This window comes from Rhodococcus sp. WB1, from assembly GCF_001700945.1.
Classification (GTDB): domain Bacteria; phylum Actinomycetota; class Actinomycetes; order Mycobacteriales; family Mycobacteriaceae; genus Rhodococcus; species Rhodococcus aetherivorans.
This window is the reverse complement of sequence record NZ_CP015529.1, coordinates 395799-453469: the sequence shown is the minus strand read 5'-3', so window position 1 is coordinate 453469 and position 57671 is coordinate 395799. Positions and strand designations below refer to the sequence as shown.

General features: G+C 72.7%; 49 protein-coding genes (2 of these 49 cut by a window edge). 27 read left to right on the top strand and 22 right to left on the bottom strand.

Annotated elements, in window-relative coordinates; genetic code table 11:
• Together A4U64_RS02145 and A4U64_RS02140 are read right to left on the bottom strand one after the other, a co-directional pair.
• Positions 1-1406, bottom strand: the 5' portion of a protein-coding gene (locus tag A4U64_RS02145; protein ID WP_198163366.1) for a VanW family protein. It extends 970 nt beyond the left edge of the window; 1406 of the gene's 2376 nt are visible here — the first part of the coding sequence; it begins with the start codon at positions 1404-1406; its stop codon lies off the left edge, out of view.
• Positions 1407-1648: 242 nt separating this feature from the next.
• A complete protein-coding gene (locus A4U64_RS02140) occupies positions 1649-2962 on the bottom strand; it encodes an acetyl-CoA C-acetyltransferase (protein ID WP_006931659.1) in 1314 nt (437 codons plus the stop codon).
• A gap of 130 nt (positions 2963-3092) precedes the next feature.
• On the opposite strand from A4U64_RS02140, the gene A4U64_RS02135 reads away from it, so the two are divergent.
• Positions 3093-4439: a 3-oxoacyl-ACP reductase gene (locus A4U64_RS02135; protein ID WP_006931660.1), complete on the top strand. Its 1347-nt coding sequence runs from the start codon at positions 3093-3095 to the stop codon at positions 4437-4439.
• On the top strand, positions 4439-5296 hold the full coding sequence (locus A4U64_RS02130; RefSeq protein ID WP_065922087.1) for a MaoC/PaaZ C-terminal domain-containing protein: 858 nt from the start codon (positions 4439-4441) through the stop codon (positions 5294-5296). The genes A4U64_RS02135 and A4U64_RS02130 overlap by 1 nt, the downstream gene beginning before the upstream one ends.
• Before the next feature lie 114 nt (positions 5297-5410).
• On the opposite strand, the gene A4U64_RS02125 is transcribed toward A4U64_RS02130, so the two are convergent.
• Positions 5411-5896 carry an SRPBCC family protein gene (locus A4U64_RS02125; RefSeq protein ID WP_065922086.1) on the bottom strand — a complete coding sequence of 162 codons (486 nt, stop codon included), beginning with the start codon at positions 5894-5896 and terminating at the stop codon, positions 5411-5413.
• Positions 5893-6267 (bottom strand): ArsR/SmtB family transcription factor, encoded by a 375-nt coding sequence (locus tag A4U64_RS02120; protein WP_029546042.1) that lies wholly within the window; start codon positions 6265-6267, stop codon positions 5893-5895. The genes A4U64_RS02125 and A4U64_RS02120 overlap by 4 nt, the downstream gene beginning before the upstream one ends.
• A gap of 210 nt (positions 6268-6477) precedes the next feature.
• Between A4U64_RS02120 and A4U64_RS02115 the strand changes: the two genes are divergently transcribed.
• The 4 genes from A4U64_RS02115 to A4U64_RS02100 are packed head-to-tail and all read left to right on the top strand — an operon-like array spanning position 6478 to position 9287.
• Positions 6478-7701: an alkane 1-monooxygenase gene (locus tag A4U64_RS02115; protein WP_006940284.1), complete on the top strand. Its 1224-nt coding sequence runs from the start codon at positions 6478-6480 to the stop codon at positions 7699-7701.
• On the top strand, positions 7701-7862 hold the full coding sequence (locus tag A4U64_RS02110) for a rubredoxin (protein WP_003939211.1): 162 nt from the start codon (positions 7701-7703) through the stop codon (positions 7860-7862). Before A4U64_RS02115 ends, A4U64_RS02110 begins: the two co-directional genes overlap by 1 nt.
• Before the next feature lies 1 nt (position 7863).
• Complete coding sequence (locus A4U64_RS02105) at positions 7864-8049, top strand: rubredoxin (RefSeq protein ID WP_006940282.1); 186 nt, start codon at positions 7864-7866, stop codon at positions 8047-8049.
• Complete coding sequence (locus A4U64_RS02100; protein WP_029546046.1) at positions 8046-9287, top strand: NAD(P)/FAD-dependent oxidoreductase; 1242 nt, start codon at positions 8046-8048, stop codon at positions 9285-9287. Before A4U64_RS02105 ends, A4U64_RS02100 begins: the two co-directional genes overlap by 4 nt.
• A gap of 8 nt (positions 9288-9295) precedes the next feature.
• Here the strand turns inward: A4U64_RS02100 and A4U64_RS02095 are convergent, their stop codons facing one another.
• The gene (locus A4U64_RS02095) at positions 9296-9904 is read right to left on the bottom strand and encodes a TetR/AcrR family transcriptional regulator (RefSeq protein WP_006940279.1); all 609 of its coding nucleotides are present in this window, start codon (positions 9902-9904) and stop codon (positions 9296-9298) included.
• A 67-nt stretch (positions 9905-9971) separates the two neighbouring features.
• Positions 9972-11153 (bottom strand): glycoside hydrolase family 3 N-terminal domain-containing protein, encoded by a 1182-nt coding sequence (locus A4U64_RS02090; protein ID WP_006940277.1) that lies wholly within the window; start codon positions 11151-11153, stop codon positions 9972-9974.
• A gap of 100 nt (positions 11154-11253) precedes the next feature.
• Here A4U64_RS02090 and A4U64_RS02085 point away from each other — a divergent pair, with 100 nt between their 5' ends.
• The 4 genes from A4U64_RS02085 (at position 11254) to A4U64_RS02075 (ending at position 17478) form a co-directional block, all read left to right on the top strand.
• On the top strand, positions 11254-11721 hold the full coding sequence (locus A4U64_RS02085; RefSeq protein WP_006940275.1) for a universal stress protein: 468 nt from the start codon (positions 11254-11256) through the stop codon (positions 11719-11721).
• Positions 11722-11766: 45 nt separating this feature from the next.
• Positions 11767-12849, top strand: a complete 1083-nt coding sequence (locus A4U64_RS02080) for an isochorismate synthase (RefSeq protein ID WP_006940273.1) — start codon at positions 11767-11769, stop codon at positions 12847-12849.
• Positions 12850-12998: 149 nt separating this feature from the next.
• A complete protein-coding gene (locus tag A4U64_RS27535) occupies positions 12999-13172 on the top strand; it encodes a DUF2613 domain-containing protein (RefSeq protein ID WP_006940271.1) in 174 nt (57 codons plus the stop codon).
• A 43-nt stretch (positions 13173-13215) separates the two neighbouring features.
• The gene (locus A4U64_RS02075; RefSeq protein WP_442971931.1) at positions 13216-17478 is read left to right on the top strand and encodes an alpha-(1->3)-arabinofuranosyltransferase domain-containing protein; all 4263 of its coding nucleotides are present in this window, start codon (positions 13216-13218) and stop codon (positions 17476-17478) included.
• Here the strand turns inward: A4U64_RS02075 and A4U64_RS02070 are convergent.
• Complete coding sequence (locus A4U64_RS02070) at positions 17414-18583, bottom strand: acyltransferase family protein (RefSeq protein WP_029546051.1); 1170 nt, start codon at positions 18581-18583, stop codon at positions 17414-17416. The genes A4U64_RS02075 and A4U64_RS02070 overlap by 65 nt on opposite strands.
• A 191-nt stretch (positions 18584-18774) precedes the next feature.
• On the opposite strand from A4U64_RS02070, the gene A4U64_RS02065 reads away from it, so the two are divergent.
• Positions 18775-19995, top strand: a complete 1221-nt coding sequence (locus tag A4U64_RS02065) for a DUF3068 domain-containing protein (RefSeq protein ID WP_029546053.1) — start codon at positions 18775-18777, stop codon at positions 19993-19995.
• A gap of 100 nt (positions 19996-20095) precedes the next feature.
• Here A4U64_RS02065 and A4U64_RS02060 read toward each other — a convergent pair whose 3' ends face one another.
• Positions 20096-21331 carry a polysaccharide biosynthesis protein gene (locus A4U64_RS02060; RefSeq protein ID WP_065922084.1) on the bottom strand — a complete coding sequence of 412 codons (1236 nt, stop codon included), beginning with the start codon at positions 21329-21331 and terminating at the stop codon, positions 20096-20098.
• 87 nt (positions 21332-21418) lie between these two features.
• Between A4U64_RS02060 and A4U64_RS27530 the strand changes: the two genes are divergently transcribed.
• The gene (locus A4U64_RS27530) at positions 21419-23176 is read left to right on the top strand and encodes a hypothetical protein (protein WP_198163365.1); all 1758 of its coding nucleotides are present in this window, start codon (positions 21419-21421) and stop codon (positions 23174-23176) included.
• Here A4U64_RS27530 and A4U64_RS02050 read toward each other — a convergent pair.
• The gene (locus A4U64_RS02050; RefSeq protein ID WP_029546059.1) at positions 23081-24316 is read right to left on the bottom strand and encodes a glycosyltransferase family 4 protein; all 1236 of its coding nucleotides are present in this window, start codon (positions 24314-24316) and stop codon (positions 23081-23083) included. The two genes, A4U64_RS27530 and A4U64_RS02050, sit on opposite strands and share 96 nt — an antisense overlap.
• Positions 24317-24471: 155 nt before the next feature.
• On the opposite strand from A4U64_RS02050, the gene A4U64_RS02045 reads away from it, so the two are divergent.
• The 6 genes from A4U64_RS02045 to A4U64_RS02020 all read left to right on the top strand — a co-directional run bounded on the left by A4U64_RS02045 (position 24472) and on the right by A4U64_RS02020 (position 30980).
• A complete protein-coding gene (locus A4U64_RS02045; protein WP_029546061.1) occupies positions 24472-25227 on the top strand; it encodes a class I SAM-dependent methyltransferase in 756 nt (251 codons plus the stop codon).
• A complete protein-coding gene (locus A4U64_RS02040; RefSeq protein WP_050035914.1) occupies positions 25227-26111 on the top strand; it encodes an ROK family protein in 885 nt (294 codons plus the stop codon). The genes A4U64_RS02045 and A4U64_RS02040 overlap by 1 nt, the downstream gene beginning before the upstream one ends.
• Positions 26112-26189: 78 nt before the next feature.
• Positions 26190-27116: a dienelactone hydrolase family protein gene (locus tag A4U64_RS02035; protein WP_006940256.1), complete on the top strand. Its 927-nt coding sequence runs from the start codon at positions 26190-26192 to the stop codon at positions 27114-27116.
• A 69-nt stretch (positions 27117-27185) separates the two neighbouring features.
• The gene (locus A4U64_RS02030; protein ID WP_065922082.1) at positions 27186-28349 is read left to right on the top strand and encodes a phosphotransferase family protein; all 1164 of its coding nucleotides are present in this window, start codon (positions 27186-27188) and stop codon (positions 28347-28349) included.
• The gene (locus A4U64_RS02025; RefSeq protein WP_065922081.1) at positions 28346-29503 is read left to right on the top strand and encodes a hypothetical protein; all 1158 of its coding nucleotides are present in this window, start codon (positions 28346-28348) and stop codon (positions 29501-29503) included. Before A4U64_RS02030 ends, A4U64_RS02025 begins: the two co-directional genes overlap by 4 nt.
• Before the next feature lie 28 nt (positions 29504-29531).
• The gene (locus A4U64_RS02020; RefSeq protein WP_065922080.1) at positions 29532-30980 is read left to right on the top strand and encodes an aldehyde dehydrogenase; all 1449 of its coding nucleotides are present in this window, start codon (positions 29532-29534) and stop codon (positions 30978-30980) included.
• 88 nt (positions 30981-31068) lie between these two features.
• Here A4U64_RS02020 and epsC read toward each other — a convergent pair whose 3' ends face one another.
• On the bottom strand, positions 31069-31647 hold the full coding sequence (gene epsC / locus A4U64_RS02015) for a serine O-acetyltransferase EpsC (protein ID WP_006940242.1): 579 nt from the start codon (positions 31645-31647) through the stop codon (positions 31069-31071).
• Between the two features lie 7 nt (positions 31648-31654).
• Complete coding sequence (cysK, locus tag A4U64_RS02010) at positions 31655-32590, bottom strand: cysteine synthase A (RefSeq protein ID WP_006940240.1); 936 nt, start codon at positions 32588-32590, stop codon at positions 31655-31657.
• Positions 32591-32663: 73 nt separating this feature from the next.
• Here cysK and A4U64_RS28115 point away from each other — a divergent pair, with 73 nt between their 5' ends.
• The 4 genes from A4U64_RS28115 (at position 32664) to A4U64_RS01995 (ending at position 35355) form a co-directional block, all read left to right on the top strand.
• Complete coding sequence (locus tag A4U64_RS28115) at positions 32664-32831, top strand: hypothetical protein (protein ID WP_157127555.1); 168 nt, start codon at positions 32664-32666, stop codon at positions 32829-32831.
• 59 nt (positions 32832-32890) lie between these two features.
• A complete protein-coding gene (locus tag A4U64_RS02005) occupies positions 32891-33544 on the top strand; it encodes a hypothetical protein (RefSeq protein WP_065922079.1) in 654 nt (217 codons plus the stop codon).
• Positions 33544-34710 carry a zinc-dependent alcohol dehydrogenase gene (locus A4U64_RS02000; RefSeq protein WP_065922078.1) on the top strand — a complete coding sequence of 389 codons (1167 nt, stop codon included), beginning with the start codon at positions 33544-33546 and terminating at the stop codon, positions 34708-34710. The genes A4U64_RS02005 and A4U64_RS02000 overlap by 1 nt, the downstream gene beginning before the upstream one ends.
• Positions 34711-34878: 168 nt before the next feature.
• A complete protein-coding gene (locus A4U64_RS01995) occupies positions 34879-35355 on the top strand; it encodes a VOC family protein (protein ID WP_029546114.1) in 477 nt (158 codons plus the stop codon).
• Between the two features lie 73 nt (positions 35356-35428).
• Here A4U64_RS01995 and A4U64_RS01990 read toward each other — a convergent pair whose 3' ends face one another.
• From A4U64_RS01990 to A4U64_RS01975, 4 genes are all read right to left on the bottom strand, one after another.
• A complete protein-coding gene (locus A4U64_RS01990; protein ID WP_029546116.1) occupies positions 35429-37258 on the bottom strand; it encodes a phosphoenolpyruvate carboxykinase (GTP) in 1830 nt (609 codons plus the stop codon).
• A 278-nt stretch (positions 37259-37536) separates the two neighbouring features.
• Positions 37537-37887 (bottom strand): DUF6802 family protein, encoded by a 351-nt coding sequence (locus A4U64_RS01985; protein WP_050035917.1) that lies wholly within the window; start codon positions 37885-37887, stop codon positions 37537-37539.
• 10 nt (positions 37888-37897) lie between these two features.
• The gene (locus A4U64_RS01980; RefSeq protein ID WP_065922077.1) at positions 37898-39355 is read right to left on the bottom strand and encodes a hypothetical protein; all 1458 of its coding nucleotides are present in this window, start codon (positions 39353-39355) and stop codon (positions 37898-37900) included.
• Complete coding sequence (locus A4U64_RS01975; RefSeq protein ID WP_157127554.1) at positions 39352-39996, bottom strand: hypothetical protein; 645 nt, start codon at positions 39994-39996, stop codon at positions 39352-39354. Before A4U64_RS01975 ends, A4U64_RS01980 begins: the two co-directional genes overlap by 4 nt.
• Positions 39997-40150: 154 nt before the next feature.
• Here A4U64_RS01975 and trmB point away from each other — a divergent pair, with 154 nt between their 5' ends.
• Genes trmB through A4U64_RS01960 form a run of 3 tightly spaced genes read left to right on the top strand, consistent with a single transcriptional unit; the run spans position 40151 to position 44727 of the window.
• The gene (trmB, locus tag A4U64_RS01970) at positions 40151-40897 is read left to right on the top strand and encodes a tRNA (guanosine(46)-N7)-methyltransferase TrmB (protein ID WP_029546125.1); all 747 of its coding nucleotides are present in this window, start codon (positions 40151-40153) and stop codon (positions 40895-40897) included.
• Positions 40894-41586, top strand: a complete 693-nt coding sequence (locus tag A4U64_RS01965; protein WP_006940232.1) for an NYN domain-containing protein — start codon at positions 40894-40896, stop codon at positions 41584-41586. The genes trmB and A4U64_RS01965 overlap by 4 nt, the downstream gene beginning before the upstream one ends.
• 9 nt (positions 41587-41595) lie before the next feature.
• Positions 41596-44727 (top strand): MMPL family transporter, encoded by a 3132-nt coding sequence (locus A4U64_RS01960; protein ID WP_065922075.1) that lies wholly within the window; start codon positions 41596-41598, stop codon positions 44725-44727.
• 9 nt (positions 44728-44736) lie between these two features.
• Here A4U64_RS01960 and A4U64_RS01955 read toward each other — a convergent pair whose 3' ends face one another.
• The 7 genes from A4U64_RS01955 to macS form a co-directional block, all read right to left on the bottom strand.
• Positions 44737-46578 carry a DUF2339 domain-containing protein gene (locus A4U64_RS01955; protein ID WP_065922074.1) on the bottom strand — a complete coding sequence of 614 codons (1842 nt, stop codon included), beginning with the start codon at positions 46576-46578 and terminating at the stop codon, positions 44737-44739.
• Between the two features lie 106 nt (positions 46579-46684).
• Positions 46685-47971 (bottom strand): VWA domain-containing protein, encoded by a 1287-nt coding sequence (locus A4U64_RS01950; protein ID WP_065922073.1) that lies wholly within the window; start codon positions 47969-47971, stop codon positions 46685-46687.
• 117 nt (positions 47972-48088) lie between these two features.
• Positions 48089-48733: a DUF1707 SHOCT-like domain-containing protein gene (locus tag A4U64_RS01945; protein ID WP_043802811.1), complete on the bottom strand. Its 645-nt coding sequence runs from the start codon at positions 48731-48733 to the stop codon at positions 48089-48091.
• A gap of 129 nt (positions 48734-48862) precedes the next feature.
• Positions 48863-50272: an FAD-binding oxidoreductase gene (locus A4U64_RS01940; RefSeq protein ID WP_065922072.1), complete on the bottom strand. Its 1410-nt coding sequence runs from the start codon at positions 50270-50272 to the stop codon at positions 48863-48865.
• 53 nt (positions 50273-50325) lie between these two features.
• Complete coding sequence (locus A4U64_RS01935; RefSeq protein WP_232334150.1) at positions 50326-53211, bottom strand: AfsR/SARP family transcriptional regulator; 2886 nt, start codon at positions 53209-53211, stop codon at positions 50326-50328.
• Between the two features lie 120 nt (positions 53212-53331).
• Entirely contained in the window at positions 53332-53961 is a 630-nt protein-coding gene (locus A4U64_RS01930) for a response regulator (RefSeq protein ID WP_050036440.1), read from the bottom strand.
• Positions 53962-54001: 40 nt separating this feature from the next.
• Positions 54002-55219 carry a MacS family sensor histidine kinase gene (gene macS, locus A4U64_RS01925; protein WP_006941518.1) on the bottom strand — a complete coding sequence of 406 codons (1218 nt, stop codon included), beginning with the start codon at positions 55217-55219 and terminating at the stop codon, positions 54002-54004.
• A gap of 168 nt (positions 55220-55387) precedes the next feature.
• Between macS and A4U64_RS01920 the strand changes: the two genes are divergently transcribed.
• The gene (locus A4U64_RS01920; RefSeq protein ID WP_006941517.1) at positions 55388-56860 is read left to right on the top strand and encodes an adenylate/guanylate cyclase domain-containing protein; all 1473 of its coding nucleotides are present in this window, start codon (positions 55388-55390) and stop codon (positions 56858-56860) included.
• A gap of 69 nt (positions 56861-56929) precedes the next feature.
• Positions 56930-57671, top strand: partial view of a lysylphosphatidylglycerol synthase transmembrane domain-containing protein gene (locus A4U64_RS01915; protein WP_198163363.1) — the 5' portion only. It continues 392 nt past the right edge of the window; only the first 742 of its 1134 coding nucleotides appear in the window; its start codon is at positions 56930-56932; its stop codon lies beyond the right edge, outside the window.

The window sequence follows — 57671 nt, the reverse complement described above, 5'->3', positions numbered from 1 at the left end:
GGCAGCGCTTCGAGGCTGACCGCCCAGTCGACGAGCTCGCCGTCGACCGACGGGATCACCGTGGGGCCCCCGCCCTCGAGCACGATCCGGGCGTCTTTCGGCTCCACCTCGGTCGCGGCCAGTTGCGGCCGGAGGATCTCGGTCGCGGCCTCGATCCCGTACTGCGGGGTCAGTCCCCCGTTGCCGTCGGGCACGAAGGTCAGCACGGCGCCGACACGGTCGCTGGGCAGGGTCGCGACGGCCCCGTCGCGACCGCGGACCGTCACGTCGGCTGCGACGGCGGGGTCCGCGACGTCTCGCAGTGCGCGTTCGAGTCCCTCGGGCGTGACCGTCACCTCGACCGTCTCGACGGGGAACGCGACGTCGCCGAACGCCCAGCGTTCGGCGAACAGGTCTGCGGAGGCCTCCGCATCGAGCGTCTGCCCGGGCAGCGGCGGCACGGGCACCGGGGTCGCCCCGTCGAACACGAGGTTGCCCTCCCGTGGCGGCCGGTCGGCGACCGCGCGGACGCCGCCGATCGCCGCCGACAGCGCGGCGTCGTCGCGCGTCGACACGACGCCGATCTCGTTGCCGCCGCCGAAGAACGACGCCACGCGGGTGATCGGGTCGAGCGGCTGCGATCCGATGCGGTCGAGGGTGTGCTCCCAGTCGACGTCCAGACCCGCCTGCGCCGGCACGATCTGCGCGGCCACGTCGCCCGCCGTGACGGTCACGGGCTCGTCGACGCGCGGCCCGAGTTCGGTCCGCAGTATCTGTTCCGCCTCCGCGACCGACCGCCCGCCGATCTCGATACCGGCGACGGTGACGCCGCGCGGCACGTTGCCCGACGAGACGGCGAGGTCGCCGACGTAGAGGGCGGCGAGCACGGCGGCGACGCCGCCGACCACCAGCGCGATGCGACGCCAGGGCGGACCGCCGTCGCGTCCGGGTCCGGCCTGCGCCGGCTCGGCCGGGGGCGGTCCGGGCGGTGGTGGCTCGGCCGGGGGCGGTCCGGCCGGGGTGCCGGACTCGGGAGGTACGGTCGCCGGCCGAGGGGCCGATTCCTGCTCGGTGGCCGGCTCCCGGGAGGCGTCGTCCGACAGGGTGGGGATGACCTCGGTCTCGACCTCGGCGTCGGTGCGGCCGGACGCCGGCGCGACGACGGGCAGCACGGCAGTGGGCGCCTCCCAGGGCGGCACGTCGGCGTCCGCCGGCGGTTCCGGCTCGGCGTCCGGGACCTGCTCGGGTGCCCCGGCAACGTCGCCGGCGACGGGCTGCGGGGGCGGGGTGGGCTCGGCGCTCGCCACGGGGACGGCCTCCGTCCGGTTGCCGGCGGCGTCCTGGGGCGTCGCCTCCGGCTCGGGGACGGCGGACCGAACCTCGTCCTGGCCGTCCTCGGGGTCGTTCGTCCCGCTCTTGCCGCTCACCCATGTCCTTTCACCGGGGTGCGCCCCGGATCGGGCGCACCACTCGGTATCCAGCCTAATGTCGGGTTCCCGGCGCCCCCGAGCCGATGGGCGGTCCGAGCCCCCGCGGACAAGCGAAAGACCTCGCGTTGCCGCCAGGTCGGGGGTCAGGCAGCAACGCGAGGTCGACTGGTTTATCGGCGGCCCCGCCGGGGCGTTACAGACTTCCGGGATTTTTTCCGGACGGGGCCGCCGGGGTCGGCTCAGGCCTCGAGAATGGCGGTCACACCCTGCCCACCTGCGGCACAGATCGAGATGAGGCCCCGCACGGGCTTGCCGGTCTCCTGCCGCTTCTCATGCAGCATCTTCGCCAGGGACGCGACGATGCGGCCACCCGTCGCGGCGAACGGGTGCCCGGCCGCCAGCGACGAGCCGTTGACGTTGAGCTTGCTGCGGTCGATGGACCCGAGCGGAGCGTCCAGACCGAGCCGGCCCTTGCAGTACTCCTCCGACTCGAACGCCTGGAGCGTGGCCAGGACGACGGAGGCGAACGCCTCGTGGATCTCGTAGAAGTCGAAGTCCTGCAGCGTCAGGCCGTTGCGCTTCAGCAGCCGCGGGATCGCGTAGGTGGGGGCCATGAGCAGGCCGTCGCCACCGTGGACGTAGTCGACCGCCGCGGTCTCCGAGTCCACGAGGTAGGCGAGCACGGGCAGCCTGCGCTCCGCAGCCCACTCCTCCGAGGACAGCAGCGCCGCCGACGCACCGTCGGTGAGCGGGGTCGAATTGCCCGCGGTCATGGTGGCGCCGCCGAGCTCGACGCCGAACACCGGCTTCAGGCCGGAGAGCTTCTCGACCGTCGAGTCCGGGCGCAGGTTGTCGTCGCGGGTGAGGCCGAGGAACGGGGTGACGAGGTCGTCGAAGAAGCCACGGTCGTAGGCGGCGGCCATGTTGCGGTGGCTCGCGGCGGCCAGCTCGTCCTGAGCCTCCCGGGCGATGCCGAACTCCTTGGCGGTGATCGCCGCGTGCTCGCCCATCGACAGACCGGTGCGGGGCTCGCCGTTGCGGGGGATCTCGATGCCGAGCATCGACGGCCGGACCTGGCCGAGCAGCTTGACGCGGTCGCCGGTCGAGCGGGCCCGGTTGAGGGAGAGCAGGAACTCGCGCAGCTCGTTGTTGACGCCGATGGGGGCATCGGAGGTGGTGTCGACACCGCCGCCGATGCCGGCCTCGATGCGGCCGGCGGCGACGGCGTCACCGACGGAGATGATCGACTGCAGGCCGGTGCCGCAGGCCTGCTGCAGGTCCCAGGCGGGGGTGTGCGGGTTCAGCGCGCTGCCGAGTACGCACTCGCGGATCAGGTTGAAGTCGCGGCTGTGCTTGAGGACGGCCCCGCCGACGACGGCACCGAGCCGCTCTCCCTGGAGGTTGAACCGGCTCACCAGCCCGTCGAGCGTGGCGGTGAACATGTCCTGGTTCGACGCGCGGGCGTACGTGCGGTCCGACCGGGCGAAGGGGATCCGGTTGCCGCCGAGGATTGCGACACGGCGCAGCTGCGTGGAACGAGCGGTGGTGGTCACTGACGTCTCCCGGGATGCTGGTGGATACAGACTCTGGCTACTATTCTTACTCGCGAGTAAGTTCGTTGTCGACACCACACCGTCGGCCCCTCCCGACAATACCGACGTCCGAACCAGAGAAGGTGGAATCGTGGCTGAAACCAAGAGCGCCCCCGGCCTCTACGCCCAGTTGATCGGGTCCGCGCCCGGAGCATTCCTCGCCAAGCAGTTCGGCCTGCCGAAGCCGGAGAAGCTGCGCCGGTACGAGCCGGGTCAGCCGCCGCTGGCCGGCCCGCTGCTCGTCGGGGGCAACGGCCGCCTCGTCGAACCGATCCGCACTCTGCTGTCCGACTACCCGTTCGCCGATCCCGCCGACACCGCGTACGGGGCGCTCGTCTTCGACGCCACCGGCATCACGGACGTCGCGGGCCTCGAGCAGCTGTTCACCTTCTTCCAGCCCGCGATCAAGGGGCTCGGCCCGAGCGGGCGCGTCGTGGTGCTCGGCACCACCCCGGAGGAAGCCTCCTCCGTGGACGAGCGCATCGCCCAGCGCGCGCTCGAAGGCTTCACACGCAGCGTCGGCAAGGAACTGCGCCGCGGCGCGACGGCCCAGCTGGTGTACGTCTCCCCCGATGCCGCCACCGGCCTGTCCGGCCTCGAATCCACGCTGCGCTTCCTGCTGTCCGCGAAGTCCGCGTTCGTCTCCGGCCAGGTGATCCGCGTCGGTGCCGGCGACGCGAAGGCCCCCGAGTCGTGGGAGCGCCCGCTCGCCGGGAAGGTCGCCGTCGTCACCGGCGCGGCCCGCGGCATCGGCGCCACGATCGCCGAGGTACTCGCCCGCGACGGCGCGCACGTCGTCTGCGCGGACATCCCCGCGGCCGGCGACGCCCTGTCGCAGACCGCAAACAAGGTCGGCGGCGTCTCCCTCGCCTTGGACGTCACCGCCCCGGACGCGGGCGACAGGCTCGCCGAGTACCTGCTCGAGCGGCACGGCGGCGCCGACATCATCGTCCACAACGCCGGCATCACCCGCGACAAGCTGCTCGCCAACATGGACGCCGCGCGGTGGAACGCCGTCATGGCCGTGAATCTGCTCGCCCCCCAGAAGATCACCGAGAAGCTGGTCGAGAAGGGCGCGCTGAAGGAGGGCGGCCGCGTGGTCGACGTGTCGTCGATCGCCGGCATCGCCGGCAACCGCGGCCAGACCAACTACGGCGCGTCCAAGGCGGGTGTCATCGGGATGGTGCAGGCCACCGCGCCCGTGCTGGCCGAGAAGAACATCACCATCAACGCCGTCGCACCCGGCTTCATCGAGACGGCCATGACCGCAGCGATCCCGGTGGCCACCCGCGAGGCCGGTCGCCTCATGAGTTCGCTGCAGCAGGGCGGGCAGACCGTCGACGTCGCCGAGACCGTCGCCTGGTTCGCCAACCCGGCGTCGAGCGCGGTCACCGGCCAGGTCGTGCGCGTGTGCGGCCAGTCCATGCTGGGGGCGTGATGGCTATCGTCGAACTCTCCTCGCGCCCTTCGACTCTCGACGTCTACGCGCGGGCGGCGCTCTCGGCGCTGCCCGTCGTGGGCGCCTCGGGCGACCGCCTGCCCGACGACACCCTCGTGCTGCGCGGCCTGCGCGTCGACCCGGACAACCTGGCCGAGTACACGAAGGTGTGCGGACTGCGCTTCGGCGACACGCTCCCGCTGACGTACCCGTTCACGCTGACGTTCCCCGTCGTGATGAAGCTGATGGTGTCGAAGGGCTTTCCCTTCGCCGCCGTCGGTTCCGTCCATGCCGAGAACGTGATCGAGCAGGTGCGGCCCGTGTCCGTGACCGAGCCGCTGGATCTGAGGGTGCATGCCGAGAACCTGCGGGAGCACCGCAAGGGCCTGCTCGTCGACCTGGTGAGCGAGATCAGCGTCGGCCGGGAGCTGGTGTGGCGGCAGACGTCGTCGTTCCTGCACCAGCAGCGCACCTCGCTGTCGGATCAGCCGAAGCCCGAACCGAAGGCCGAGGAGATCCCTCCGGTGCCGACGTCGACGCTGCGGGTGGACCAGAAGACGATCGACCGCTACGCATCGGTCTCGGGTGACCGCAACCCGATCCACGTCTCCCGGCTCGGCGCCAAGGCGTTCGGGTTCCCGAAGCCCATCGCGCACGGCATGTGGAGCGCGGCCGCGGCGCTGCGGGCCGTGGAGGGCCGCATCCCGTCGCGCGCGACGTACTCGGTCCGGTTCGGCAAGCCGGTCCTGTTGCCCGCGACCGTGAACCTCTACGCCGCACGCGCCGCCGACGGCTGGGACCTGGCGCTGCGCCACCCGAAGAAGGGCTACCCGCACCTCACCGCCACCCTGCGCTGAGAGCTGCTGCGCCGCAATCGCTCCGAGCGAATGTATCGTCCACTCTCACTGAGGAGATCAACGATACATTCGCTCGGGCGGGGGCGGGGGCGGGGGCGGGGCGCGCTCGGCGGATCAGCCGGCGAGCAGAGCGTCCATCTGACCGACGGCGAGCCGCAGCCCTTCTTCCATACCCATGCCGGCCAGTTGCTCCATCTGTTCCCGGGACGCGAACGCGGAAAGAATCCGCATCCGGGTGCCGCCCTCGTGCTCGACGAGCTGCATCCGCACCGTGGTGGTCGGCATCTCGAGGTTCGGCGTCCCGTCCTCGTCGGCGAACCCGTCGCTGAATTCCAGGGACTCGGGCGGCGCGACCGCGGTGACGTTCCACCAGCCGCGGTACTTGTCCCCCTCGGGACCGGTCATGAAGTAGGTGACGGTGCCACCCGGGACCAGATCGTGCTGCTCCACGGTCGCCGGGTGGGTCGGCGGTCCCCACCACCGCTCCAGCTGCCGGGGGTCGGCCCACAACTGCCACACCCGTTCGAGCGGTGCGCGGAAGTCGGCGATCAAGGTCAGGGTCAGGCTGTCGAAGTCCTTCTCGACGCTGGTCACGCTCATCGTTGTCGTCCTTTCCTCGGGTCGTTCCGGGCCGGATCCGGTTCCTCGGTGAGCAGGGCCGACATCCGATCCACTCGTTCCCGCCAGGCGCCCTCGAGCTGGTCGAGCACCCGCCGGGCCGTGTCGATCGCGTCCGGGTCGGTGTGCACGAGTTGCTCCCGTCCGCGTCGTTCCTTCCTGACGAGGCCGGCCCGTTCGAGTACCGCCACGTGCTTCTGCACCGCGGCAAAGCTCATGGGATAGGCCTCGGCCAGCCGCGAGACCGACGCCGCGGTCCGCGCGCAGCGATGCAGGATGTCCCGTCGGGTGGCGTCCGCCAGGGCGTGGAACAGCTCGTCCACCGCGTCTTCACGAATCCGATCTACAACCATTTGGTTGTAGATTAGCCGCACAACCCCCGCCTGTAAAGGAGTCGGCGTCGACGGCGGAAACGGACAACCCCGCCGGCGCGACGAGCGTTTTACAAATTACGATATTTTGTCTACCGCTGAGACCAAATGTCCTGTACTGTCCACATCACAGTGAGCTGGCTCATACCGGCTCCTCGAACTGGACGCTTCACGGGACAGGGAGGTCGAACGGTGACGACGTCGGACATCGGGCGGTACGCGCAGGCGCCGGTGGAACAGTGGCGCGATCGCAAGCGGTATCTGTGGCTCATGGGGCTGATCCCGCCCACGGCGATCTTCCTCGCGACCGCACTGATCTGGGGATTCAACCAACTCGGCTGGACCGCGGTCTCGCCGATGTGGTGGTGGATCGGTCCCCTTCTGGTGTACGTGCTGCTGCCGATCCTCGACCGGTTCTTCGGCCCCGACGGGCAGAACCCGCCGGACGAGGTGATGGAGATGCTCGAGAACGACAAGTACTACCGGTACTGCACCTACGCCTACATCCCGTTCCAGCTGGCCAGTCTCGTCTTCGCCTGCTACCTGTGGTCGACCGGGAACCTGTCCTGGCTGGGGATCGACGGCGGCCTGGGGCTGATCTCGAAGATCGGTCTGGCGTTCAGCGTCGGCGTGATGGGTGGTGTCGGGATCAACACCGCCCACGAGCTCGGCCACAAGAAGGACGACCTCGAACGGTGGCTGTCGAAGATCACCCTGGCCCAGACCTTTTACGGCCACTTCTACATCGAGCACAACCGCGGCCACCACGTGCGGGTGTCGACCCCGGAGGACCCGGCTTCGGCCCGCTTCGGCGAATCGTTCTGGACGTTCCTGCCGCGCAGCGTGTGGGGCAGCCTGAAGTCCTCGTGGGAACTCGAGAAGACCCGCCTGCAGCGCCTCGGCAAGAGCCCGTGGACCCTGCGTAACGACGTCCTCAACGCGTGGGCGATGTCGGTGGTCCTGTTCGGTGTGCTCGTCGCGGTGTTCGGCCCGGTGATCATCCCGTTCCTGATCCTGCAGGCCGTCTACGGCTTCTCCCTGCTCGAGACGGTGAACTACCTCGAGCACTACGGGCTGCTGCGGCAGAAGACCGCCACCGGCCGGTACGAGCGCTGCACCCCCGCGCACAGCTGGAACTCCGACCACATCGTCACCAACATCTTCCTGTACCACCTGCAGCGGCACAGCGATCACCACGCGAACCCGACCCGCCGCTACCAGACCCTGCGGAGCATGGACGGCGCCCCCAACCTGCCCAGCGGCTACGCGAGCATGATCGGGCTCGCCTACATCCCGCCGCTGTGGCGCAAGGTGATGGACCACCGCGTCGTCGAGCACTACGACGGCGACATCACCCGCGCCAACATCCAGCCGAGCAAGCGCGGCAAGGTCCTCGCCGAGTACGGGGCGCAGTGATGGCCGCCTACGAGTGCCCGGTGTGCAACTACGTCTACGACGAGACCGCAGGCGCGCCCCGCGAGGGTTTCCCCGCCGGCACACCCTGGGACGCGATTCCCGACGACTGGTGCTGCCCCGACTGCGGGGTCCGCGAGAAGATCGACTTCGAAGGACGCTGACATGACCACGAACTACAAGCTCTTCCGTTGCCTGCAGTGCGGATTCGAATACGACGAGGCCGAGGGCTGGCCGGAGGACGGCATCGCCCCCGGCACCCGATGGGACGAGATCCCCGACGACTGGTCCTGCCCGGACTGCGGCGCCGCCAAGTCCGATTTCGAGATGGTCGAGGTCAGCCGGACATGACCGAGACGATCGTCGTCGTCGGCACCGGGGTGGCCGGCGCGACAGCCGCACAGACCCTGCGCAAGGAGGGCTTCGCCGGACGTGTCGTGCTGATCGGCGAGGAGGCCGCGCTGCCCTACCGGCGGCCGGTGCTGTCGAAGGATCTGCTCGCCGGCAGCATCACCGCGGAGCGGGCACAGCTCGAACCGGCCGGCTACTGGGCCGACCACGACATCGACCTGCGCACCGAGACCCGCGTCGTCGAACTCGACCCACGGCGTCACCGGCTCCGGCTGTGGGACAACGAGATTCTCGACTACGACGCGGTGATCCTGGCGACGGGCGCCCGTGCCCGCCACCTGGACCACGACGGCGGGGACAGGGTGCTGAGCCTGCGCACGGCCGAGAACGTCGCCCCGCTGCGGGCCGCGATCGAGGCGCACCGTTCGCTCCTCGTCGTCGGCGCCGGCCTGATCGGCTGCGAAGTCGCTTCCACCGCAAGGGAACTGGGAGCCGAGGTCACCGTGCTCGAGAGCGCGCCGTCGCCGCTCGCCCGCATCGTGCCGCCCGCCGTCGCCGAGATGTACGTCGGCCTGCACGCCGAACGCGACGTGCCCGTCCACACCGGCGTCGCGCTGCGCTCCCTCACCGGCGACGACGACGGGGTGCATGCCACCGCCGAGGACGGGCGCGCCTGGACGGCCGGCGCCGCCCTCGTCGCGGTGGGCTCGGTGCCGGACACCGCGCTCGCCCGCGCGGCCGGGCTGACCGTCGGCGACGGCATCGTCGTCGACGAGGCCTACCGCACCTCCGCCGCCGGGGTCTACGCCGCGGGCGACGCGATCGAGCAGCCCAACCCGGTGCTCGGCGGCCGGCACCGCACGGAGAACTGGAACAGCGCACGGGCCCAGGGCATCGCCGCCGCGAAGTCCGTCCTCGGGCAGCCGCTCGGCGCCGCGGAGGTGCCGTGGGGCTGGTCCAACCAGTACGGGCACAACCTGCAGTTCGCCGGCTGGTCCCGCCACGACGACGACTACGTGGTGCGCGGGTCGATCGAGGGCCGGGACTTCACGGCCCTCGCGCTGCGCGGCGACCGGCTGGTGGGGGCGATCGCCCTCGGCCGCCCGAAGGACATCCGCATCGTGCGGCAGCTCGTTGCCGCCGGCGCGGCGGTCGATCGCGGCGCGCTCGCGGACGAGTCCGTCGCACTGGGCGACGTCGCGGGTCGGCGCGCGGCGGCCACGCCGGCATCGCTGTAGCGGGCCGCTCAGCCTTGGTGGTCGGTGCGCTTCTTACCAGCCAGACCGCGCCAGGCCAGGTTCTCGAGCAGATCGGCGGCCTTCTCCACGTCGATCTCGCCGCCGGCGATGCGGTCGGCGACGGCCTCACCGGCGCCGACGAGCGCAACGGCCATGATGGCGAAGTCGGTTCCCGGCTCCGGGTCGCGCGTGCTCGATTCGAGCAGGTGCGCGGTGAGCTCGATGAGCCGGTCCCGGCTGCTGCGCACCTGCCCGGCGAACGCCTGCTGGGACATCGCCTGGCGGTAGAGCACCATCCACGAGTTGCGGTGGGCGTCGACGAATCCGAGGAACGACTCGAGCGCCACCCGCAGCTGATCGCGCGGCGTGAGCCCGGGATCACCGGCGGGCGTCAGGGCCTCGACGAACCGCTGCCCCTCCCGGCTGATGCACGCGGCGAACAGTTCGTCCTTCGAGCCGTAGTACAGGTAGAGCATCGGCTTGGAGATCTGGGCCCGGGCCGCGATGGCGTCCATCGAGGTATTGTGAAACCCGTTCTCGGAGAAAACCTCCACGGCGGCGTCCAGCATCTGCTGTTCCCGCACCGCGCGAGGCAGTCGCTTGGTACCGCCGGCCATGTCTCCTCCAAGTCCCGATGCTCCCAGCTCCTTACTCTAGAGTAAGGAGCTGGTTTCCGACGCCGATTCAGCAGTCCAGCGCGCCCTTGGCGCGCGCGACGGTGCGCACCGCGTCGTCCACCCGCGCGGCCGGCAGCGCTCCCGTCGCCACGGCCTGTTCGAGATGGTCGAGCACCCGCGGGACGTCGTCGGTGGTCAGCCACAACGCCTGGTCCACCCCGGCGGCGAGCGCCGCCTGCACCGCTTCGGTGATGTCGTACGTGTCGGTGATGGCCCGCATGCCCGACAGGTCGTCGGTGAAGACCACCCCGTCGAACGGCGGGGCACCGTAACCGGTTCCGGACCGCAGCAACTGCACCGCCTGCGGGCTGATGCTCGCCGGCAGTCCCTCGGTCAGCCCCGGCACGTCGAGGTGCCCGAGCATCACCGCGACCCCGGAATCCACGAGCTCCCGGTACGGCACCAGGTCCACCTGCTGCAGCTGGTCGAGCGGCGGCGCGGTGACCGCACCGGTGTGCGAGTCGCCCGACGCCGAACCGTGGCCCGGGAAGTGCTTGAGCACCGGCAGGATTCCCGCGTCGCGCAGGCCCCGCGCATAGGCGCCGGCGTACTGCACCACCACCTGCGGATCGTCGGAGAAGGAGCGGTCGCCGATCACCGAGTCGTCCGGCTGGCTGCTCACGTCCACGTCCGGCGCGAAGTCGACGGTGACGCCCAGCTCGCGGAGCTCGCGGCCCCGCTCGAGCGCCATCCGGTACGTCTCCTCGACGGTCATCGTCTGCGCCGTCACCCGCGCCGACGGATCGGGACCGAACAGCGCCCCCACGCGCGAGACCCGGCCGCCCTCCTCGTCGATGGTGACCATCAGCGGCAACCGGCTCGCCGCCACCACCTGCGGGATCTCCCGGTTGGCCAGCATCGACACGTCGGTCCAGCTGCCGACGAAGATCCCGCCGATCTGTTCGGACCGCACCGCCTCGAGGGCGTCGGCGGTGCCGGTGACACCGACGTTGAGCAGCTGGGCGAGCCGCTGCCGCACCGTCAGCGACGCGAGCAGCTCGTCGCCGCAGGACGGTGCGGGTGACGCGGTCGCCATCGGGGCGGGCGACGGCGACTGTGCGACGGTCGACGTGGCCTGCGACGTCGCGGCGGCCGTGGGCTCCGGGGTCCGGGGCGCGTCCTGTCCCCCGCACCCGGCGACGGCGAGGACAGCCGCGACCGCGACGGTGAGGGTGTGACGGATCCGCATGGCCACCGACGGTAGCCGACCACCGCCGCGCCTGCCCCGACGACCCGCGGCGACGGGTAAAGTGCCCCCCAAGGACCGCCACGACAGCAGGGGACGCGTGATGCCCGCAGATCTCATCCTCATCGCCTACGACGGCTCCGAGAACGCCAAGCGGGCCGTGCGGTATGCGGGGCGATTCCTCGCCTCGTGCCGCGCCGTCGTCGTCACGGCCTGGGAACCGATGGTCCGTCAGGCCGCCCGCATGTCCGGGCTGTCGGGGGTGATGCAGCCGGAGTGGGTACCCGACGAGGAAACCGAGGACGTGGCCCTCACCGACGCGAAGGTGATCAACGCGGAGGGACTCGAACTCGCCCGCTCCGCCGGCCTCGCCGCGGAGGGCCGAACCCTCGAGGTGGTCAGTGCCGTGTGGACCGCGATCGTCGAGGCTGCCGACGAGCTGAACGTCGACATCATCGTCACCGGCACCCGCGGCACCACGGGCCTGCGCTCGCTGCTGCAGTCGTCGGTGGCCGACCACGTGCTGCGCCACAGCCATCGGCCCGTGCTGATCGTCCCCCCGGGGCGCTAGCCGCGGCGCGTACCGGGCGCGGGCGGGGGATATCGTCGACCCACCATGGACGGTTTCCTGCTCTCCCGCGCCGATCGCACCGTGCACACCACCGGGACGCGCCGCCGGTTCACCGACGTCGCCGAGGCCTCTTTCGCGTTGCGCCGCGGCGAGGCCGACCTGATCGTGGGCGCGCTGCCCTTCGATCCCGAGCGCCCCGCCGCGCTGACCCAGCCGGAGACCGCCGACGTGACCGACGCGGCGTGGCAGCCACCGGACGCCCTGCCCGCCCTGCCGGCGGTGCGGATCGCCGCGCAGACCCCGGCGCCGCAGCAGCACGTCGCGCGGGTCGCGGCGCTGCGCGACCGGCTCGGCCGCGGCGAACTCGACAAGGTCGTCGCCGCGCGCTCGGTCACGCTCGTCTCCGAGACGCCCGTCGACCCGCTCGCTCTCGCGGCCCGGATGGCCGAGCGCCACCCCACCGCCCACGTCTACGCGGCGGACCTGAGCGCCGCCGGCGAGCGGTACCGCGGCCACACCCTGGTCGGCGCGACGCCCGAACTGCTGGTCAGCCGCCGCGGCGACGCCGTCACGTGCCGTCCGCTCGCGGGCACCGCCGCCCGCTGCGCCGACCCCGGCGCCGACCGTGAGGCGGGCCGGCAGCTGCTCGCCTCGGCGAAGAACCTCGCCGAGCACGCGTTCGTCATCGACTGGATCCGCTCCCGCCTGACCCCGCTGTGCAGCGAACTGGAGATCCCGGGCACGCCCGTGCTGACCGCCACGAGCGACGTGTGGCACCTGGCCACCCCGATCACCGCCACCCTGCGCGACCCCCGCACGGACGCCCTGACGCTGGCCGCGGCACTGCACCCGACCCCGGCCGTGGCCGGCACGCCCACCGAGGCCGCACTCGCGGCGATCCGCAGCACGGAGGGCGACCGTCGCTTCTACGGCGGCGCCGTGGGGTGGTGCGACGGGGACGGCGACGGGGACTGGCTGGTGGCGATCCGCTGCGCCGAGCTCAGCGCCGACGGCAGGCGGGCCCTCGCGTGGGGCGGCGGGGGCATCGTCGCGGCGTCCGATCCGCAGGCCGAACTCGACGAGACCACCGCGAAGCTGCGCACGCTGCTCGGCGTGCTCGGCCTCTAGGCCGCCGCGAGTGGAGCAGGCCACAGTCGCACCCGTGCGGGTGATACCTTGACGCGGAGCGCAACGACGCCGGACCGGTTCCGGCACCGTCGCGCACGACGAATGTCGGCTGCACACGGAAGCCGACGACGGACGATGGGGAGATGGGTATGGCGAAGTTCCTGGGCCCGGGCCTGGTCAGCGCGGCGATCGGCGCCGTCCTCGGCGCCGTGGCGGTGTTCGGGGTCACGGCGGCGGTTCAGGAGAACACCCGCCCGGAGGTCGACCGCAGCGGCAACGCCGATTCCTCCCTGCTGAACCAGGTTGAGTACGGCAGCCGCTGACGGCGCCATCCACGCGACGAGTTCACGCACTTCCCACGGCGCGGTGCCCCACCCCGGTGGGGCACCGTCCGCCGACCCCCTCTCCAGGCGGTGGTTGTACGGGGCCGCCGTGGTGTCGCTGCTGTTGGCGTTCGCGCAGGCCCCCGGCCTGATCGTCGCCGACACCAAGTACGACCTGACCCAGAACCCCCTCGGGTTCCTCACCCGCGCCGCCCACCAGTGGAGCAGCCTCGCCCCGCTCGGCCAGGTCCAGAACCAGGCGTACGGCTACTTCTTCCCGCACGGCTCCTTCTTCGCCGTCGGCCAGCTCCTGCACGTCCCCCCGTGGATCACCCAACGGGTGTGGTGGGCGCTGCTGCTGCTCGCCGGGTTCTGGGGCGTGGTGCGGCTCGCCGAGGCGCTCGGCGTCGGCAACCGTGGTTCCCGGCTGATCGCCGCGGCGGCGTTCGCACTCTCGCCCCGCGTGCTGACCACCCTCGGATCCATCTCGTCGGAGACGCTGCCGATGATGCTGGCGCCGTGGGTGCTGCTGCCGCTCGTGCGCTACCTCGACGGCGACCGGGCGCTCCCGCACCGGCGGGGAGCACCGCAGCTCGCCGCGCAGTCCGCCGTCGCGGTGGCCCTCATGGGCGCGATCAACGCCGTCGCCACCGTCGCCGCGTGCCTCGTCGCCGGGCTGTGGTGGATCGCGCACCGCCCGAACCGGCGGTGGTGGCGGTTCACGCTGTGGTGGATCCCGGGCTGCGTCGTCGCGGTGCTGTGGTGGATCGTGCCGCTGCTGCTGCTCGGCCGGGTCAGTCCCCCGTTCCTGGACTACATCGAATCGTCCGGGGTGACGACGCAGTGGACGTCGCTGGCGGAGGTGCTGCGCGGCACCGGCAGCTGGACCCCGTTCGTCTCCCCCGAGCGCATCGCCGGCGCGGTGCTCGTCACCCAGCCCGCGGCGGTCCTCGTCACCGGCCTGCTCGCCGCCGCGGGCCTCGCGGGGCTGGCGATGCGGTCGATGCCCGCCCGGGGGCGGTGGGCGCTGATCCTGTTCGCCGGCATCGCCGGGCTGGCCGCCGGGTACGTCGGTGAACTCGGCTCGCCGATCGCCGAGCAGGTGCGGTTCTTCCTGGATTCGGCCGGCGCCCCGCTGCGCAACGTGCACAAGCTCGAACCGCTGGTGCGGTTGCCGCTCGTGCTCGGGCTCGCGCACCTGCTGCGCCGGGTGCCGCTGCCCGGCGCGGTGCCGTGGCGGCAGGCCCGGACCGCGTTCGCCCACCCCGAACGCCAGCCCGTGGTCGCGTTCACCACCCTGATCCTCGTGGCGCTGACCCTCGCGACATCGCTCGCGTGGACCGGCCGGCTCGCCCCGCGCGGTGCCTACGACGAGGTACCCGGATACTGGCACGAGACCGCCGCGTGGCTCGACGAGCACACCTCGGCCCGCGGGGAACGCGCGCTGATCGTGCCGGGCGCCCCGTTCGGCAGCCAGATCTGGGGCCTGACCCGCGACGAGCCGATCCAGCCGCTCGCGTCGACGCCGTGGGCCTCCCGCGACGCCGTGCCGCTCGTGCCGCCCGGCGCGATCCGGGCCCTGGACGCGGTGCAGCGGCACCTCGCCGACGGCCGGCCCACCCCCGGCCTGGCGGCGACGCTGCGCGGCCAGGGCATCGGCTACGTGGTGATCCGCAACGACCTCGACCCGGAGACGTCGCCGTCGGCGCGGCCGGTGCTCGTGCACCGGGCGATCGAGGGCTCCCCCGGGCTCGTGCGGGTCGCCGAGTTCGGCAACGAGATCACCCGGAACTTCGAGGAGGGCTTCACCGCCGACTCCGACCTGCGACCGGCCTACCGGGCGATCGAGATCTACCGCGTGGACGTGCCCGGCGCGCCGGTCGGCCCGTACGCCGTGGACGCGGCGACCGTTCCCCGCGTCCAGGGCGGTCCCGAGGCTCTGCTGCGGCTCGACGACGCCGAGCCGGGGAACACCGGCCCCGCGCTGCTCGCGGCCGACGCGAGCCGGGCCGGCCTGCCCGTCGGCGACGTCGTCGTCACCGACACCCCCACCGACCGGGAGACCGACTACGGCCAGGTCGACCACCACAGCTCGGCGATCCGCGCCGCCGGCGACCCGCGGCGCACCTACAACCTCGTGCCGGACTACCCGGTGCCGGACACCGACCTCGTGCGCGCCGAGTGGGAGGGCGCGCGGATCAGCGTGTCCAGCTCCGCGTCGGACGCCACCCAGCTCGGCGGCACCTCCGTCGGCAGCGGGCCGGCGGCCACCGTCGACGGCGACCCGACCACCGGCTGGCACAGCAACGGCCTCGAGTCCGCGGTCGGGCAATGGCTGCAACTCGACCTCGACCGGCCCATCGAGGCCGGGCTGCTCCGGCTGAGCACCAGCCCCGGCGCGATCGGCACGCCGGTGAAATGGCTCGAGGTGACCACCGACCGCGGCAGCACCGCCGTGCGCATCGAGAAGCCCGGCCGGGAACAGACGGTGGCGCTGCCGCTCGGACGGACGACCTGGATCCGGATCACCTCCACCCGCACCGAGGACGGATCCGTGGGCAACCAGTTCGGGCTGACCGAGGTGGCGGTGGACGACTTCACCGACCGGGACAACCCGCGGCCCGTCGACATCCGGCAGCGGATCGTGCTGCCGGACGTCGCCGCCGGGGCCGCCGTGCGGGGCTGGAACCTCGGTCAGGAACTGCCCGGCCGCGGCAGCTGCGTCGACACCCCCGACCGGGTGCGGTGCGCGCGGGGCCTGGCCGTCGCACCCGAGGAGCCGAACGTCTTCACCCGCACCCTGTCGGTGCCCGACGCGACGTCGGTGGCGCCGCAGCCGTGGGTGCGGGGACGGCCCGGCCCGGCGCTCGCCGAGGTCGCCGCGTTGCCGGACCGGGTGGTCGCCCGCGGCGCCGCCGACGTCGTGGACCTGCAGGGCTCCGCGTTCGCCGCCACCGACGGTGATCCGCGGACGACGTGGACGGCGTCGGAGGAGGCGGTGCGGCCCGGGGCACCGCGACCGACCCTCACCCTCGACCTGCCGTCCCCGCAGCTGGTCACCGGCCTCGAGGTGGCGCCGAGCCCGGGACCGCTGCCGGCGCGGCCGACCCGCGTCGCCGTCGACCTCGGCAACGGCCCGCAGGTGCGCGATATCGAATCATCAACAGCGACAATCGATCTCGAACCATACGTCACGGACCGGGTAGTGCTCAGCCTGGTCGGCTGGGACGACGTGCTGGACCAGACCGTGCTCGGCTTCGCCAAGGTCGGCCCGCCGGGACTGGCGGAGGTGACCGTGCTCGGCCCGGACGGGCCGATCGGCCCGCAGGACCCGGTGTACGAGCGGCAGGTCACCGTCGGGTGCGACGCCGGGCCCGTGCTGACCGTCGACGGCCGCACCTACCGGACGTCGGTCACCGCGACCGTCGCGGACCTCGCCGCGGGGGTCGAGGTGCCCGCCACCCTGTGCGACGAGACCGTCGCGCCGCTGCCCGCCGGGCACGTCGACGTCGAGCTGGACCCCGGCCAGGCGTTCACCGTCGGGACGCTGCGGCTGCCGGTGCCCGGCGCCGTGAGCCCGCCGTCGCCCGAACCCACCGAGCTCGCCGTCGGCACCTGGACGGAGAACCTGCGCGAACTCGAGGTGCCTGCGGCCGAGCGGGAGCGGATCGTCGTCGTGCCGGAGAGCACCAACGTCGGTTGGGTCGCCACGGCCGCGGACGGCACCGAACTGACGCCCGTGGTGGTCGACGGCTGGCAGCAGGGCTGGGTCGTGCCCGCCGGGGCCGGTGGCACCGTGACGCTCGAGTTCGCCACCGACCGCTGGTACCGCCTCGGCATCTTCGGCGGTCTGCTCCTGCTGCTGCCGCTGTTCGCGCTCGCGGCCTGGCCGCGCCGGCGCCCCGTCGCCGACCCGGGACCGCCGCCACGGGTGTGGGGCAGCACGACCGTCGGCTTCGCCGGCGTCCTGGCCGTCGCGACCCTCGCGGCCGGTGCGGTGGGCGCGGCGACGACGATCGTCGCGGCGGTGGCGATCGTGGCGGTGGGCGCGCGCTGGGGCCGCGACGTGGCCGCCCGCACGCTCGTCGTCGTGACCGGGGCCGCCACCATGACGGCGATGGCGTTGCTGTCCACCGGGCCGTGGCGAGCGCCGGGCGGCTACGTCGGGCACTCGTTCGCGATCCAGTTCGCCGCGCTGTGCGGGCTCGTCGCGCTGGGGCTCGCGGCGCTGCCGGTCTCGCTCAGGGCGCGGCGGAGTCTGCGACGCGTTCTGCGGTGGTCGCGACGCGGCGCTGGCGGCGCCTGACCTCCCGGCGCACCGGCTCCTCGACGAGCGCGTAGCTGACCGACGCGACGGCGATGCTCAGCACCAGCGTGACCGCGAGCACGAACCAGAAGTCGCCCTGGAACGGGATGAGCCCGAAGACCGGGAAGACGATGGACAGCACCGCCAGGTGCCAGATGAAGATGCCGTACGACCATCGGCCCACGGTCAGCGCCGGCCCGCTCGCCAGGATGCGGTGCTCGGCGCGCGGCGCGAGGACGAGCGGCGCCAGCAACGCGAAACTCATGAGCGCACCGAGGAGGATCTTGCCGTTGTACTGCCACGGCTCGAGCGTCACGAGCCCCTCCGGCCCACCGAGGGACGTGGTGGACAACGCGAATGCGGCCACGGCGATCCCCGCCATGAGCACCCGGTGGGAGGCGAGCCGGTGCACCCAGGTCCGTTCGCCCGACACGAGTTCGGCGAGCAGCATGCCGGCGCCGAACCACGGCAGATAACCCGGCAGCCAGTTGTCGTGGTTGATGTGGCCCGGGGTGGGGACCGGCAGCCACGCCCACACCAGCGACAGCGCGCTCACGGCGAGCAGCAGCGGGACGCGGAACCGGGCCCGGTCGCCGCGCAGCCCGGCGAGCGCCGCGGCGAACAGCGGCAGCAACAGATAGAAGGCCACCTCCACGGACAGGCTCCACATCTGGGTCAGTCCCTCGGTGAGGCTCAGCGGCACGAACACCTGCACCAGGGTCAGGTTCGCCAGCCACAGCCGCCAGCCGCTGCCCGCCCCGGGCAGCAGGAGCAGCACGACGCACACCACCACCCAGTACGCGGGCAGGATGCGGGTGGCCCGCGACAGCAGGTAACGCCCGGCGGGCGGCGCGGCCCCGAGACCACGCGCGGCCGCCGCGTGCGGCCGCCACAACAGGAAGCCCGACAGCGCGAAGAACAGGGCGACGGCCAGGTCGAACCGGCCCCAGATGCGGCCGAGCACCGGATCGTCCACCGCCCCGGTCTGGAACGCCACGTGCGTGATCAGGACACCGACGGCGGCGAATCCGCGCATGCCCTCGAGCGCCGGCAGGAATCCGGAGATCGCGGAAGCCGGGGCGACGGGCGGGGTGGTGCTGGTCATCGAGGACAGTCTGCCCGGTGGGGTCGTGGCGGGGAAGCCGGGATCTCGAGTCCGCGCGGTGGCGCGCGCCGGGCGGCTGCCCTGTTAGTGTCTGGGCTCACGTGGTATTCGCGAGCCGGATGCCAGGCGATCCGTGCAGACCGGCTGCCGGTGGGGGTACTCGATGGAACCGTTGAGTGAGGAGACACAGCATGGCTGAGCGTTCGGGCTCGGGCCGGAAACTGGCATTGGCGTTGGTGGGCCTGGGCGCCTTCCTTATTGTCGCGGCGATACTGATCCCGACCTATACCGTCGGCAAGCTCGCCAAGACGCCGCTGGATCTCGAGGTGACCACGGTCGCCGAGGGCACCGGCGACATCCTCAACGCGCGGGCACTGCTGTCGGGGCGGGCGCAGGTCGACACCGACGTGCCGATCGTGGCGCAGCGGTTCGTCACCGTGGAGGAGCCGTCGGACGCCGACATCATGACCCTGCAGGCCGGCCAGACGGTCCGTCGCCTGGACATGCAGGGTGACACGGGCCTGGTCTCCGCCACCGTCGACCGGGTCACCGTGGACCGGGTCAGCGGCATGCCCGTCACCCAGGAGGAGAACCCGGACGCCGTCAGCACCATCCAGACCTCGGCGACGGCGCCGCCGGCGGAGATCCCGAACCGCGACGGCCTGCAGTACCGCTTCCCGTTCGGCACCGAGCAGAAGTCGTACCCGTACTTCGATCTGAACGCGCGCGAGACGTTCCCGATCGACTACATCGACGAGACCGAGATCAACGGCGTCAAGGTCTACCACTTCCGGCACGAGGTCGGGCCGATCGACCTGTCCACGGTCGATCCGTCGGTGCCGACCTACAAGCTGAGCCTGCCCGCCTCCACGTGGGGCGTCGAGGGCGGCGAGACGCCGGTAACCATGACCCGGTGGTACACCAACGTTCGTGACCTGTGGGTCGAGCCGGAGACCGGCGTCGTCATCAAGGGCCAGGAGCAGCAGTACCAGTACTACGCCCGCGAGGCGAACCGTCCCGAGGTGACGGTGCTGCAGGTGAGCCTGCCGTTCAACGAGGACACCATCGAGTTCCAGGTGGACCAGGCCAAGAACGGCATCGACACCCTCAGCCTCTTCGGTCGCACCGTGCCGATCATCCTCGGCATCCTCGGTCTGATCTCCCTGATCGCCGGCATCGTGCTCGGCCTGCGCGGCGGCAGCGGCCGCACCGGCCGTCCCGTCGCCGCGACGGGCGGCCCGACCGCCCCGGCCGGCCCGGCCCATGCCGCGCCGGGACAGCGCGACTGGACCAGCGACCGCACCGAGGAGATCCCCCGCACGGACGCTCCCCCGCAGCAGCGGGACTGGACCACCGACCAGACGCAGGAGATCCCGCGCACCGACCTGCGCAAGGAACCGCCGCAGCAGTAGTCACGAGCGCCGATGCCCCTCCCCGATCCGCTCGGGGAGGGGCATCGGCGTTTTCGTGGGCGCGCTCGTTCGGCCCGCGGCAACCGAATGTCACACGGGGTCAGTCGGATCGAACAGCTGTCACATTCGGCCCCGCGGGGTGGGCCGCGCGGACCGCCAGCACGGAGACCACCGTGGCGGTGACGGCCGCGACGGCCACGGCGACGAGCACGAACTGCCGGGTGGTGGACGCGACGGTGAGCATGAGGGTGGCCTCCACCGCGAGGCCGGCCCACGCGACGGCGGCGAGATGGGTGCGCTCGCCCGCGATCGCGGACAGCAGTGCCCCCTGCAGCACCGCCAGGCACGCGCCCTGCAGCGCGAACAGCCACAGCAGCGACTGCACCGGGGCGTACGCGTCGCCGACGAGCAGCGGCACCAGCGGCGCACACACCGCCGCCCCGGCGACGAGGACCGCGCCGATCCCGACGAGGACGGCCAGGGCGGACCGGACGGCGGCCGCGGACTGGGCGGGGTTGGCCATCCGCGGGTACAGCACCACCCCGACGGCCTGCGGCAGCCAGAACGCGACCTTCGTCGCGACGGCGCCGAGCGCGTACAGCCCGGCATCCTCCGGGTCGAGCACGGCGCGGGCGAGCAGCAGGTCCAGCGAGGTCAGGGCGATCAGCGCCAGCTGCACCTGGGAGGCGCGCAGTACCGCGGGCACGCCGACCGCCGGGGCGGCACCCGACTCCGGTCCCGCCGGGGAGCTCGACACGAGCGCGGCGGCCCCGGCCGCGACGAACCCGGTGCCGACCGCCCCGGCGAACAGCGCCGCCCCGGGCCCGCCGCCGGCGGCGAGCACCGCGACGGCGGGCACGACCTTCGCCACGCCGGCCGCGGCGAGGACGACACTGAGCGCGCCGAACCGTCCCCGCCCCTGCAGCAGGCCCTGCTCGGCGGCGAGCAGCACCAGCAGCGGCGCGGTGACGAGCGAGCCGAGGGCACCGGCGACGCTGGTGTCGAGGACCCACGCGACGAGCGGCACGACGGCCAGCGCGACGACCCCGGCGAGGCCGGCGCAGCGGTACCCGAGACGGCGCAGGGACGCGGTGCCGGCACCGAGCACGGTCTCCCGGGCGACGACCGTCTGCAGCGCGAGCGCCGGCACGGCCAGCACCAACTGGGCGGCCAGCAGGCCGGCGAACTCGCCGTACCCCGCGGGGCCGAGCCACTGGGCGGCCGGCAGGTGCAGCAGGTAGGAGGCCAGGCTGGCGGTCATGGCCCCGGCGGTCACCATCGTCATCCCGGCGACGGTGGTTCCGGTGGCCGAGCGCGGCGTCTCAGGTCGCGGCATCGGACCATGGTTGCACGCCGCCGGGTGCGGGCGGCGAGGCACCGGATCCGGACCGGGGTGCCGGGGCGGGCTGGGTATTGTGCGGCCATGCCCAGGCCGGTGTCGCTGCGTCCCGCTGTCCCGGCCCTCTACAGCCTGGCCCTGGCGGTCGTGGTGCTCGGGCCGCTGCTCGTCTCCCCCGGTTACCTGCTGTTGCGCGACGCGGTGAGCACCCCGCGGTCCTTCCTGACGGATTCGGCGCTGGGTCTGACCGACGCCGCGGCGCGGGCGGTGCCGCAGGACGCGTTGCTGGCGACGGCGAGTGCGGTGGTGGACGGCGGTGTGGTGGTGACGGCGCTGCTCACCGGCGCCCTGTGGGCGGCCGGTTGGGGCGGCGCCCGCCTGGTGGCGGTGCTGTTGCCGGCGGCCGGTCTGCCGGCGCGGCTGGTGGCGGCGACGGTGTTCGTGTGGAACCCGTACGTGGCGGAGCGGCTGCTGCAGGGGCACTGGAGCCTGGTGGTGGGCTACGCGGCGCTGCCGTGGACGGTGGTGGCGTCGGTGGCGGTGCGACGGGGCGCCCGCTCCGGGTGGGCGTCGCTGGCGGTGTGCCTGGGCGCGGCGGGGCTGACGCCGACGGGCGCGCTGCTGGCGTCGGTGACGACGCTGGCCGTGCTGGCCGCTCCGGGCGGGCGGTCCCCACTGCTTCCCCGTCTCGCGGGCGCGGTGGCGCTGGCGACTGCGGTGGCGGCGCCGTGGCTGGTGGCGACGGCCGTGTCCGGCGGTGCGGGCGACGGGTCGGATCCGGCGGGGGTGCGGGCGTTCGCGGCGCGGGCCGAGCCCGCGCTGGGCACGCTCGGCAGCGTGGCGGGGCTCGGGGGCATCTGGAACGCCGACGCGGTGCCCGGTTCGCGGGCGACGGTGTGGGCGCTGGTCGGCACGGCGGCGCTGCTGCTGGTGGTGGCGTGCGGGGTGCCGGCGCTGTGGCGGCGCCGGCGCAACCCGGTGCTGGGGGTGCTGACGGCGCTGGCGGCGGTCGCGGTGCTCGGTCCGGCCCTCGCGGCGACGGGGACGGGGTTGCGGGCCGGAGCGTGGGCGATGGTGCACGTGCCGGGCGCGGGTCTGCTGCGCGACACCCAGAAGTGGGTGGCGTGGGCGGTGCCGCTGTACGCGCTGGCTGCCGCGGCAGGTGTCGGCACGGTGCGCGGGCGGTTCGGCGGCCGGGCCGGCGCCTGGGCCACGGCGGCCGCGCTGACCGTGCTGCTGGCCCTTCCGGATCTGGCGTGGGGCGTGGGCGGGCGGGTGCGGCCGGTGCAGTATCCGGACGCGTGGCAGCGGGTCGCGGCGGCGGTGCCGGCGGGCGCCGGCGACGTGGCGGTGCTGCCGGCCGGAATGTTCCGGCGATTCGAGTTCAGCGGCGCCGCACCGGTTCTCGATCCGGCACCTCGGATGCTGCGCGCGGACGTGCTGCAGTCCGGGGAGCTGATCGTCGCCGGAGGCACCGTCGCCGGCGAGGGTCGGGGCGCCGCGGAGGTGGAGCGCCTGCTGCTGGCCGGGGCGGCGCCGGCCGACCTCGCTGCCCACGGCGTGGGCTGGGTGCTCGTCGAGCACGGCACGCCCGGGGACCTCGGCGACTCGGCCCGCGCGCTCGAGCAGCTCGAGCCGGTGTTCTCCGATGCCGCGCTGTCGCTGTACCGGGTGCCGGGGGTCGACGGGACGCGGTCGGACGACCGGACGGCGGCGATCGCCGCGCACGCACTGTGGGTGGCGGTGTCAGCAGGCGGGCTCGTGGGCCTGCTGGTCCTGCGACGGCCCGCCCGGCGCCGCGAGCACCACGGCGGCCTCCGCCGGGCGCGGGAACAGTCCTGAGACGCGGCGGCCCGCGGCCGTCGCGGCGAGCACCTCGTGCACCCCGTCGCCGGTCGCGGACCAGGAGAACTCTGCGGCCCGCACCCGGGCCTTGCCGCCGAGGGTGCGGCGACGATCCGCGTCGGCGAGCAGGTCGGCGACGGCGTCGGTGAGCTCGTCCGCGGAGTCGACGAGCACGCCGGTGACGCCGTCGATGATCGAGTCGGTCAGTCCCCGCGAGCTGCGGTAGCCGACGGTGGGCACGCCGTGCTGCGCGGCCTCGACGACGGCCAGCCCCCAGCCCTCCTTGCGCGACGGCATCACGTGCACCCAGGACCGGGAGAGCAGTTCGTGCTTGCGGTCCTCGGCGACGTGGCCGTGGAAGGTGACGGCATCGGTGATGCCGAGGTCCGCGGCGGCCGCGCGCAGGTTCCTCTCCCACCAGCCGCCGCCGATGACGTCGAGGTGCAGGCCGGGGACGCGGTCGCGCAGCGCGGCGACGGCGGCGAGGGCGTCCTCGATCTGCTTGTGCGGCACGAGCCGCGACAGCACGCACACGGTGGGGTGCGCGGTGCGGGTGTGTTCGTCGCCGGGCTCGACCCCGGCGGGGACGGCGTCGGCGCCGTTGCGGACGACGGCGATGCGGTCACGGTCGACGCCGAGGGCCATCAGTTCGTCGGCGGACGGCAACGACACGGTCAGGTACTGGTCGTCGCGGTGCAGGCGCGGCGACAGGGCGGACTCGATCCACCAGCCGAGCCTGGCCATGACGCGGCCGGCGACGGGCCACTGCTCACGGTGGCAGTGGTGCACGAGCACGGTCACGGGCGCGCCGGCGACGAGGCGGGCGAAGAACGGGATGCCGTTCTGGGTGTCGATCACCGCGTCGGGCCGGAGGTGGCGCAGCGGACCGAATCCGAGACGGCCGGCGGCGATCGCGGCGAGGGCGCGGGGGTAGACGGTGAGCCGGCCGCCGCCGCGGCTGACGGTGATGCCGTCGATCTCGTCGCGGCCGGGGGCGCCGGGGTAGGCGGCGGTGCGGAGGGTGACGCGGATGCCGCGCGCGGCGAGCTGGGCGCCGACCTGTTCGAGGTAGCGTTCGCTGCCCCCACCCTGGGGGTGCCCGGTGTCGCGCCAGCACAGCAACAGAACCTCGCGCACGTGGCGACCCCCTGTGGTTCGTCGTCGACGGTTGTATCCCGGAACACACTAACGGGTGCGGGGCCGCCCGCGGTGGAGGGTTACCGGCGGGTAGTGCGGTGCGGTGGCCGCTATGGTTGCTCCTCGTGGTTGTTCCGACCCTGCCCGTCCCCCCGGTGGCTCGAACCTTCGCCCGGCGCGCGACCCTGCGCCGGTCCGTCGGGCTGCTCGGCGACTTCCGGCACGAGCAGTCCGCGCCCGAGTTGTTCTACGGGGCGCTCGCGCGCGACACCGTGGAACTGATCGGTGATCTGTACGCGGGACTGACCGGCCGGGACCTGACCGGCACGACCGTCGTCGACGTGGGCGGCGGGCCGGGGTACTTCGCGGAGGTGTTCGGCGCGTCGGGCGCCCGCTACGTGCCGGTCGAGCCGGATCCGTCGGAGATGCACGCGGCCGGTCTCGCGGTGGGCGGGTCGATCCGTGGCTCGGGCCTCGCGCTGCCGCTGCGCACGGGATCGGTGGACGTGTGCTTCTCCTCGAACGTCGCCGAGCACGTGGCGCAGCCGTGGGTGATGGCCGACGAGATGCTGCGGGTGACGCGGCCGGGCGGGCTGACGGTGCTGTCGTACACCCTGTGGTGGGGCCCGTTCGGCGGGCACGAGACCGGCCCGTGGCACGCGTTCGGCGGCGAGTACGCGGCGCGGCGCTACGCCCGCCGGCACGGGCGGGAGCCGAAGAACCGGTACGGGGTCTCGTTGTTCGAGGTGGGTTGCGGCGACGGGCTGCGGTGGGCGCGTTCGACGCCGCACGGCGAGCTGCTGGCCGCGTTCCCCCGGTACCACCCGCGCTGGGCGTGGTGGCTGGTGCGGGTCCCCGCGGTGCGGGAGTTCCTGGTCAGCAATCTGGTGCTCGTGCTGCGCAGGCGCTGATGGTCGCGCTCGCCCTCGACGTCGGCGGCACCAAGATGGCGGCCGCCCGCGTCCGCGCCGACGGCACGCTCGACGCACCGCGGACGGTGCCGACGCCCGCGGCCGGCGTGTGGGCGGCATGCGCGGAGCTGTTGCGTCGGGTCTCCGCGGGAGCCGAGGTGACGGCCGTGGGGATCGCGAGCGCCGGGCCGGTCGACGTCGGCGCCGGTGCGGTGGCGCCGATCAACATCGGCGAGTGGGCGGGCGGTTTCGGCCTGGTCGACGCCGTGCGCGGCCTGTTCCCGCGGTCGCGGGTGCGGCTCGCGGTCGACGGGGCCGCGGCCGCGCTGGCCGAGCACCGGCTCGGGGCGGGCCGGGGTGCGACGGACCTCGTCGGCGTCGTGGTCTCGACCGGCATCGGCGGCGGTCTGGTGCTGGGCGGCCGGATCGCCGGGGGCCGGACGGGCAATGCGGGCCACATCGGGCACATGGTGTCGAGCGTGGGCGCCGACCCGTGCGCGTGCGGGGGTGTCGGGTGCGTCGAGACCGTGGCGAGCGGGCCGGCCGCGGTGCGGTGGGCGCGGGAGCACGGCTGGTCCGGTGCCGACGGGGCGGCGCTGGCCCGCGCCGCGGGCGCGGGAGATCCGGTCGCGGTCGCGGCCCTGGGGCGTGCGGGGGCGGCGCTCGGGGAGGTGTTCGCGTCGGCCGCGGCGCTGGTGGACGTGGACCTCGTGGTGGTCGGCGGCGGGTTCGCGCAGGCCGGGGAGCCGATGTGGCGGCCGATGCGCGAGGCCGCGGCCCGGCACGCGCGGCTGCCGTTCCTGACCGGGCTGGAGATCGTGCCGGCGCGGCTCGCCGCCGTGGGGACCCTGACCGGCGCCGGGATCCTGGCCGTCGGGGACTGAGCTTCGGCGCGAATCGCCCGCACCGCGGCCCCCGTCGCGTCACAATACGAAGACAGTGTCCTCGGGACGGGAGCGGCCATGACGCCTTTCCAGCGCTACATCGCCGAGGAGATCGCGGTGGATCACGCCGACGGTCTGCTCACCCGCCGCGAGGCGCTGCGACGGCTGGGGCTGCTGGGGCTCACCCTCACCGCGGCATCCTCGCTGCTCGCCGCCTGCGCAAACGAGAACGGCTCGCCCGCAACGCCTTCCGCGACTCCGGGAGCGACCTCGGGCACTCCGGCCCCGACGTCGCCGGTGGCGCCGCCGGGCAGCGCAGATGCCGTTGCGACGGAGGCGATCACGTTCCCCGGCCCGGACGGGCGGACGCTGCAGGGTGCGTGGGCGCCGGCGGCGGACCCCCGGGGCGCCGTGCTCGTGGTCCACGAGAACAAGGGTCTCAACGACCACATCCGATCGGTGGCCGGGCGCCTGGCGGGGGCGGGCTACTCGGCACTCGCGATCGACCTGCTCTCCGAGGAGGGGGGCACGGCGTCGTTCGCCGACCCGGCACAGGCCACGGCCGCACTGAGTACCGTTCCGCCGCAACGATTCTCCCAGGACATGCGCTCGGGCATCGACGAGTTGACGCAACGGGTGCCCGACCGGCGCATCGGGGCCGTGGGGTTCTGCTTCGGCGGCGGCATGACGTGGCTGCTGCTGACGACCGGCGACCCGCGCCTCGCGGCGGCCGTCCCGTTCTACGGACCGCTGCCCGACGGCGCCGACTTCGCCGGGTCGCGGGCCGCCGTCCTCGCGGTCTACGCCGAACTCGACCAGCGGGTGAACGCGTCGCGGGACGCGGCGACCGCCGCCCTCGAGCGCGCGGGCCTGGTGCACGAGGTGGTGACCTACCCCGGCGCCGACCACGCGTTCTTCAACGACACCGGACCGCGGTACAACGCAGACGCGGCCGCGCAGGCATACGACCGCATGCTCGCCTGGTTCGGGACACACCTCGGCTGACCCCTTCCGAAAACTTGTAACGTGTTCTAGTGTTCGAGGTCACAGCCCCGGTGGCCGGAAGGAGAGCGCGTGAGCATCGACCCCGACGCGTCGGCGCACGGCGCCCAGGACGGCTCCGCCCACGATGCCGAGGTCGCGCGCCCCCGCGACTCCCGCCGGGATCCCGGACAGGTCCGCGAGAACCTGCAGCGCTGGCTCGCCACCAAGGTCACCGCCCCCGTCGTCGAGAACGTGCACCTCCCCGAGACCACCGGCATGTCCAGCGAGACGCTGCTGTTCGACGCCCGCTGGGACGGCACCGACCATCCGCTCGTCGCCCGCGTCGCCCGCGTCGCCCCCGCCGACACCACCGTGCCCGTCTTCCCCGCCTACGACCTCGAGGGTCAGGCCCGGGTCATGGGCGCCGTCGGCGAGCACTCCACCGTCCCCGTCCCCCGGGTGCACTGGTACGAGCCCGATCCCGCGCCGCTCGGGGCCCCGTTCTTCGTCATGACCCGGGTGGCGGGCCGGGTGCCACCGGATGTCATGCCGTACAACTTCGGCTCCTGGGTCACCGAGGCCGGCGACGCCGAGCGTGCCGCCATGCAGGACGCGTGCGTCGACGTGCCGGCCCGGATCCACGACGTCGCCCCGGTGGCCGCCGGGCTGGGACCGGCCGGCACCGTCACCGACGCCGTCCGGGCGCACCTGGACCGGCAGCGCTCCTACTACGAGTGGACGACCCGCACCGGTGGTCCCCGCTCCCCGCTCGTCGAACGTGCGCTCGCCTGGCTCGACGCCCGTTGCCCCGACGACCGCTCGCCCGCGGTGCTGTGCTGGGGCGACGCGCGGATCGGCAACATCCTGTTCGACGGTTTCCGGCCCGTCGCGGTGCTCGACTGGGAGCTGGCCACCCTCGGCGCCCGCGAGATGGACCTGGCCTGGATGACGTTCCTGCACAGGTTCTTCGAGGACATCGCCGCCGCGGCCGGGCTGCCCGGCCTGCCGGGCTTCCTGCGCCTGGACGACGTCGCCCGCGCATACGCGCAACGCACCGGCCACGTCCCGCGCGACCTGCACTTCTACACCGTCCACGCGGCGCTGCAGCACGCGATCATCATGCTGCGCATCCACACTCGCGCGGTGCATTTCGGCCAGGCGCAGCCACCCGGCGATCCCGACGACGCGATCATGCACCGCGCCGCCCTCGAAGCCATGCTCGACGACACCGACCGGCAGGGGGCGGCGCCGTGAGTTCCCTCTCCCCCCTGGACGACTACCCCGTCCACCAGACGGCCGAACCGATCCGGCGCGTCGCCACGTCCGACCGCAACTTCTACGACCGGTACTACTTCAACTGCTACCCCGCCGACACCACCGACCTGTTCCTGATCGTCGGCATGGGCCAGTACCCGAATCTCGGTGTGGCCGACGGTTTCGCGGTGCTGCGCCGCGGCGACGACCACCTCGTCGTGCGGGCCTCGCGGGCCCTGGGGACCGATCGCACCGACACCACCGTCGGCCCGCTGCGCATCGAGGTGCTCGAGGGGCTGCGGCGGCTGCGGGTGGTGCTGGAGCCCGGCCATGCCGAAACCGCCGACCTGTCCTTCGATCTCACGTTCGACGGGGTCGTCCCCGCCACCGAGGAGACCCCGCAGCGGCTGCGCCGGCTCGAGCGCGTCGTCATGGACACGTCCCGGTTCGTGCAGACCGGCCGGTGGGCGGGCACCCTCACCGTCGACGGCCGGACCCGGCAGGTGGACCCGGGCACGTGGCTCGGCAACCGCGACCGCTCCTGGGGGGTGCGGCCCGTCGGGGAGCCCGAGCCGCCCGGGCGCACGGCCCACGAGGGCATGCCCGGATTCTTCTGGATCTACTCGGTGATGCAGTTCGACGACGACACGATCGTCACTATCGTGCAGGAGGACGACCACGGCCGCCGGCTGGTCGAGGAGGCGGTCCGGATCCGGCCCGGCGCCGAGCCCGAATGGCTGGGCCGGCCGGAACATCGGCTGGTGTTCGCGCCGGGCACCCGCAACGTCACGGGGGCGACGCTGACGTTCCACCGGCCCGGCTGCGAGGCGGTGACCGTCGAATGCGAACTGCTGGTGCCGAACCTGCTCGGCATCGGCACCGGGTACGGACTCGAACAGGACTGGCGGCACGGCATGTGGCAGGGCGAACTGGTCGTGCAGGCGCTGCGCCGCGACGTCCGGGAGATCGATCCGGCGCTGCTGATGTTCTGTCCCACCGACCATCTCGCGCGGTTCCGGATCGCCGGGTCGGACACCGTCGGCACCGGACTGTTCGAGGTCGCCGTGATCGGACCGCACCGGCAGTACGGCTTCACCGGGTTCGCCGACACCCACCCCGCGCACGACAACGACCGAGCGACATCCGACCAGTAGGAAACCAGGACCGTTGAGGAAAGAGAACATGACCGACTACGACAAGCTGTTCATCGGCGGCCGCTGGGTCGCCCCGTCGACCGACGAGCGACTCGAGGTGTTCTCGCCGGCCACCGAGGAACGCGTCGGTTCGGTGCCGGTCGCCGGGCCGGCGGACATCGACGCCGCCGTCACCGCGGCCCGTGCCGCCTTCGACGACGGACCGTGGCCCCGCACCTCACCGTCCGAGCGGGCCCAGGTACTCGCCAAGGCCGCCAAGCTGCTCGAGGAGCGCAGCGCCGACCTCGCCGCGTCGCTGTCCGCCGAGATGGGTCAGCCGCCCGCCTCCGTGCAGATGATGCAGGTGACGCCGTCCCTGGCGACCATCAACTACTATGCGGGACTTGCCGATTCGTTCCCATGGACGGAGGAGCGCACCGGGGCCTTCGGACGCTCCCGGGTGACGCGCGAACCCGTCGGCGTGGTCGCCGCCGTCATCGCCTGGAACGTGCCGCTGTTCCTGATGATCAACAAGCTCGGCCCGGCCCTGCTCGCCGGCTGCACCGTGGTCCTCAAGCCCGCGCCCGAGTCGCCGCTGACCACCAACGCGGTCGCGGAGATCTTCGCCGAGGCCGGGCTGCCCGAGGGCGTGCTGTCGCTCGTCCCGGGCGGCGCCGAGACCGGCGAGTACCTCGTCTCGCACCCCGACATCGACAAGATCACCTTCACCGGCTCGACCGCCGTCGGCAAGCACATCGGCGAGATCGCGGCCCGGAACCTCAAGCGCTGCTCCCTCGAGCTCGGCGGCAAGTCCGCCGCCATCGTCCTCGAGGACGCCGACCTCGACTCGACCGTCGCGATGCTCGTGATGTCGGGCCTGATGAACACCGGGCAGGCCTGCGTCGGCCAGACCCGCATCCTGGCGCCGCGCTCGCGCTACGACGAGGTCGTCGAGAAGATGGTGGCGACCGCGGCCTTCTTCCCCGTCGGCATGCCCGACGACGCGGCGGCGCAACTCGGGCCGCTGATCTCCGCGAAGCAGCGCGACCGCGTCGAGGGCTACATCGCCAAGGGCACGGAGGAGGGCGCGCGGCTGGTGCTCGGCGGCGGCCGGCCCGCCGGGCTCGACAAGGGCTGGTTCGTCGAGCCGACGATCTTCGCCGACGTCGACAACTCCATGACCGTCGCGCGCGAGGAGATCTTCGGTCCCGTGCTGTGCGTGATCCCCTACGACAGCGTCGACGAGGCCGTCGAGATCGCCAACGACTCCGACTACGGCCTCGCCGGCTCGGTGTACACCACCGACGTCGAGAAGGGCCTCGAGGTGGCGTCGCGGGTGCGCACCGGCACCTACGGCATCAACTGGTACGCCTTCGACCCGGGCTCGCCGTTCGGCGGCTACAAGAATTCCGGCATCGGCCGGGAGAACGGCCCCGAGGGCCTCGAGGCGTTCTGCGAGACCAAGTCGGTGCTGTACCCGCCCGGCTACGGCGCCTGAGTTCGTAGGTGGCCGAATGTCACATCGCGTCGGTTGGATAGACGCGATGTGACATTCGGCCCGGCCGGCTGCGGGTGCCGGCGAGACCTCAGATGTACATCGCAGGATCGATGTAGCAGGCCGGGTCCACGAGTTCCTCGTGCTGCTTGCGGGGGCGGATCGTCGCCGGGATGCCGACGGCGATCGAATCGGCGGGCACGTCGCGCGTGACCACCGCGTTCGCGCCGATCGCGACGTCGTCGCCGATCACCACCGGCCCGAGGACCTTCGCCCCCGCACCGATGGTGACCCGGTTGCCGATGGTGGGGTGCCGCTTGGTCCGCGCCAGCGACCGCCCGCCGAGCGTGACGCCGTGATAGATCATCACGTCTTCGCCGATCTCGGCGGTCTCCCCGATCACCACGCCCATGCCGTGATCGACGAAGAAGCGCCGTCCGATCGTCGCGCCGGGGTGGATCTCGATGCCCGTGAGGAAGCGGGTGAACTGCGCCAGGATGCGGGCCGGTCCCCGCAGCGCCGGCCGCGCCCACATCCGGTGTGCGAGCCGATGCGACCAGATCGCGTGCAGCCCCGAATACACGAGGGCGTTCTCCATGTCACCGCGCGACGCCGGATCGTGGCCGCGGGCCGCCTGCAGGTCTTCCCGGAGGGTGCGCAGAACACTCACGATGCGTTCAGTCCCGGATGTGCTCGAACAGCGGAGTGGAGATGTACCGCTCACCGAAGTCGCAGACCACGGCGACGATGAGCTTGCCGGCGTTCTCCGGACGCTTCGCCAGCTCCAGAGCGGCCCACACGATCGCGCCGGACGAGATGCCGCCGAGAATGCCCTCCTGCGTGCCGAGATCCCGGCCCACGCGGACGGCGTCGTCGAACGAGACGTCGACGATCTCGTCGTAGACCTCGCGGTCGAGCACGTCGGGCACGAAGTTCGCGCCGATGCCCTGGATCTTGTGCGGGCCCGGCTGTCCGCCGGTGAGGATGGGCGAATCGATGGGCTCGACGCCGACGATCTTCACCTCCGGCTTGTATTCCTTGAGCCTGCGGCCCGCGCCGGTGATCGTGCCGCCGGTGCCGATGCCGGCGACGAAGATGTCGACCGCGCCCTCGGTGTCCTTCCAGATCTCCTCACCGGTGGTCTGGTAGTGGATCTCCGGGTTCGCCGGGTTGGCGAACTGGCGGGCGAGGATCGCGTTCTCGGTCTTCGCGACGATCTCCTCCGCCTTCGCGACCGCGCCGGCCATGCCCTCGGAGCCGGGCGTCAGGACGATCTCCGCGCCGAACGCCCGCAGCATCACGCGACGCTCGGTGGACATCGTCTCGGGCATCGTCAGGATGACCTTGTAGCCGCGCGCGGCACCGACCATCGCCAGCGCGATACCGGTGTTGCCGCTGGTCCCCTCGACGATGGTGCCACCGGGGCGCAGCTCACCGGACTTCTCGGCGGCGTCGATGATCGCCACGCCGATCCGGTCCTTGACGCTGTTGGCCGGGTTGTAGAACTCGAGCTTGACCGCGACCTGGGCGCCGAGACCCTCGGTCAGCCGGTTCAGCCGCACGATCGGGGTTCGCCCGACCAGCTCGGTGACATTGTTGTAGATACCGCTCATGGGCCCGATCCTCCTCCCGGTCGCAGTGCCGACCGGATTGGTTCCGTCGTCACCTATTGCATCATTCCGGCGGATGTCCGATTCACGTGGGGAGCCGCACAGCGGTCCGGCCGCCCGGGGACCCACCGGTTTGCCCACCCTGCTCCCGCGGGTAGCCGACGTCATGACTCGTCACCGGCACGCCCGGAACGTCGCCGGCCGGCCGGTCGCAGCCCTGCAGGACAGCACCCCGCTGCGGTAGGGCGTCGCCCACCAGACCCGGCACGGGGCAGGCCCGCCCGCGCCCGGAAGGAGAAACCCGTGTTCGACATCGTCAAGACCGTGGAGAGATCCGGGCGGCAGATCGAGGGGGTCGTCCGTCGCGTCGTCGAACGCACCGGCTCCCACCCCGGTCCCCAGCAGACCGTCACCATCGGCGCACCCCGCGAAACGGTGCAACGGTTCTGGCGCGAGCCCGCCAATCTGTCGCAGGTGTTCGGGGAGCGCACCTCCGTCGCCGCGAGCGGCCCCGACCGCCTCCGGTGGACCTTCGAACTCGGCGCCGACCCGATCACGTGGGAGACGCGCGTGCTCGAGAGCGACGGGGAACTGCAGTTCGTCGCCACCGACGCCGGCGACTCGTCGCAGCCGCCCCGGATCCTGCTGTCGTTCGCCACCGCCCCGCACGGCCTCGGCACCGAGGTGAGCATGCGGGCCGACACCCCGGTGCCCGGCCTGATCACCGGCGCGGCCACGTTCACCGCCCTGTACCGGGCCCGCGCGCTGCTGCAGACCGGCGAGATGCCGACCCTGCGCTGCAATCCCAGCGCCCGCGGCAATCCCAGCGCCCGCGGCAATCCCAGCGCCCGCGGCAATGACAGCGCCCGCGGCAATGACAGCGCCCGCGGCAATCACAGCGCCCGCGGCAGCTCCGGTGCCTCCGGACGCGACTCCCGAACGGAAGGATCCCACTGATGCGAGCGCTGTGCTGGATGGGCGTGAACGACCTGTCCGTCGAGACGGTCGAGGACCCGAAGCTGCTCAACCCGCACGACGTGATCGTGGAGGTCCGCCTCACGACCACCTGCGGATCCGATCTGCATTTCATCGACGGCTATCTCCCCGGCATGCGGGAGGGCGACGTGTTCGGGCACGAGTTCATGGGCGACGTCGTCGAGAAGGGCGCGGAGGTCACCTCCGTGAACGTCGGCGACCGCGTCGTCGTGCCGTCGTTCATCGGGTGCGGCGCCTGCTGGTACTGCGACCACGACCTGTACTCGGCGTGTGACACCACCAACCCGAACGCTGCGATGCAGCAGCCGCTGCTCGGCTACCCGTCCGGCGGCATCTACGGCTACACCCACCCGTTCGGCGGGTACCAGGGTTCGCACGCGCAGTACGTGCGGGTGCCGTTCGGCGACGTCAACTGCTTCCCGATCCCCGAGGGGATCACCGACGAGCAGGCCCTGTTCCTCTCCGACGCGGTGCCCACCGGATACATGGGGGCCGACTTCTGCGACATCTCCCCCGGCGACACCGTCGCAGTGTGGGGTGCCGGGGGCGTGGGCCTGATGGCGGCCGTGAGCGCCCGGATCCTCGGCGCCGAACGAGTGATCGTCGTCGACCGCCTGGGCGAACGCCTCGACCTCGCCGCCCGGCTGGGGCTGGAGACGATCGACTACTCCGCCGAGGACAGCATGCAGGAGGCGCTGCGCGAGAGCACCGGCGGCCGCGGACCCGACGCGTGCATCGAGGCGGTCGGCATGGAGGCCCACGGCACCGGCCTGATGCAGATCTACGACCGCGTCAAGCAGGCGCTGCGGATGGAGACCGACCGCGCCACGCCGCTGCGGCAGGCGATCATGGCGTGCCGCAAGGGTGGGGTGGTGTCCGTCCTCGGGGTCTACGGACTCACCGACAAGTTCCCGATGGGCCTGCTCACCAACAAGAGCCTGACCCTGCGCACCGCCCAGCAACACGGACAGCGGTACATCCCGCGGCTGTTCGAGCACGTGCAGGCCGGCAAGCTCGACCCCAGCCTGTTGATCACCCACGACATGTCGCTCGAGGACTCGGTGCGCGGGTACGAGATGTTCAAGGACAAGAAGGACGGCTGCGTGCGCGCGGTGTTCCGGCCGTGACCCCGGTGCCGGGCCGGCGCCCTGCAACGGGCCGGCGCCCTGCAACGGGCCGAATGTCACACACATTCGATCGAATCGAACCTGTGTGACATTCGGCCCACCACCGCTGTCCCGGGGAATGTCGGAAATGTTCAATACGGCCGGCGGAGACGACGCGAGACTCGTCGCATGACGCATTCCGTGAATCCGATCCCCGCCGGCTACACCTCCCTCACGCCGTTCCTCGTCGTCGACGGCGCGGCCCGGGCCGTCGAGTTCTACCGCACGGTCTTCGGCGCCGAGGTCGTCGAACGAACCGACGGGCCCGACGGCACGATCGCGCACGCCGAACTGGACTTCGGGCACGGCCGGCTCCAGCTGAGCGACCCCGCGCCGGCCATGGGGCTGCGCGCGCCCGACGGGACGAACACCGTCGACCATTCCTACGTGCTGTACTGCACCGACGCCGACGCGACGTTCGCCCGCGCGGTCGAGCAGGGTGCGCAGGTCTTCGAGGAACCCTCGACGTTCGTCACCGGAGACCGGTTCGGGACGATCCTCGACCCGTTCGGGCACCGGTGGGCGATCATGACGCGCGTCGAGGACGTCGCGCCCGAAGAGGCACGACGTCGCATCGATGAGTGGCTCGCGAGTCAGTCGTCCTGAGCATCCCTGAAACGCCGAATGTCACATCGGATCGATACAAGCGATCCGATGTGACATTCGGTCGATCAAGGCGTCAGGCGAGGCGCTGCTTCAGGGCCTCGAACTCGTCGCGGATGCCGGAGGGCACCTTCTCGCCGAGGAACTCGAACCACTCCTCGATGAGGGGCAGCTCTTCCTTCCACTCCGCCACGTCGACCTTCAGCGCCTCGTCGACGTCGTCGCGGTCGACGTCGAGGCCCTCGAGGTCGAGGTCCGCGGCGGTCGGCACGAAGCCGATCGGCGTGGTCTGGGCGCCGGCCCGGTGCTCGATGCGGTCGACGATCCACTTGAGCACACGGGAGTTCTCACCGAAGCCCGGCCACAGGAAGCGGCCGTCGTCGCCGCGACGGAACCAGTTGACGTAGAAGATCTTCGGCAGCTTGTCCGCATCCGCGGACTTGCCGATGTTGATCCAGTGGTTCAGGTAGTCGCCGGCGTTGTAACCGATGAACGGCAGCATCGCCATGGGGTCGCGACGGACGGTGCCGACCTTGCCCTCGGCGGCGGCGGTCTGCTCGGACGACAGCGTCGCGCCGAGGAAGGTGCCGTGCTGCCAGTCGAGAGACTCGCTCACCAGCGGCACAGTCGTCTTGCGACGACCGCCGAACAGGATCGCGGAGATCGGCACACCCTGCGGATCGTCCCACTCGGGGGCGAGGATCGGGCACTGCGACATCGGCGTGCAGTAGCGCGAGTTCGGGTGCGCGGCCGGGGTGCCGGACTCGGGAGTCCAGTCGTTGCCCTTCCAATCGATGAGGTGCTCGGGATTGCCTTCCAGGCCCTCCCACCACACGTCGCCGTCGTCGGTCTGCGCGACGTTGGTGTACAGCGTGTTGCCGGCCTCCATCGTCTTCATGGCGTTGGGGTTGGAGCCGTGGTTGGTGCCGGGGGCGACGCCGAAGAAGCCGTACTCCGGGTTCACCGCGTACAGCCGGCCGTCCTCACCGAAACGCATCCAGGCGATGTCGTCGCCGAGGGTCTCGGCGCGCCAGCCCGGGATGGTCGGCTGGATCATCGCGAGGTTGGTCTTGCCGCAGGCACTCGGGAACGCGGCCGCCACGTAGTAGGCCTTGTCCTCCGGCGAGATCAGCTTGAGGATCAGCATGTGCTCGGCGAGCCAGCCCTCGTCGTGCGCCATGGCCGAAGCGATACGCAACGAGTAGCACTTCTTGCCGAGCAGGGCGTTGCCGCCGTAGCCGGAGCCGTAGCTCCAGATCTCCCGGTCCTCCGGGAAGTGGGTGATGTACTTGGTGTCGTTGCACGGCCACGGCACGTCCTTCTGGCCGGGCTCGAGCGGCGCACCCACCGAGTGCAGGGCCTTGACGAACGGCTTGTCGGTGCCCAGCTTCTCCAGGGCCGCGGTACCCATGCGGGTCATGATGCGCATGGAGACGACGACGTACTCCGAGTCGGTGATCTCGACGCCGAGCTTCGGGTCGTCCGCGCCGAGCGGGCCCATGCAGAACGGCACCACGTAAAGGGTGCGCCCGCGCATGCTGCCGCGGTACAGCTCGGTCATGGTCGCCCGCATCTCGGCCGGATCCATCCAGTTGTTGGTCGGTCCGGCATCGACCTCGTTGCGCGAGCAGATGAAGGTGCGCGACTCGACGCGCGCGACGTCCGACGGGTCGGAGTTGCCCAGGAAGGAATTGGGCTTCTTCTCGTCGTTGAGGCGGGTGAAGGTCCCGGCCTCGACCAGCTGGGTGGTCAGCCGGTCCCATTCCGCGTCGGACCCGTCGGCCCAGACGACCCGGTCGGGCTGAGTGAGTTCGGCGACCTCCTGTACCCATGCGAGCAGCTCGGCGTGCTGGGTCGGGGGCTTGCCATCGGTGCCGTTCAGACCGGGAATGGTCACTGAGGTCATCAAACTCTCCTGGGGTGCGCCGGAACCGGATCCCTCCCCCGACCTGCGACGAACCGTCCCAGGGACCAGCGGCGGACCCGGACTCCCCCTCTCGGCAGGGGTACCACCCGCTTCCTCCGTGGCCGAACGGACGAGGCGGGCGCCGGATGTCCTATTCATAGAGGTTAACGCCGGACTTCGGGGTGATGGCAATCGGGGCCGGTCGGAAATGTCACAGAAACGATTCAGAGGGCGAACACAGTACCCGCCTCGCACGCCCGGGGCACGGGCGATTTGCCTCACTTTCCTCGATCGAGGTGACCTTCGTCAATCCGGGTCCAGTGCTCCGCACCGTCGACGTCGCGCCGGAACTGCCACACCCCGAACCGCCCGTCGTCGCCGAGTTCGGTGACCCGGTCGAACCACCCGTCGGCGTCGGTGTCCGATGCGACGACGAGTGCGTCCGCGGTGGCGAACGTGACGGTGTCGAGCAGCCCGTCGCCGTCGACGTCCACGGCCGGCGGCAGCGCGCCCGGTCCAGCCGGGTCGAGCAGCGCCGGGGCCAGCCCCGGACCGAACGCGGGACGTCCCGGGACGGGCACGTCGGGCTCCCACACCTGGTCGTCGGTGCCGGCGAATCCGTCCACCATCGCGCGCTCCTCACTGCCGTGTCACACCACCGGACGCTGTCGTCCCACCGGACGCTGTCGTCCTGTTGGACGCGCCCGGCCGGCCGGCGGTTCCCGCCCGGGCGAGCACGGCGAGATCGCGCTCGCACGCCGCCAGCTGCCCGGCACGGTCCTCGGCGCGACGTCTCAGCTCGTCGTCGAGGGCGGCGATGCGGTCGCGCGCCGTGGCGAGCCGGGCGGTGCGCGCGACGGCGAGCGCGGACCCGAGCCGGGCCTCCGCGTCGACGATGCGCTCGAGCGCGACGGCCTCGAGCTCGGCGCGCACCTCGACGAGTTCCTCGAGCGCCCACCTGCGCATCCGGTCCCGTTCGGCGAGCCGTCGCCGCACCCGCACCAGCCACCACGCCGCCGCCGCGCCGAGCAGCAGGCTCAGCGGTACCGTCGCCAGCTCGAGCGTGGGCACCAGGGACAGCGGGGACACCGCGACGCGTCCCAGCCCCGCCCCGGCCGACGCGCCGATCAGCACGGTGAGGCGGTCCTCCACGGGACGTCGCGGGGACGGCGGCGCGGACCGCGGGGGCACGGTGGCCGGGCCGGCCGGCTCCGGGTCACCCGGTCCGATCCGGGCCAGCCGCTCGGTGACGACCGTGCCGACCCGGGCGTGCAGGTCGCGGACCACGTCGTCGAGCAGGTGCGGCACGTGCGCCGGGTCCACCGTCTCGATCGCGTCGCGAAATTCGGCGGACGCCGCGCGCACGGCCGCCGCGACGGCCTGCGCGGTGTCGATGCGGGCCCGTTGCAGCTCGGCGCGGAGCCCTCCGTCGTCGGCGGGAGTGGTGGCCCGCAGGCTCCACCGCGCCCGTTCGGCGCGCAGGGCCCCCGTGTCGTCGCCGGCGCGCAGGGCAGCGATCGCCTGCACCACGAGGTGGCGGGTCTCGGCGACGACGGCGCTGCGCAGGGCCCGGCCCGCATGCGGACCCGGGACCAGCGCCGCCGTGAGCGCCTCGTGCAGGTCGACGATCCCGGATTCGAGCCGCAGCACCGCTCCCGCGTCGCCGCCGACAGCACGGGCGCGGGCGGCGAGCGACGTCCCGACGGGCAGCAATGTCACCGGACCGAGCCAGGGTGCGTGCCGTTGCAGCAGCGCGACGTCCCGCTCGTGCACCACCCGCCAGTCCGGGTGCACGTCGGTTCCGGTGAGCGCGCACACCACGCGGCCGCTGCCGCGCCCGGCGGACTCGAGGACGGCGAGTTCGGTCCGGCCGAGGTGGGCCGACGCCTCGAACACCATCAGCACGACGGTCGCGGGACCGTCATGGACGTAGTCGACGGCCGGGCCGAGCGCGGTGAGCTCGTCGACGAGCGCCCCGCGGCCGCAGCCGTCGACCCCGGCCACCCGGATCCGCGGCGGGTCCGACGTGGCGTGCAGCCGCGCCCATCCCTCCGGGTTCCAGCGGCGCACGACGTCGCCGACGTCGGGCGGGATCACCGCGACGATCCGGTGAGGTCGTCGAGGGCGGCCTCGATGACGTCGCGGGCCCGCGGGCCGGCACCGATGCCCGCCAGGTCGCGGGCGAGCACGGCGTCGCGACGGCGGCGCGCGGAACCGAGTCGTTCGACGACCGCCGCCGGCCCGGAGCCGGGCGTGAGGACCGGCCGTCGCACGTGCGCGGCCGCGCGGGCGAACGCGGCCTCGGCATCCTCGAGTCTTTCGGTCCGATCGAGCACGACGACGAGGCGTTCGTCGTCGCGTGTGACGAGCGCCGCCGGATCGGCGGAGCGGACGAGTGCCGCCGGATCGGCGGAGCGGACGAGTGCCGCCAGATCGGCGGGGTGGACCCGCGCCGCGAGCACGAGGAGGACGACATCCGCGTCGAGGACCGGTTCGGGCCGGTCCGGCGAGTCGAGCTCCACGGTGTCGACCAGTGCCGACGCCGCGACCGCCGCCTCGACGGCTGCGCGGAGCGCGGGACGGACGGCGCCGCCGCGACCCGCGATCTGCACCCGCAGCGGGGCGTCGTGCCGGTCGAGGGCGCGCTGCACCTGTCGGCCGGCCCGGGCGTCGAACCGGCCGATGTCCTCGACGATCTGCCGCCACCGCGCGTGCGCGGTCCCCGCATCCCCCACCATGACCACCCCCGTGTGTCGCCGCCGATTCTGGCAGAGGCTGCCGTCGACGGCAGCGGCCCGGGGGCACCCTGAGAAAACCCGGCACCCTGAGAAAACACTGTGGTCACTTCAGTCCCTCCTGCCACACACCCTCCCGATACGCGACAATGGTCGGGTGAACGACGCCGATCTGGACACGACCGAGACGCTGGAGCAGCGCCCGACCCGAGGAAACCGTCTGTACCCGCGGGTGACGAGTTTCCGCTCGCGGCGGGGCGCGCTGACGCTCCCGCAGCAGGAGTCGTGGGACCGCTGCTGGCCCGAGCTGGGCCGCGACGTCGGCGACGACCGGCTCGACGTCGACGCCTGGTTCGGCCGCTCGGCGCCGGTCGTCCTGGAGATCGGCTCCGGCACCGGAACGGCCGCGGTGACGATGGCCCGGACCGAACCGCACGTGAACCTCATCGCCGTCGAGGTCTACAAGCCCGGCATCGCGCAGACGCTGCAGCAGATCGAACGGACCTACGACACCGACACGCCGATCCGGAACCTGCGGATCCTGCGCGGCGACGCGGTCGAGGTACTCGAGCACATGGTGGCCCCCGAGTCGCTGACCGGGGTGCGGGTGTTCTTCCCGGACCCATGGCCCAAGGCCCGCCACCACAAGCGCCGCCTGCTGCAGCCGCCGACGTTCGCCCTGATCGCGAGCCGGCTGCAGCCGGGCGGCGTGCTGCACGTCGCGACGGACCACGCCGAGTACGCCGAGGCCATCGCCGAGGCGGGCAACGCCGAGCCGTTGCTGACGACGCTCGACTGGGAGTCCCCCATCAGCCACGAGCGCCCCGTCACGAAGTTCGAGGACAAGGCGCAGCGGGTGGGCAGCAGCATCACGGAGCTGGTCTGGGGGAAGATCAGGGCATGAGCGTCCACGAAGAACTGTCCGACGTGTCCGCGGCCCCCACGACGGACGGCACCGAGCGGCACGAGCGGGTGCTGCTCGTGTGGGACGCGCCGAACCTGGACATGGGTCTCGGTGCCATCCTGGGCGGCCGGCCCACCGCCGCCTACCGGCCGCGGTTCGACGCGCTCGGACGGTGGCTGCTCGGCCGCACGTCCGAGCTCTCGCGCACCACGACGGCCACCCTCGACCCCGAGGCGACGGTGTTCACGAACATCGCGCCGGGCAGCGCCGACGTCGTGCGCCCGTGGGTCGAGGCGTTGCGCAACGTCGGCTTCGCGGTGTTCGCCAAGCCGAAGATCGACGAGGACAGCGACGTAGACTCCGACATGTTGCGGCACATCGCGCTGCGACGCAGTGAGGGTCTGGCGGGGGTGATGGTCGCCTCCGCCGACGGGCAGGCGTTCCGGGAACCGCTCGAGGAGATCGCCGCGACCGGCGTGGCGGTGCAGGTCCTCGGTTTCCGCGAGCACGCCAGCTGGGCGGTCACGTCCGAGGTGCTCGACTTCGTCGACCTCGAGGACATCCCGGGGGTGTTCCGTGAGCCGCTGCCACGCGTGAGCCTGGACTCGCTGCCCGACGAGGGCGCCTGGTTGCAGCCGTTCCGACCGCTGTCCGCCCTGCTCGTGGGCCGCAAGAGCGTGGCCGAATAGGAGAGTTTCGTGTTCGACCGCTGGGGAGAGCTCGTCCACCGTGCGCGCTTCACCGTCATCGCGGTGATGGTGGCCGGTCTGCTCGGGCTCGCCGGGTACGGCGCGAGCCTGAACGATCATCTCAGTCAGAGCGGCTGGGACGATCCCGGCTCGGAGTCCGTCGCTGCGGCGAAGCTGGCCGACGGCACCTTCGGCCGCGACACGAACGGCGACGTCCTGGCGTTGTACACGGCGCCGGAGGGCAGGACGGTCGACGATCCGGAGTTCGCGGCGAAGGTCAAGGACAGTCTCAACTCGCTGGTCGCGGACCATCCGGATCAGATCCTGAAGATCAACGGTGCGTACTGGCCGACGAACGGCGCCCCGGCGGTGCCGGCGCTGGCGGACCAGTCGCGGCAGCACGCCGTGGCGTCGGTCGCCATCGCGGGCGACAACGACACCGAGCTGACCAACAACTTCCGTGACGTGAAGGACGAGTTCCTCATCGACGGGGTCGACGTGCAGCTCGCCGGCCTGCAACCGATCTCCGGCGCCCTCAACGACACGATGGCGCAGGACATCAAGCGCATGGAGCTCCTCGCCATCCCGGCGGTCGGAATCCTGCTGTTCTTCGTCTTCGGCGGCGTGATCGCGGCCGCGATGCCGCTGATCACCGGCGGCCTGACGGTCGTCGCCGCGAACGGCATCGTGCGGCTCATCACGAACTTCACCGAGGTCAACTCGTTCGTCGCGCCCGTGGTCTCGCTGATCGGCCTGGGCCTGGCGATCGACTACGGCCTGTTCATGGTGTCCCGGTTCCGGGAGGAACTCGCCGAGGGCTACGCCGCGTCCGCCGCCGTGCGCCGCACGGTGATGACGGCCGGGCGCACCGTGGTGTTCTCCGCCACGATGGTCGTCACCAGCCTCGGCGGCCTGCTGCTGTTCCCGCAGGGCTTCCTCAAGTCCGTCGCGTACGGCGCGATCGCGACGGTGACGCTGGCGGCGATCACCTCGATCACGCTGCTGCCCGCCATGCTCGCCATCCTCGGCCGGAACATCGACAAGTGGGGCTGGTCCCGGTTCGGGCAGATCCAGTCCAACGAGCAGGTCGAGAACAGCATCTGGGGACGGATCACCCGGTGGGTGATGCGCAACCCGCTCAAGGTCACCATCCCCACGGTGATCGGCCTGCTGCTGCTCATCGTGCCGCTGACCGGCATCAAGTTCGGCGGCATCAACGAGACCTACCTGCCGCCCGACCATCCGACGCGGCTCGCCCAGGAACAGTTCGACGAACTGTTCCCCGGCCAGCGCGCGGAGCCGGTGCGCATCGTCGTCCGCGGCGCCGAGGGCGGCGACCTCAACGAGATCATCCAGACGGCCAGCGCGGCCCCCGGCCTGGTGGAGAAGTTCACCATCGAGGGTCCCGCCCGGGACGGCGTCCGCGTCGTCAAGGCCGGGCTCGAGGACCGCAACAACTCCGCCGAGACCATCGACTACCTGCATGCGGCGCAGTGGCCCGACGGCGTGGAGGTGCTCGTCGGCGGCACACCGGCGATCGAACAGGATTCGATCGCCGCGCTGATGAACACGCTGCCGCTGATGGTGACGGTGGTCGTCGTGCTCACGACCCTGCTGATGTTCCTGGCGTTCGGGTCGCTGGTGCTGCCGATCAAGGCGGCGCTGATGAGTGCGCTGGGCCTCGGCTCCACCCTCGGCATCCTGACGTGGATCTTCATCGACGGTCACGGGGCCGGGCCGCTGAACTTCACGCCCGGTCCCATCATGTCGCCGGTGCTCGTGCTGATCATCGCGATCATCTACGGCCTGTCCACCGACTACGAGGTCTTCCTGCTCTCCCGCATGGTCGAGGCCCGCTCGCAGGGGGCGAGCACCACCGAATCCATCCGGATCGGCACGGCGCACACCGGCCGCATCATCACGGCCGCGGCGCTGATCCTGATCGTCGTCACCGGCGCCTTCGGCTTCTCCGAACTGGTGATGATGAAGTACATCGCCTACGGCATGATCGCGGCCCTGATCATCGACGCCACGGTGATCCGCATGCTGCTCGTGCCGGCGACGATGAAACTGCTCGGCGACGACTGCTGGTGGGCACCGGCGTGGATGAAGCGGATCCAGGCCAGGATCGGGCTCGCGGAGCCGATCCTCGACAACGAGCTCATGCCGCAGGATGTGCCGGAGCTGATCACGGTCGGCATGTTCGGTCCGGCGACCGTCGCGGCCACCGGGTCGCACCGCCTGCCCACCGTCGCCGGCGTCGCCACGGACGATCCGATGACGCAGCCGCTGCCGAAGATCGCCGCACCCCGCTCGGCCGCCGAGCAGCGGCGCGTCCGCGACCTGCAGCCGCCACCGCGCCGGTCGGCCCCGCCACGCGCCCCGCGCCCGGCCGAGCCACCGGCACGGGCACCGGAGGACCGGGACCGGCCGCCCCGGCGTCGTCCGGCCGGGGCGACCCCGGCGGCTCCCGGGGCACGGCCACAGCAGCCGGCGCCGGCAGCGCAGAATCCGTCGGGCCGGATCCCGGCGCCGAATCGGCCCGCTCCCCCGCAGGACCGTCCCCGCCCGCCGGCACCCGAGCCGCAGCAACCGCGCACCGAGCGGCCACCGGCCCCGCAACCGCAGGCGCAGGGTCCCCTGCCCCAGCGCCCCCGCCCGCAGCAGGCGCCGTCGCAGCAGACACCGTCGCAGCAGACACCGTCCCAGCCCCCGCGAGAAGTGCCGGGCCAGGTCCCGCCCGTGCAGGACCAGCGGTCCTCCCCGCCCGCCACGCCGCCGCTGCCCCGCCGGCAGCGCGGCGACGTGCCGCCCCCGGTGACCCAGACGTACGTGCGGCCGCAGGTTCAGCCGCAGCCGCGCTCGTCCGGCGCGCCCACCCGGGACCCGCAGGCAATCGAGAACTGGCTCTCGCAGCTGCGACGGGCCAACCCGCGGACGGCGGATCAGCCGGTCGCGGGCGAGCGGCCGTCGACGACGCCTCCGGCGCAGGACAGCGCCCCCGCCGGCAGGGCCGACGACGCCCCGGCGAACCGGTCGGAGACCGACGCGCAGGATTCGCAGCGCGGCCGGCACGGCGGTGCCGAGAACAGCCAGTCGATCAGCGTGAGTGAACTCATCGCGCGGCAGCGCCGCCGCTGACCGAGCGGGTCAGTCCTCGCCGGGTCCCGGCTCCGCCGAGCCAGATCCGGTCTCCCGGCCGGAGCCGGTCTCCGGGGCGGCGGAGCGTCCGGCGAACGCCTTGGCGTACCGGGTACCGGCGGCGAGCAGCAGCAGGCCCACCACGATGAAGGCGACGACCCGCCACACTCCCTCGAGGGCAGCGAGGTCGAACAGGAAGAGCTTCGCCAGCGCGGCGCCGGTCAGCGACAGCCCCGCGGCCAGCGCGGCGTGCGCGTACTCGGTGCGGGCGAGGCCGAGCGCCAGCATCGCGGTCGCCGCGATCATCCAGCAGATGGTCGCCGCGGTGTGCCCGGCGACGAATCCGGCGTCCGCACCGCCCAGGAGGACGCCCGCGGTCACCAATGCCGTGGTCACCGCATACAGCACCACGAGTGCCGCACCGCTCCACATCCACGGGACGCCGCGTTCGCGGACGAGCCGCAGTCGCGTCGCCGTCCACGCGAGCAGCAGCGTCACCGCGGCGAGCAGGACGGCCGTGACGAGCGTGGCCGCGTCGAGGCGGTCCACGGCCAGCTCCCGGTCGGTGAGGTTCTCGAGTTCGGCGCCGTCGTAGAACATCGCTCCTCCGAGCACCCAGAAGCCGAGGCCGGCGACGTACAGCAGGCGCGACCGCATCGACGCGGCCGCACCGGCATACCCGGCGGCGACCGCGAGCAGCACCGTGGCAGCCGCGTCGGGGCTCGCGCCCGCGAGGCACGCGTGCAGCAGCGCCAACGCCGCCACCGCGACGGACGCCACCCGCAGCGGACGCGACCGGGGCCCGACGAGGGCGAACAGCACGAGGTACCCGGCGGCGGCCGTGCCCTCGAGCGCGACGGCGGGCCACCGGTCCAGCCGCAACCCGACGGCGAGCAGCGGCAGCGCCGCCACCGCCAGGCACACCGCGGCGACGACGTCGCCCGGCTCCCGGCGCAGCAGCAGCACCGCGGTGCCGGCGACGAATGCGGCGACCGCCACCGAGAAGCCGACCAGCCAGGCGAGCTCGCCCCGCTCGGCAAGCTCGGCCCCGGCGATCGACACCAGCAGGACCGCGGCGATCGGCACGACCCGCGCGAGATGCAGCAGGGCCCAATTGCGGTGCCACTGGGCCGGAAAGCTCGCGACGAGCAGCACCAGCAGGAAGCCGAGCAGCAGCAACGGATCACCGTCCGACAGGGTGGGCGCGAGCAGCGCGGCCCCGAGCACGAGCAGCACGGCCAGAATCCGGTCCGACCAGCGCACCGCGAGCGCGACCCCGGCGCCGGCGACGACGAGCGCGGCGGCCAGACCGACGACCGCCGGCACCCACCGGTAGTAGGCGGTCGCGGCGAAGACCACCAGGTAGCCGCCCGCGAAACCGGTCGCGGCCAGGGCGGCACCGCCGACGCGTCCGCCGTCGCGGCGGTGCACCCGGATCCCGGCGGCCACCAGCGCGGCCGACAGCACCGCACCGGAGACGACGCGGGGCACGGGACCGAAGACACCGGCCTGCGCGGCGAGCACGAGCAGCATCACCACGCCGATGAGGGTGACCGCCACCCCGGCGACGGCGAGCAGGCGGCTGATCACGCCGTCGCGCTGCCACCACGGTTCCCGCGCCGGCGGCCGCGGCGGGGCCACGGACGGGACCGGCCGCGGTGGTGGCGCCGGGGCCCGCGACATGGGTGGCACGGGCGCCGGGGCCGGCGCGACGGCGAGGCGGTCGAGCTGGGCCCGCAGATGTGCGACGTGCGCGCCGACGGCGTACAGGTGCTGTTCGAGCGCGTAGCACTCGCCGGACAGCTGGGCGACGAGCCGCGGATCGAGGCCGGGCGGGGTCGGCGTACTCATCCCTACATGGTCCGCGGAGCGGCGCCCGCGGGCATGAGTATCACTACCGGACATGCGGGCTTGTGCACCGCCCTCATCGTGGTGTTGGTGCGGACCCCGTCGCAGTTCAGCCCACGATGCGCGCGGCGCGCGCCGCGCGCAGCCAGTCGGGAAACTCACCCAGCAGGCGCCGATAGAGTTCGGCATCGCTGACCTGGGAGATGTCGTCGACGCTGAAGAACCCGGCGTTGTCGACCACCCGCCCTCTCATGGTGTCGAGTTTTTCGAGCACGCCGTAGTTCGCCTTGCCGAGGCCGACGAACTGCCAGAAGGCGGGCAGACCGGATGCCTTCTTCATCAACGCGGTGATCGGGCCCTTCTTGTGGAAGCCGCCGTCGGTGAAGAACAGCACCAGCGTCGGCATCGACGCCCCCGCGGTGAGGGTGGAGATGATCTCCCCCATCACCGGCAGCTCGTCGTTGTAGCCACCGATCTGTTCGTAGTCGATGCCCCCGTGCACCCCACCGAGATGCAGATACGTCGCGCACCAGGACTCGACATCGTGGACGGCGATGTCCGGCAGCCGGGCGAACGAGACCGCATACAGGTACGGCTCGAGGGTGCCGTCGTCGTCGACCTGCACCGCGATCGGCACCATCCTCTCGACGACCTGATGGATGCGTGCGCTGGTGTACTCGCGGTGCATGCTGCCGGTCTTGTCGATCACCAGGACGACCCGGGCCCGCACCCCGGCCGCGCCCTTGTCCAGCAGCACCTTGGCGACTTCCCGCTTGCGCAGGTCCAGCCTCTGCCGCTTCTCCAACGAGAGTTTCGCTTCGCCGGCGACGGTGCGGACACCAGCGCTGTCCACGACCGCAGGCGGCGGGGCCACCGCGGCAGGTTCGGCACTGGCGGGTTGATCGTCGACCTGCACCCCATGGTGGACCACCAGCGCCGACAGGCCCGTGTCCCACCCGGCGGAGACGTTGCGAAGCTTCCACGCGCCGTTGCGGCGATAGATCTCGAGCAGGACCGCCGCCCGCTCGGTGCTCAACCCCAACGCGGGCGCTGTTGTCTCGCCCGCCGGGTGGGCAACCTGCACGCCCAGACCGGGGACGGCGGACAAGCTGCCCGGCGCACTGTCGTCGAGGGCGACCGCGACCGACAGCCGCTCGATCCCCGCGGGTATCGCGGCCAGATCGACACCGATCCGGTCGGCCGCGACCAACCGGACCGCGCCCTCCGGGGAGGCCGGCTGGTTGAAGAACACGAAATCGGCGTCGCTACGGACACGCTGGTCGGCGCCGAGTTGGAACACCATCAGATCGACCGTGCCCTGCCGGGCACCGGCCACCGCGACCGTCACCGGCCCCGAGGGGATGGTGGTGTTCTCGCCACGCGCAAGCTCTGCCATAAGCGTTCCGGCCCGGGGCGGGCCGCTTCCTTTCGTCGCACCAACACGCATTGGGACCGACACGGGTGCGCCTCCACCGGCCGACAGGCCCGACGCTCCTCGGGGACCGCCGGCCGGCTAGCCCAGCAGCTTGCGCAGCGTCGTGCCCAGCGGGTGCTTGACGTTGACGGAACCGAGGCGGACGGTGCCGCCGACGATCAGATGCAGCGGGCCGAACGGGGGCCCGTTGCGCACCTTCGACTCGGCGCTCGCGGCGACGGTGTCGAGGCCGTTGATGTCGGCCGTGGCTTCGGCGGGAACGATCAGGGTGATGGAGCTGAGGTAGTCCTCGACCTGGATCCGCACCACCTGGGTGCGCATGACGGCCTCGGTGAAGTCGAGGGTCACCGAGGACATCAGGGTGTCGAGCCGCAGCACCGGTGGCACTTCCCACCGCCCCTTGCGGCTGAGGTTGGACAACCGGCCGCGGATGGTGGGTGTCTGCAGATGCGAGGGCGGGGCGGGGGGCACCGGCCCGGCCATCGGCGGCGCCGGGGCGGGGGTGGGCTGCATCGGATGTGGCAGGTACTCGGGCCGCACCTGCATTCCGGGCAGGTCGACGAGCACGGCGTTCAGTTCTCCGCGGGTTCTGGCGGCCAGCGCCGTGTCCATCCGCTCGGTGAACTCGCCCAGCGACAGCATCCCCTGCCCGACCGCGCGCTGCAGCAGCGTCCCGACGTGTTCGCGCTCGGCGTCCGAGACACGCAGATCCCTCGACTCCATGATCATCAGGGTAGGCGCTGGCGCGCCGGGATCATCAGGGTAGGCGCTGGCGCGCCGGGATCATCAGGGTAGGCGCTGGCGCGCCGGCCCGACGGTCGTGGAGCCGAGGGACGGACGGATGCGGTCGGCTCAGATCGCCGTTGCCGCCCATCGCGCGGCGGGCGCGAAGACGCCGCTGGGATCGTATGCCGCGCGGATCTCGGCGAGCCGGGTCCGCTGGGCGGGGGTCCACGCGTTCGCCACCCGGGCAGCCGGGGGCCCGTCCACGCCGCCCGCGAAGTTCATCAGCGCACCGCCGGTGGCCCACGGCGCCATCGCCCCGACGACGGTCTCGAGCGCTCCGGGCACCGCGTCGGCGATGGGCGGCACCAGCACCCCGACGGTGAACAGGGTGAACGCGGCGTCGCGGCCCGCGACGGCGTTGGGGGTCTCGGGCGGCACACCGAGCGCGCCGCCCATGGCCCGGACCTCGGCGAGCGCGATCGGCAGCGCGCCGGCGGGACCCGCGACGGCGAGCAGGGCGTCGAGGGCGGCGTCCGGCAGCTCCCGCAGCAGCGCCGAGCGCTCCATGCCTGGCATCGGGTCGGTGGGGTCGGCGTGGATCGAACCAAGGGCGGGGTAGACGATCTCGGTCACGGTGTCGAGGACCGGGGTGGCCACCGCGCGCAGCGGGGCGAGCAGGGCGCCGGCGTCCTCGGCGTCGTCGACGTGCGCGAACCGCACGTGCACGGCGGTGCGGCCGCGCAGCGGCTCGGGCAGTTCCGGGAGCGGCGGGAAGTTGACGATGGCCAGCGAGCTGGACACCGAGGTCGGCGCCGCGGAGATCCAGTCCCGCCAGTGGCGCAGCACGGCCGGGGCGTCGGCGATGTCGTAGAAGAGGCCGCCGCCGTCCAGGGTCTGGATGGGCAGGAGTTCGAACGTCATCTGGGTGACGATCCCGAATGCCGCGCCGCCGCCGAGCAGGGCCCAGAACAGGTCGGGTTCGTCGTCGGGGGTGACCCGCCGCAGCTGCCCGTCGGCGGTGACGACCTCCATCCGCAGGACCCGGTCGGCGGCAAACCCGTGGGTGCGGGCGATCGGGCCGAGCCCGCCGCCGAGCGTGTACCCGACCACCCCGACGCCCGGTGCCGAGCCGGCCAGCGGCGCCAGCCCGTGCGGGGCCGCGGCGTCGAGCACCTGCTGCCAGCGGACCCCGGCCTCGACGGTGGCGGTGCGCTCGGCGCGGTTGATGCTCACCCCGTCGAGGAGGGCGGTGTCGACCAGGATGCTGTTCTCCGGCGCGGGGGCGGCGCCGTGGCCGGTGGCCTGCACCGCGACGGTCAGCCCGTTCTCGGCCGCGATCCGGACCGCCGCGGCGACGTCGGCGGCACTCGAGGCGACCACGACGGCGGCGCTGCGGTGGACGGTGGCGAGGTTGAAGCCGGTGGCGGACAGCCGATAGCCCTCGTCCTCGGGGGCGTGTACGACACCGGCGACGGCGGTCCGAAGCAGGTCGACGACGGACGTGGGGGCCAGGGTCTGGGGCGTCGGGTGGGACATGGTGCTCCTCGGAAGGATCGGATCTCGGTCCCTTCCAGGACAACCGCCACCGCTTAGCTGCCGCTTAGCTCCGGCTGCGCACCGACGTGCCCCGTCCGGCACAGCCGGGCCAGCAGCGCGCTCACCTCGTCCCGGTCCAGGCCGGCGCCGAGGCTCGCGCACCGCTCGAACTCGGCGTCACCGAGCGCGTCGCGGACGACCGCCGCCTCGCGCGGCCCGTCGACCGGATCCATCACCTCGGGCAGGAAGCCGATGCGGCCGCCGAGCGCCCGGACCGCCCCGAGGAGCATCGCGCCGACGTCCGGAGTACCGAGCCGGGCCACCAGGGCCGCGGCGCTGTGGACGAGCACCAGCCACGACGTCACGTCCCGCTCGGCCTCGAGGACCGGCTGCATCACCCGGACCGCGTCGAGCGCCGCGTCCGTGTCCCCGACGTCCATCGCCGTGCGCATGAGTGTCCACGACGCCGAGCCGACCGCCCAGCCGTGGCCGCAACGTTCGGCTGTCGCGACCGCCTCGCGCAGCACCTGATGCGCCCGTTGCGGATCGCCGAGGAAGCGCAGGATCATGCCCTCGATGAGCAGGGCGTCGGCGCGCTGCCACACGGCGCCTTCCCGGCGCAGGACGTCCGCACTCTCGTGCGCTGCGTGCAGGAACTCGTCGGACGGGCCCGTGATCGCGGAGCAGTACGCCCACCAGGACCGCATCCACGCCTCGGTGACGACGTCGCCGCCCCTCCCCGCGGCGTCGGCGGACCGTCCCAGCACGGCCGCCGCGCCGGCCGCGTCCCCGGCCAGGTAGGTGAGCCCGCCCAGGCCGGTCAGCGCCGACGACAGGGTTGCCGCTGCGACGGCGGTACCGGTCCGCTCGACCGCGTCCAGGGCTGCCGATATCAGCTCCAGACCTTCCCGGATGTGCCCCCGCCGATACCAGAACCAATAGAGGGCCCCGGCGAGTTCGAGCGCGTAGACGGGATCACCGGCGGCCAGCGCGGAGGCCGCAGCGGCACGGTGCTCGGCGATGTCCGCCGTCAGGGCGTCGAAGGTCTGCCGTGCCCGGGAGCCGCGCAGGTGCGGCACCGCCGCGAGGGCCCGCCGCAGCACGAACCGGCGGTGCACGTCGGCCATCCGGTCCCGTTCGGCCGCGTCCGCGCGGGCCAGGGCGAACTCGCGGATGGTCTGCAGCATCGAGTACCGCCGCGGCGACGACGACGGCTCCACCCGCAGCAGCGAGCGCCGCACGAGGGCGGTCAGCGGCGGCAGGACGCTCAGCGGCGGCGTGCTGCCGTGCACGGCGGCGGCACCCTCGATGTCGAAGCTGCCCGCGAACACCGCGACCTCGCGCAGCAGCCGCGCCTGCTCGTCGTCGAGGAGCCGGTAGCTCCACTCGATCGCGTCGGCCAGCCCCCGCTGCCGCGGCGGAGCGGTGCGGGAGCCGCCCTGCAGCAGCGCGAACCGGTCGCTCAGCCCCTCGGCGATCTGCTGCTCGGACAGCACCCGCAGCTGCGCCGCCGCGAGCTCGATCCCGAGCGGGATCCCGTCGAGCTCGGTGCAGATGCGACGCACCGGTTCGGTCACCTCGTCGTGGATCGTCCAGCCCGGCACCACCCCGGCGGCCCGGACGCCGAACAACTCGACGGCGGCGCACTCGTCCAACGGCGGCACCTCGTAGACCCACTCCCCGTCGAGGCCGAGCGGCTCCCGGCTCGTCGCCAGGATCCGCACGCCGGGGCAGCGCTCGAGCAGCGCCGTCACCAGCTCCGCCGAACCGTCGAGCAGATGCTCACAGTTGTCCAGCACGAGGACGCACTCACGTGGGGCGAGCACCGTGGCCAGGTGGTCGACGGTCCCGGGGCCGAGGATCTGCAGGGCCGACGCCACCGTCGCGGCCACCAGCGCATCGGCCCGCACGGCCGCCAGGTCCACGAACCACGGCCCGTCGGCGGGACGTTCACCGCCGTTGCGGCACACCTCCACCGCGAGCCGCGTCTTGCCGACCCCGCCCGGCCCCACGAGCGTGACCAACCGTTCCCCGGCCAGCGCCGCGCCGACGTCCGCGAGCTCACGGGCCCGATCGACGAGGGCGGTGCGGGGCGACGGCACGTTGGAGGTCGCGCTCGGGGTGCCCAGCGCGGCGGCGGGCCCCGGCGAGACCCCGGCGGTCCCGAGCAGCCGGACGTCGTCCTGCCGCAGCACCGCCGTCTCGAGTTCGCGCAGCCCGGTGCCCGGCTCGATGCCGAGTTCGCCGTCGAGCACGGTGCGCACGCGGCGCAGCGCCGCCAGGGCGTCGGCCTGCCGGCCCGCCCGGTACAGGGCGACGACCAGCAGTTCCCAGGCCCGTTCGTCGAGCGGATGCGCGGCGACGAGCCGCTCGGCGGCCTCGACGACGTCGTCGGAGCCGCCCTGGTCCAGCCGGATCTGCAGCAGGGCCTTGCGGGTGCGCAACTCGATCGCCGTCAGCCGCGCGACCTCGGGGCGCACGAACTCGGCGTCGGCGACGTCGGCGTAGGGCGACCCCCGCCAGCACGACAACGCGGTCGCGTAGGCCTCGGCCGCGGCCTGAGCGGCACCCTGCTCGCGCAGCCGGTCGCCGCGCGCGACGAGGTCGGCGAACCGCACGGCGTCGATCTGCTCCGCGGCGACGGCGAGCCGGTACCGCGAGCCCTCCCGGACGATCACCCCCTCGTCCCCGCGCGGTCGCTGCGGGCTGAGCCGGTCGCGCAGCTTGGAGACGGCGAAGTGCAGCGAGCTCGTCTTCGGGTCGTCGACGTCGTGCCAGACCTGTTCGAGCAGCCGCTCCCCCGAGACGTCGCCCGGGAACGCGACGACGAGGGCGGCGAGCAGGGCACGCTGCCGGATGCCGCCGAGGTCGATCGGTCGTCCGTCGACGGTGGCGGCGAAGCCTCCCAGCACGCCGAGCGCCACGCCAGGGGAACTCATCCCGCCCGCCTTTCGATCGCCCCGCCTTTCGATCGCTCCGCCTTTCGATCGAGCACGCCACCGCCGCACCGGAACTGCGGGAGCGGTCGAATTCTAGAGGACCGGTGCGGCTCCGGTGCGCTAGTCCAGCCCCTGCTCGATCGCGTAACGGGTGAGCTCCACGCGGTTGGCGAGCTGCAGCTTGCGCAGGGTCGCCTGCACGTGGTTCTCCACCGTGCGGTGACTGAGCGTGAGCCGCGCGGCGATCTGCTTGGCCGACAGTCCCTTGGCGACGAGTCGCAGCACCTCGGTCTCGCGCTCGGTGAGGGTGGGCGGGGCGGGCGCGCGCCGGTCGGCGGCCGACGACATGCGGCGGTACTCCCCGAGGACCAGCCCGGCGAGTCCGGGCGTGAACACCGCCTGCCCGGCGGCGGTCGCCCGCACGGCCTCGACCAGCTCCGCGGCCGACGCGCTCTTGACCAGGTATCCGGACGCGCCGGCCTTCACCGCACCGAGGACGTCGTCGCGTTCGGAGGAAGCGGACAGCACCAGCACGCGGCTGGCCGGGGAGACCCGGAGCACGGCGACGGTGGCCTCGGTGCCGGTGCCGTCGGGCAGCGACATGTCCATCAGCACGACGGTCGGCTGCACCGCCGCGGCCCGGCGCGCGGCCGCACCGACCCCGTCGGCGGTGGCGACGACGCGGAAGCCGGCCGCGTCGAGGTCCCGCGAGACGCCGTCGCGCCACATCGGATGGTCGTCGACGATCATCACCGTGATCGGCCCGTCACCGTTCGCCGCGTTGCTGCCCTCACGCACCTCGTGCTCCTCTCCTCGGCACCCGGATCTCCCATTCGGTGCCCTGGCCGGGCGAGCTGTCGAGCACGGCGGCGCCACCGAGCCACTGCGCGCGGCCGACGATCGACTTCGACACGCCCATCCGGCCCTCGGCGCGGGCCTCGGCGAGACGGCCGTCCGCAATGCCCACCCCGTCGTCGCGGATGCTGAGGATCACCTCGTCGCCGAGGTCCTCGACCAGCACGTACGCCTTCGCCCCTGCGCCCGCGTGCAGCGTCGTGTTGGTCAGGGCCGTCGCGGCGATCGCCGCCAGTTCCGCGGCGCGGACGCGGTCGAGCAGGACCGGGTCGGCGGGCGCGGAGACGGTGACGCCGGCACCGGCCTGCGCCCGCAGCAGCGCCCGCAGGTCCACGAGCTCCTCGCCCCGGTCGAGCTGGGTGCCCTGCTCGGAGACGAGCATCCGCAGCGCCGCCTCCTGTTCCCCGGCGAGGCGGGCGAGTTCGGCGGCCTCGCCCCCGAGCGCGGTGCCGCGGCGCCGCACCAGGGCCAGCACCTGCAGCACCCCGTCGTGCACCTCCCGGGCGAGCCGGTCACGTTCCTCGGTGGCGGCCGCCACACGCACGGCCTGTTCGAGCTGCCGGTGGGCGCGCCGGGCGGTGGTGGTGGCGAATCCCATCGCGACGCCGACCGCGACGAGCACGGGGGCGGTCGCGTCGCGCCACAGGTCGAGGTTGACCTGGTCGCGGACGACGGCGCTGACCGTCGCCATCGCCAGCGCCGACGCGACTCCCGCGGCGGGACCGCCCAGGATCGCGGCCGACAGCACGGCGTTGGCGACCCACAGGGTGGTGGGCAGCGTCTGGTGGGCGCTGTACCAGTCGTGGCCGGCGACGAGCCGCGTCGCGCCCATGAGCGCGACCGCGACGACCTGGTCGATGCCGACCACCACGGCGCGCTGCCCGACCCCCTGCGCCAGCAGCACCGCCGACACGCCGGACCACACCGCCAGCAGGGCGACGAAGAACCAGCTGAGCCGCGGCGACGTGTAGTGGGCGACGGTGGAGAACTGGGAGCTGACGGCGTAGACGACGGTGACGAGCCGGAACACCTGCGCGGCCCGCCACAGCGGCGCATCGGGGTCGGCGCCGACCTGGCGCCGGGCGGGCGGGGACGGTTCGGCGGGCACGGCGGCGCGGCGCGACAGCCTGCCGTCGGCTCGGCGCCGGACCATGTGGATGCTCCCTTTCCCGGTCGGTGATCGCGCTGAGAGTAGCCGCCCGAAACGCCCGGATCACGACCATGGCGCGTTGTGACGGTGGGCACAGTGGTTTGATTTGATGTCGTGTTGGGGTCCTATCGAGCCGTCGCGGCGACGTTGCGCAGTCGTTGGCCGCTCTATATGGCCTCGATGGGCGCCTCGAACCTGTTCGGCGCGCTGCTGGTGTTCGCGTTCGTCCGCTACGGCATCCCGCTGTCCGAGAACGAGAACATCATCGCGGACCGGGTCCGCAACTTCGCGGTGTTCGCGGTGTATCTGGTGTTCGCGGGGATCGTGAGCCTGACGGCCGCGGCCTTGATGCTGCGGTCGGTGGTGCGGTGGCAGCTGCGCGGCGGCCCGCCCACCCGATCCGAGCAGATGTCGGCGCTGCACGCGCCGTTGCGTCAGGCGATCGTGCACCTGATCCTGTGGATCCTCGGCGGCGTGCTGTTCGTGTTCCTCACCGCGGAGGAGATGCCGCAGCTCGCCGTGGCGGTGGCGATCACCGTCGCGATGGCCGCGACGAGCACCTTCGGCTTCACCTACATGCTGGGCGAGCGGATCCTGCGGCCGGTCGCGGCGCGGGCCTTGAGCGAGGGGGAGTTCGACCGGACCCTGGCGCCCGGCGTCGGCACCCGCCTCGCCATGACGTGGGGTCTCGGCACGCTGATGCCGGCCGGCGGCATCGCGCTGCTGTGCGTCACCCAGCTGACCACCGACGTCGAGTTCCCGCCGGACGCGATGGCGTGGGCGGTCCTCGCGCTGTCGATCATGGCGATCGGCCTGGCCGGGGTGCTGTCGTCGCTCACCGCCGCCCAGCTCTCCGATCCGGTCAAGCAGCTGCGCTGGGCCATCGAACGGGTCCAGCGCGGCGCGACGGACGTGCAGGTCGAGGTGTTCGACGGCAGCGAGATCGGCCGCCTGCAGGTCGGCTTCAACCGGATGATGGCCGAGTCCGACGAGCGGCGGCGGCTGCGGCAGTTGTTCGGTCAGCACGTCGGCGAGGACGTGGCGCGCCGCGCCCTCCAGTACGGCACCGAGCTCGGCGGGGAGACCCGCTACGTCGCGGTGCTGTTCGTGGACATGGTGGGCTCGACGGCGACGGCGGCCGAACGCCCGCCCGGCGAGGTCGTCGAGCTGCTCAACGAGTTCTTCCGGGTCGTGGTGGACGTCGTGGACCGGCACCACGGTTTCGTCAACAAGTTCATGGGCGACGCGGCGCTGGCCATCTTCGGTGCTCCGCTGGACCGTCCCGACGCGCCCACCGCCGCGCTCGCGGCGGCCCGGGAGCTGCGGTTCGCGCTGGACGAGATCACCGATCTCGACATCGGCATCGGGGTCTCGGCGGGGCTGGCGGTGGCCGGCAACATCGGCGCGGCCGAGCGGTTCGAGTACACCGTCATCGGCGATCCGGTGAACGAGGCGTCGCGGCTGACCGAGCTGGCGAAGCTGCGTCCGAGCCGGGTGCTCGCGTCGTCGAGCGCGCTGTACTTCGCCGACGACGAGGAACGCGCCCACTGGGAACTCGGCGACGAGGTGCAGCTGCGCGGCCGGCGCCGGGTGACGCATCTCGCCTGGCCGGTGCGGTATCCGGACTCGGGCCACGACGAGTGACGGACGGCCGGGGCCCCGGCGACGAAAAGGACGATCCGCCCTCCGGCCGGCTTGGCTACGCTGAATCCTGTGGCGCAGCCCCGACGTGACCCGCCCGCACCCGACGCCGCGCGGCGCCGGGGCCGCTTCGGGTGGGTGAAGTGGCTGCTCGCCGTCGCCCTCGTGGCCCTGCTGGTGGTCGAGGGCATCTACCTGTGGCCGACGCTCAGCGACTCCTGGCGCGCCCTGACCGAGTTGCACTGGGGCTGGCTCGCCGCGTGCATCGTCGCGCAGGCCCTGTCGCTGAGCGGCTTCGCGGAGGTGCAGCGGCGGCTGCTGCGGGCCGGTGAGGTCGTCGTCGGGCACCTGCGTTCGGCGTCGGTGATCTATGCGAGCACGGCGATGGCGGTGACGCTGCCGGCCGGTCCGGTGTTCTCCACCGCGTTCACCTACCAGCAGACCCGGCGCTGGGGTGCGACGCCGGTGGTGGCGTCGTGGCAGCTGGCGGTCTCGGGGGTGATCGCGGCGGTGACGCTCGCGGCGGTCGGCGTGGGCGGGGCGTTCGCGGTGGGCACACGGGTGAGCCCGGTGACGCTGGTCCTGTCGGTCGCCGGCGTGATCGCGCTGGTCGTCGCCGTCCGGTACGTCTCCCGGCATCCGTCGTCCGTCGAGTCGGCCGGGGAATGGGTCCTCGCCCGCGTCAACCGCCTGCTGCGCAAGCCGGCGGACACCGGGATGGAGAAGTTCGAGCAGGTCCTCGGGCAGATCGAGGCGGTGCACCTGGGTCGCCGCGACGGGCTCGCGACGATCTGCTGGTCGGCCGTGCACCGGG

Bases quoted from the DNA above. Each gene is read 5' to 3' on its own strand.
- A4U64_RS02130 (WP_065922087.1), top strand. From the start codon at position 4,439: ATGGCTATCGTCGAACTCTCCTCGCGCCCTTCGACTCTCGACGTCTAC.
- A4U64_RS01950 (WP_065922073.1), bottom strand. From the start codon at position 47,971: ATGGCAGAGCTTGCGCGTGGCGAGAACACCACCATCCCCTCGGGGCCG.
- A4U64_RS01940 (WP_065922072.1), bottom strand. From the start codon at position 50,272: ATGTCCCACCCGACGCCCCAGACCCTGGCCCCCACGTCCGTCGTCGAC.
- A4U64_RS02065 (WP_029546053.1), top strand. From the start codon at position 18,775: ATGGCTGAGCGTTCGGGCTCGGGCCGGAAACTGGCATTGGCGTTGGTG.
- A4U64_RS02120 (WP_029546042.1), bottom strand. From the start codon at position 6,267: ATGGTTGTAGATCGGATTCGTGAAGACGCGGTGGACGAGCTGTTCCAC.
- A4U64_RS01995 (WP_029546114.1), top strand. From the start codon at position 34,879: ATGACGCATTCCGTGAATCCGATCCCCGCCGGCTACACCTCCCTCACG.
- A4U64_RS01930 (WP_050036440.1), bottom strand. From the start codon at position 53,961: ATGATCGTCGACGACCATCCGATGTGGCGCGACGGCGTCTCGCGGGAC.
- A4U64_RS02070 (WP_029546051.1), bottom strand. From the start codon at position 18,583: ATGACCAGCACCACCCCGCCCGTCGCCCCGGCTTCCGCGATCTCCGGA.
- A4U64_RS02035 (WP_006940256.1), top strand. From the start codon at position 26,190: ATGACGCCTTTCCAGCGCTACATCGCCGAGGAGATCGCGGTGGATCAC.
- cysK (WP_006940240.1), bottom strand. From the start codon at position 32,590: ATGAGCGGTATCTACAACAATGTCACCGAGCTGGTCGGGCGAACCCCG.
- A4U64_RS01990 (WP_029546116.1), bottom strand. From the start codon at position 37,258: ATGACCTCAGTGACCATTCCCGGTCTGAACGGCACCGATGGCAAGCCC.
- A4U64_RS02095 (WP_006940279.1), bottom strand. From the start codon at position 9,904: ATGGCCGGCGGTACCAAGCGACTGCCTCGCGCGGTGCGGGAACAGCAG.
- A4U64_RS01920 (WP_006941517.1), top strand. From the start codon at position 55,388: ATGGCCTCGATGGGCGCCTCGAACCTGTTCGGCGCGCTGCTGGTGTTC.
- A4U64_RS02110 (WP_003939211.1), top strand. From the start codon at position 7,701: ATGGCCGCCTACGAGTGCCCGGTGTGCAACTACGTCTACGACGAGACC.
- A4U64_RS02085 (WP_006940275.1), top strand. From the start codon at position 11,254: ATGCCCGCAGATCTCATCCTCATCGCCTACGACGGCTCCGAGAACGCC.
- A4U64_RS27535 (WP_006940271.1), top strand. From the start codon at position 12,999: ATGGCGAAGTTCCTGGGCCCGGGCCTGGTCAGCGCGGCGATCGGCGCC.
- A4U64_RS01945 (WP_043802811.1), bottom strand. From the start codon at position 48,733: ATGGAGTCGAGGGATCTGCGTGTCTCGGACGCCGAGCGCGAACACGTC.
- A4U64_RS02090 (WP_006940277.1), bottom strand. From the start codon at position 11,153: ATGCGGATCCGTCACACCCTCACCGTCGCGGTCGCGGCTGTCCTCGCC.
- A4U64_RS01935 (WP_232334150.1), bottom strand. From the start codon at position 53,211: ATGAGTTCCCCTGGCGTGGCGCTCGGCGTGCTGGGAGGCTTCGCCGCC.
- A4U64_RS02105 (WP_006940282.1), top strand. From the start codon at position 7,864: ATGACCACGAACTACAAGCTCTTCCGTTGCCTGCAGTGCGGATTCGAA.
- A4U64_RS01955 (WP_065922074.1), bottom strand. From the start codon at position 46,578: ATGAGTACGCCGACCCCGCCCGGCCTCGATCCGCGGCTCGTCGCCCAG.
- A4U64_RS02020 (WP_065922080.1), top strand. From the start codon at position 29,532: ATGACCGACTACGACAAGCTGTTCATCGGCGGCCGCTGGGTCGCCCCG.
- macS (WP_006941518.1), bottom strand. From the start codon at position 55,219: ATGGTCCGGCGCCGAGCCGACGGCAGGCTGTCGCGCCGCGCCGCCGTG.
- A4U64_RS02125 (WP_065922086.1), bottom strand. From the start codon at position 5,896: ATGAGCGTGACCAGCGTCGAGAAGGACTTCGACAGCCTGACCCTGACC.
- A4U64_RS02040 (WP_050035914.1), top strand. From the start codon at position 25,227: ATGGTCGCGCTCGCCCTCGACGTCGGCGGCACCAAGATGGCGGCCGCC.
- A4U64_RS02060 (WP_065922084.1), bottom strand. From the start codon at position 21,331: ATGCCGCGACCTGAGACGCCGCGCTCGGCCACCGGAACCACCGTCGCC.
- A4U64_RS01985 (WP_050035917.1), bottom strand. From the start codon at position 37,887: ATGGTGGACGGATTCGCCGGCACCGACGACCAGGTGTGGGAGCCCGAC.
- A4U64_RS02080 (WP_006940273.1), top strand. From the start codon at position 11,767: ATGGACGGTTTCCTGCTCTCCCGCGCCGATCGCACCGTGCACACCACC.
- A4U64_RS28115 (WP_157127555.1), top strand. From the start codon at position 32,664: ATGTCCGATTCACGTGGGGAGCCGCACAGCGGTCCGGCCGCCCGGGGA.
- A4U64_RS02100 (WP_029546046.1), top strand. From the start codon at position 8,046: ATGACCGAGACGATCGTCGTCGTCGGCACCGGGGTGGCCGGCGCGACA.
- A4U64_RS02000 (WP_065922078.1), top strand. From the start codon at position 33,544: ATGCGAGCGCTGTGCTGGATGGGCGTGAACGACCTGTCCGTCGAGACG.
- A4U64_RS27530 (WP_198163365.1), top strand. From the start codon at position 21,419: ATGCCCAGGCCGGTGTCGCTGCGTCCCGCTGTCCCGGCCCTCTACAGC.
- A4U64_RS01965 (WP_006940232.1), top strand. From the start codon at position 40,894: ATGAGCGTCCACGAAGAACTGTCCGACGTGTCCGCGGCCCCCACGACG.
- A4U64_RS01975 (WP_157127554.1), bottom strand. From the start codon at position 39,996: ATGGTGGGGGATGCGGGGACCGCGCACGCGCGGTGGCGGCAGATCGTC.